At 68.6% G+C, this 57,671-nt stretch carries 41 protein-coding genes, 1 other RNA gene and 1 pseudogene (1 of these 43 only partly in view); 21 read left to right on the top strand and 22 right to left on the bottom strand.

Annotated features, from left to right (window positions below):
- Positions 1-65: 65 nt before the first annotated feature.
- The 4 genes from GGD82_RS13805 to GGD82_RS13790 all read right to left on the bottom strand — a co-directional run bounded on the left by GGD82_RS13805 (position 66) and on the right by GGD82_RS13790 (position 3,479).
- Complete coding sequence (locus GGD82_RS13805; protein ID WP_150062818.1) at positions 66-1,292, bottom strand: AAA family ATPase; 1,227 nt, start codon at positions 1,290-1,292, stop codon at positions 66-68.
- 233 nt (positions 1,293-1,525) lie between these two features.
- Complete coding sequence (gene ruvA / locus GGD82_RS13800) at positions 1,526-2,167, bottom strand: Holliday junction branch migration protein RuvA (RefSeq protein ID WP_150062817.1); 642 nt, start codon at positions 2,165-2,167, stop codon at positions 1,526-1,528.
- Positions 2,164-2,664, bottom strand: a complete 501-nt coding sequence (gene ruvC, locus GGD82_RS13795) for a crossover junction endodeoxyribonuclease RuvC (RefSeq protein ID WP_150062816.1) — start codon at positions 2,662-2,664, stop codon at positions 2,164-2,166. The genes ruvA and ruvC overlap by 4 nt, the downstream gene beginning before the upstream one ends.
- Positions 2,665-2,717: 53 nt before the next feature.
- On the bottom strand, positions 2,718-3,479 hold the full coding sequence (locus tag GGD82_RS13790) for a YebC/PmpR family DNA-binding transcriptional regulator (RefSeq protein WP_150062815.1): 762 nt from the start codon (positions 3,477-3,479) through the stop codon (positions 2,718-2,720).
- Between the two features lie 402 nt (positions 3,480-3,881).
- Here GGD82_RS13790 and GGD82_RS13785 point away from each other — a divergent pair, with 402 nt between their 5' ends.
- Both GGD82_RS13785 and GGD82_RS13780 read left to right on the top strand, forming a co-directional pair.
- Positions 3,882-6,053, top strand: a complete 2,172-nt coding sequence (locus GGD82_RS13785; RefSeq protein WP_150062814.1) for a methyl-accepting chemotaxis protein — start codon at positions 3,882-3,884, stop codon at positions 6,051-6,053.
- Between the two features lie 95 nt (positions 6,054-6,148).
- Positions 6,149-6,577, top strand: coding sequence for a hypothetical protein (locus GGD82_RS13780; RefSeq protein ID WP_150062813.1), 429 nt, complete (start codon positions 6,149-6,151; stop codon positions 6,575-6,577).
- 128 nt (positions 6,578-6,705) lie between these two features.
- Here GGD82_RS13780 and putP read toward each other — a convergent pair whose 3' ends face one another.
- The 3 genes from putP to GGD82_RS13770 form a co-directional block, all read right to left on the bottom strand.
- Positions 6,706-8,163: a sodium/proline symporter PutP gene (putP, locus tag GGD82_RS13775; RefSeq protein ID WP_150062812.1), complete on the bottom strand. Its 1,458-nt coding sequence runs from the start codon at positions 8,161-8,163 to the stop codon at positions 6,706-6,708.
- Positions 8,164-8,167: 4 nt separating this feature from the next.
- A complete protein-coding gene (locus tag GGD82_RS21145) occupies positions 8,168-8,290 on the bottom strand; it encodes a hypothetical protein (RefSeq protein WP_260178429.1) in 123 nt (40 codons plus the stop codon).
- Positions 8,291-8,545: 255 nt separating this feature from the next.
- Positions 8,546-8,863: a hypothetical protein gene (locus tag GGD82_RS13770; RefSeq protein ID WP_150062811.1), complete on the bottom strand. Its 318-nt coding sequence runs from the start codon at positions 8,861-8,863 to the stop codon at positions 8,546-8,548.
- 271 nt (positions 8,864-9,134) lie between these two features.
- Between GGD82_RS13770 and GGD82_RS13765 the strand changes: the two are divergent.
- Positions 9,135-9,389, top strand: a pseudogene (locus tag GGD82_RS13765) (Mom family adenine methylcarbamoylation protein); the annotation flags it as partial.
- A gap of 184 nt (positions 9,390-9,573) precedes the next feature.
- On the opposite strand, the gene ssrA reads toward GGD82_RS13765, so the two are convergent.
- Positions 9,574-9,649, bottom strand: a transfer-messenger RNA (tmRNA) gene (gene ssrA / locus GGD82_RS13760).
- Between the two features lie 112 nt (positions 9,650-9,761).
- The gene (locus tag GGD82_RS13755; RefSeq protein ID WP_184013285.1) at positions 9,762-12,344 is read right to left on the bottom strand and encodes a TIGR02302 family protein; all 2,583 of its coding nucleotides are present in this window, start codon (positions 12,342-12,344) and stop codon (positions 9,762-9,764) included.
- Between the two features lie 954 nt (positions 12,345-13,298).
- Between GGD82_RS13755 and dnaA the strand changes: the two genes are divergently transcribed.
- The 4 genes from dnaA to GGD82_RS13735 all read left to right on the top strand — a co-directional run bounded on the left by dnaA (position 13,299) and on the right by GGD82_RS13735 (position 17,425).
- Positions 13,299-14,801: a chromosomal replication initiator protein DnaA gene (gene dnaA / locus GGD82_RS13750; RefSeq protein WP_375782129.1), complete on the top strand. Its 1,503-nt coding sequence runs from the start codon at positions 13,299-13,301 to the stop codon at positions 14,799-14,801.
- Entirely contained in the window at positions 14,802-15,896 is a 1,095-nt protein-coding gene (locus GGD82_RS13745) for a glycosyltransferase family 2 protein (RefSeq protein ID WP_150062807.1), read from the top strand.
- A 15-nt stretch (positions 15,897-15,911) separates the two neighbouring features.
- A complete protein-coding gene (locus GGD82_RS13740) occupies positions 15,912-16,367 on the top strand; it encodes a DUF1489 family protein (protein ID WP_246163921.1) in 456 nt (151 codons plus the stop codon).
- A gap of 113 nt (positions 16,368-16,480) precedes the next feature.
- On the top strand, positions 16,481-17,425 hold the full coding sequence (locus tag GGD82_RS13735; protein WP_150062806.1) for a metallophosphoesterase family protein: 945 nt from the start codon (positions 16,481-16,483) through the stop codon (positions 17,423-17,425).
- 102 nt (positions 17,426-17,527) lie between these two features.
- Here the strand turns inward: GGD82_RS13735 and GGD82_RS13730 are convergent, their stop codons facing one another.
- Positions 17,528-18,115, bottom strand: coding sequence for a hypothetical protein (locus GGD82_RS13730; protein ID WP_150062805.1), 588 nt, complete (start codon positions 18,113-18,115; stop codon positions 17,528-17,530).
- Positions 18,116-18,415: 300 nt separating this feature from the next.
- On the bottom strand, positions 18,416-19,636 hold the full coding sequence (locus GGD82_RS13725; protein ID WP_150062804.1) for an argininosuccinate synthase: 1,221 nt from the start codon (positions 19,634-19,636) through the stop codon (positions 18,416-18,418).
- A gap of 189 nt (positions 19,637-19,825) precedes the next feature.
- Here GGD82_RS13725 and GGD82_RS13720 point away from each other — a divergent pair, with 189 nt between their 5' ends.
- The 4 genes from GGD82_RS13720 to GGD82_RS13705 all read left to right on the top strand — a co-directional run bounded on the left by GGD82_RS13720 (position 19,826) and on the right by GGD82_RS13705 (position 28,795).
- Positions 19,826-21,412 carry a YifB family Mg chelatase-like AAA ATPase gene (locus GGD82_RS13720; protein WP_150062803.1) on the top strand — a complete coding sequence of 529 codons (1,587 nt, stop codon included), beginning with the start codon at positions 19,826-19,828 and terminating at the stop codon, positions 21,410-21,412.
- 196 nt (positions 21,413-21,608) lie between these two features.
- Positions 21,609-23,762, top strand: a complete 2,154-nt coding sequence (locus GGD82_RS13715; protein WP_150062802.1) for a hypothetical protein — start codon at positions 21,609-21,611, stop codon at positions 23,760-23,762.
- 488 nt (positions 23,763-24,250) lie between these two features.
- Positions 24,251-27,946: a vitamin B12-dependent ribonucleotide reductase gene (locus GGD82_RS13710; RefSeq protein ID WP_150062801.1), complete on the top strand. Its 3,696-nt coding sequence runs from the start codon at positions 24,251-24,253 to the stop codon at positions 27,944-27,946.
- Between the two features lie 207 nt (positions 27,947-28,153).
- A complete protein-coding gene (locus GGD82_RS13705; protein ID WP_150062800.1) occupies positions 28,154-28,795 on the top strand; it encodes a LysE family translocator in 642 nt (213 codons plus the stop codon).
- Positions 28,796-28,832: 37 nt separating this feature from the next.
- Here GGD82_RS13705 and GGD82_RS13700 read toward each other — a convergent pair whose 3' ends face one another.
- The 5 genes from GGD82_RS13700 to GGD82_RS13680 form a co-directional block, all read right to left on the bottom strand.
- Positions 28,833-29,384 (bottom strand): YbhB/YbcL family Raf kinase inhibitor-like protein, encoded by a 552-nt coding sequence (locus tag GGD82_RS13700; RefSeq protein ID WP_150062799.1) that lies wholly within the window; start codon positions 29,382-29,384, stop codon positions 28,833-28,835.
- Between the two features lie 250 nt (positions 29,385-29,634).
- Complete coding sequence (locus tag GGD82_RS13695; RefSeq protein WP_150062798.1) at positions 29,635-33,612, bottom strand: DUF4114 domain-containing protein; 3,978 nt, start codon at positions 33,610-33,612, stop codon at positions 29,635-29,637.
- A gap of 646 nt (positions 33,613-34,258) precedes the next feature.
- A complete protein-coding gene (locus GGD82_RS13690; protein ID WP_150062797.1) occupies positions 34,259-35,626 on the bottom strand; it encodes an HlyD family type I secretion periplasmic adaptor subunit in 1,368 nt (455 codons plus the stop codon).
- 66 nt (positions 35,627-35,692) lie between these two features.
- Complete coding sequence (locus GGD82_RS13685; RefSeq protein WP_184013284.1) at positions 35,693-37,960, bottom strand: peptidase domain-containing ABC transporter; 2,268 nt, start codon at positions 37,958-37,960, stop codon at positions 35,693-35,695.
- Positions 37,957-39,684 (bottom strand): peptidase domain-containing ABC transporter, encoded by a 1,728-nt coding sequence (locus GGD82_RS13680; protein ID WP_150062796.1) that lies wholly within the window; start codon positions 39,682-39,684, stop codon positions 37,957-37,959. Before GGD82_RS13680 ends, GGD82_RS13685 begins: the two co-directional genes overlap by 4 nt.
- A gap of 301 nt (positions 39,685-39,985) precedes the next feature.
- Here GGD82_RS13680 and GGD82_RS13675 point away from each other — a divergent pair, with 301 nt between their 5' ends.
- Both GGD82_RS13675 and GGD82_RS13670 read left to right on the top strand, forming a co-directional pair.
- The gene (locus GGD82_RS13675) at positions 39,986-41,014 is read left to right on the top strand and encodes an NAD(P)H-quinone oxidoreductase (RefSeq protein ID WP_150062795.1); all 1,029 of its coding nucleotides are present in this window, start codon (positions 39,986-39,988) and stop codon (positions 41,012-41,014) included.
- 198 nt (positions 41,015-41,212) lie between these two features.
- Entirely contained in the window at positions 41,213-41,842 is a 630-nt protein-coding gene (locus GGD82_RS13670; protein WP_150062794.1) for a DUF1013 domain-containing protein, read from the top strand.
- A 4-nt stretch (positions 41,843-41,846) separates the two neighbouring features.
- On the opposite strand, the gene GGD82_RS13665 is transcribed toward GGD82_RS13670, so the two are convergent.
- Positions 41,847-42,779 (bottom strand): DMT family transporter, encoded by a 933-nt coding sequence (locus tag GGD82_RS13665; RefSeq protein ID WP_170284324.1) that lies wholly within the window; start codon positions 42,777-42,779, stop codon positions 41,847-41,849.
- A gap of 254 nt (positions 42,780-43,033) precedes the next feature.
- Here GGD82_RS13665 and GGD82_RS13660 point away from each other — a divergent pair, with 254 nt between their 5' ends.
- Positions 43,034-44,215 carry an asparaginase gene (locus GGD82_RS13660; protein WP_170284323.1) on the top strand — a complete coding sequence of 394 codons (1,182 nt, stop codon included), beginning with the start codon at positions 43,034-43,036 and terminating at the stop codon, positions 44,213-44,215.
- Between the two features lie 36 nt (positions 44,216-44,251).
- Here the strand turns inward: GGD82_RS13660 and bluB are convergent, their stop codons facing one another.
- The 3 genes from bluB to cysK form a co-directional block, all read right to left on the bottom strand.
- Complete coding sequence (bluB, locus tag GGD82_RS13655; RefSeq protein WP_150062791.1) at positions 44,252-44,875, bottom strand: 5,6-dimethylbenzimidazole synthase; 624 nt, start codon at positions 44,873-44,875, stop codon at positions 44,252-44,254.
- Positions 44,876-45,083: 208 nt separating this feature from the next.
- Positions 45,084-45,209, bottom strand: a complete 126-nt coding sequence (gene ykgO / locus GGD82_RS13650; RefSeq protein ID WP_150062790.1) for a type B 50S ribosomal protein L36 — start codon at positions 45,207-45,209, stop codon at positions 45,084-45,086.
- Positions 45,210-45,441: 232 nt separating this feature from the next.
- Complete coding sequence (gene cysK, locus GGD82_RS13645; RefSeq protein WP_150062789.1) at positions 45,442-46,422, bottom strand: cysteine synthase A; 981 nt, start codon at positions 46,420-46,422, stop codon at positions 45,442-45,444.
- A gap of 225 nt (positions 46,423-46,647) precedes the next feature.
- Between cysK and GGD82_RS13640 the strand changes: the two genes are divergently transcribed.
- From GGD82_RS13640 to pufA, 3 genes are all read left to right on the top strand, one after another.
- The gene (locus GGD82_RS13640) at positions 46,648-47,178 is read left to right on the top strand and encodes a DUF1178 family protein (protein ID WP_150062854.1); all 531 of its coding nucleotides are present in this window, start codon (positions 46,648-46,650) and stop codon (positions 47,176-47,178) included.
- Positions 47,179-47,806: 628 nt separating this feature from the next.
- A complete protein-coding gene (gene pufB / locus GGD82_RS13635) occupies positions 47,807-47,986 on the top strand; it encodes a light-harvesting antenna LH1, beta subunit (protein WP_150062788.1) in 180 nt (59 codons plus the stop codon).
- 76 nt (positions 47,987-48,062) lie between these two features.
- On the top strand, positions 48,063-48,224 hold the full coding sequence (pufA, locus tag GGD82_RS13630; protein ID WP_150062787.1) for a light-harvesting protein: 162 nt from the start codon (positions 48,063-48,065) through the stop codon (positions 48,222-48,224).
- 453 nt (positions 48,225-48,677) lie between these two features.
- Here the strand turns inward: pufA and GGD82_RS13625 are convergent, their stop codons facing one another.
- On the bottom strand, positions 48,678-50,861 hold the full coding sequence (locus GGD82_RS13625) for a ComEC/Rec2 family competence protein (RefSeq protein WP_170284322.1): 2,184 nt from the start codon (positions 50,859-50,861) through the stop codon (positions 48,678-48,680).
- Positions 50,862-51,034: 173 nt separating this feature from the next.
- Here GGD82_RS13625 and gltX point away from each other — a divergent pair, with 173 nt between their 5' ends.
- The 4 genes from gltX to GGD82_RS13605 all read left to right on the top strand — a co-directional run bounded on the left by gltX (position 51,035) and on the right by GGD82_RS13605 (position 57,022).
- On the top strand, positions 51,035-52,438 hold the full coding sequence (gltX, locus tag GGD82_RS13620) for a glutamate--tRNA ligase (protein ID WP_150062785.1): 1,404 nt from the start codon (positions 51,035-51,037) through the stop codon (positions 52,436-52,438).
- Between the two features lie 204 nt (positions 52,439-52,642).
- Entirely contained in the window at positions 52,643-53,938 is a 1,296-nt protein-coding gene (locus tag GGD82_RS13615) for a citrate synthase (protein ID WP_150062784.1), read from the top strand.
- Positions 53,939-54,106: 168 nt separating this feature from the next.
- A complete protein-coding gene (gene ilvD / locus GGD82_RS13610; RefSeq protein ID WP_150062783.1) occupies positions 54,107-56,017 on the top strand; it encodes a dihydroxy-acid dehydratase in 1,911 nt (636 codons plus the stop codon).
- A gap of 12 nt (positions 56,018-56,029) precedes the next feature.
- A complete protein-coding gene (locus GGD82_RS13605) occupies positions 56,030-57,022 on the top strand; it encodes a bacteriohemerythrin (protein WP_150062782.1) in 993 nt (330 codons plus the stop codon).
- Positions 57,023-57,059: 37 nt separating this feature from the next.
- On the opposite strand, the gene gnd is transcribed toward GGD82_RS13605, so the two are convergent.
- Positions 57,060-57,671, bottom strand: partial view of an NADP-dependent phosphogluconate dehydrogenase gene (gene gnd, locus GGD82_RS13600; protein WP_150062781.1) — the 3' portion only. It continues 831 nt past the right edge of the window; only the last 612 of its 1,443 coding nucleotides appear in the window; its start codon lies beyond the right edge, outside the window; it ends in the stop codon at positions 57,060-57,062.

Below are 57,671 nucleotides of genomic sequence, written 5' to 3'. Positions count from 1 at the left end.
ATTGTTCACACATTCTTATGGACACGTGAACGGGTCGGATGTGGGGTGCGGTTTTATGTATATTGCTACAGAGTTGTCGTATAAAAAAAAGGATGCCCTCCGAACATAGAGTGTATATTTGTTATTACTTTGTCATCAAATATAAGGCCCATGAAATAAGAAAGCCTCTTTATCATTTTTTTTGTATCTTCAATGCTGAGCATTGGTATAAATGTTTTCGGGGCAAAAAGATATACGGGATTGTCTATATCGTTTATTTTTGGTTCTTCAAATAGATTTGGGTTTGTTCCAACAAAACAAAAAGTTATTTTGTACTTAGATGGCTTCTGAAAAAATGAGCGCAAAATATGCCAAAATAGTAGGGCGTCATTACCTGAGCGCCAATGTTCAGACGCCGCTGTTTTTGGAGAAATGTTTTCAATTTCATCAAATATTATCAGAAGATCAGAGCGAAGTTGTCCAAGAAGAGATGCCATTGCTTCTCTAAATTTTTCGGATACTTCGTCCTCTTTTTCTCCAAGGGATACGTTAATCTTTTTTAAAGACAGCTCGTTTCTTAATTCTCTTACAATGTATTCTAGTAGTTCGCTATATTTTTTTCCATAAACCGCAGGGTCTTGGCAGTCGATAAATAAGGTTTTTGCCCCCAATGTTCTCGCGCGACGCTGTATTGCATAAATAGTAGAGGTTTTGCCGCTCTTTCTAAGTCCAAATAAACCACTATTTTGACCAGATTTATGTTCATCGATTACCTCTGTTGCAAGATTATTTCTCCCGAAGAAGAAATATTCTTGCTTTAGTGGCGATTGGTGGCCAAATAAGTCGCGCGTCAGATAGTTTCTTCGTATTGCGCTAGAAATTACATCTTTGTTTATTATCTCAAAATCATCATACTTAAACGGTATAACAACTGGGTACTCTGGCTCCTGGCTGCAGTAAAGGCTGATGCTATCTTTTATATTTTGATCTCTACTGACAAGAAAGCGAAGTGATTTCTCGACTCTGTTATCATCAAATATTTGATAAATATAGTCGTAAGTAGATAGGGTGCGCGCTTCAAATGTTTCGTAATCAGCAAAAACAACTGCTATTTCTCGTTCGACATTGAGCGAAAGAGCTAAATCATCTGAAGTTCTCATTAAAATAAATTCGTATTTACTATTATTAATACTAATAGGTTTATTTGATCTTGTCACATAAAAATATTCTGAAAATCGTTCAATTACTCTAGACGTCGCATACGAGTACAGTGAGAAATCAAAATTTCCGTTAATTCCAGGTCGCGTTACCATTTGTCGCTCCTTAACCCAAGTGAGGCCGCCTTCAGAATTCGAAAGACAGAGGCTGTTCAAAGTCGACCAAATAACCTCGCACTGAGCTAATTTGACATGTTAAAGGTACATCTGATGCAACGATATCGCCATCGAATTCTGTTCAGGCATGCAGATCCTAATAAGGGTTTTCCAGGTTCATTTCTCCTTAAAGTTTCGCGCTGATTTTGAAATGGGAATAATCCGATAGCCTTTCATTCCCCCCGTCCCAACGCCCGCAATGCTTCCCCCAGCGTCGTTTCGACGGTGGCGGCGTCTCCCAGGGCGGATGCGGCTTCGGACGCGGCGGTCCAGGCCTCGGCGCGGCCATAACCCAGGTTGACCAGGGCGGAGGTCGCATCGTCCACCACACCGCCCGCCAGTCCGGCGCTGGTCGCGGCCGGCACATCGGGCAGCGCCACTCCGGCCGGGCTCGCCACCGGCAGGGCGCCCAAGCGCGCGGCCTTATCCTTCAGCTCCGCCACGATGCGCCCGGCCAGCTTCGGCCCCACCCCCGCCGCGCGGGTCAGCATGGCCTTGTCCTGCGCGGCCAAGACACGGCCCATCTGCTCCGCCGGCACCACGGACAGGATCGCCAGCGCGACCTTGGCCCCGACCCCCTGCACGGTGGACAGCAGGCGGAAGCAGTCCCGCTCCAGGGCATCAATGAAGCCATACAGGTGGATGTGGTCCTCGCGCACCTGGGTTTCGACCACCAGGGCGACCTCGCCGCCGGGCGCGGGCAGGCGCGCCAGCGTCCGCCCGGAGCAGAACACCAGATAGCCGACGCCGTGCACGTCCAGGACCAGCCCGTCCTCCCCGGCCTCCAGCACGATGCCGCGCAGGGCCGCGATCATCGGGTGGTTCCCGCAAGGAGCGCCCGCTGGCTGGCCCGCAGGTGCGCATGACAGATGGCGACGGCGAGCGCATCGGCCGCGTCCGCCCGCGCCGGGTCGGCTCCGGGTAGCAGTGTGCGCACCATCAGTTCGACCTGGGCCTTCTCGGCATGGCCGCGCCCGACCACGGCCTTCTTGATGGCGTTCGGGGTGTATTCCGCCACCGGCAGGCCGCAGCGCGCCGGAGCGAGCATCACGACGCCGCGCGCCTGCCCCAGCTTCAGGGTGCTGACCGGGTTGCGGTTGACGAAGGTTTCCTCCACCGCCGCCTCGGCCGGGGCGAACTGGTCGATGACCGCCATCACGCCGTCGTGGAGCTGCGCCAGCCGCGCGGCCAGCGAGTCCCGCTCGTCGCTGGTCACGACGCCGTCGGCGATGTGGGACAGGCGGTTGCCCGCCGCCTCCACGATGCCCCAGCCCGTGACCCGCAGGCCCGGATCCAGCCCCAGGATGCGCATGCTCCGTCCCTCACGGCCGAGCGGTCGGGACCCCTCGGGGATCGTCGTCCTGCCTACGCGCTCAGCTTCTGCATGATCTCGTCGGCCATCTCATAGTTCGCCGCGACCCGCTGAACGTCGTCGTTGTCGTCCAGCACGTCCAGGAACTTCAGCAGCGTCTGGGCGGCGGACTCATCGACGGGAATGGTGTTCATCGGGCGCCAGTCCAGACGGGCCGTCTCCGGCTCGCCCTTGGCGGCCGTCAGGGCCTCGCGCACGGCGTTCAGGTCGTCCGGCTGGCAATAGATGTCGTGCCCGCCGCCCTCTTCGCTCATGTCGCTGACGACGTCATCGGCGCCCGCTTCGATGGCCGCTTCCAGCATGGCGTCGGGATCGCCGGCCTCGGCCGGGTAGCGGACATAGCCGACCCGTTCGAAGTTGAACGCGACCGAGTTGGTCTCGCCCATGGTCCCGCCGTGCTTGTTGAAGGCGGCGCGGACCTCGGCGGCGGTGCGGTTGCGGTTGTCCGACAGGCACTCGACGATGACCGCCACGTTGCCGGGACCATAGCCTTCATAGCGCAACTCCTCCAGCGTGTCGGCATCGGCGGACGAGGTGGCCTTGGCCATCGCCCGCTCGATGTTGTCCTTGGGCATGGAGGCTTGCTTGGCGGCGGAAATGGCGGCGCGCAGGCGCGGGTTGGCGTCCGGATCCGGCGAGCCCGTCTTGCAGGAGACCGTGATCTCGCGTGCCAGCTTGGTGAACAGCTTGGCGCGCTTCGCGTCCTGACCGCCCTTGCGGTACATGATGTTCTTGAACTGGGAATGACCGGCCATGGTCGTTCTGGGCCCCTGTTGATCGTGCATGACGTGGAATGGTCCCCGACTTACACCAGTTGCCCGCGCGTTACCAGACTCACACCTCCCGACACAGGTGAATGGGGTCCCCAGGCGGACGCGCGGGCGGTGGGGTGCCATCGTGTCCGGGGATGCGATCGCCGAATGAGGGTGCGGGCCCCTTGGCGGTTAAGACATGGCCCTGGAATCCGGAAGCATTCGCATAAAATAATTTTGAATTAAGGCCGTCCGGATGAATCCAAGCGTGGCGCTGGCCATCCTTTCCCAAGCCTTCAGAGTGATGCTATCGTTAAAAGACCGGGTGGACACACGGAATGCGGTGGGCCACACTCCGGAATCCTGGCCCCTATCGCGCCCGGACCGGCCACGCGGAGAGCCCCTATGCCCCGGATTTTTTCGTCCCTCCGCATCGCCATCGTTCTGCCGGTGCTGATCGTCCTGGTCGCTCTTCTGGCCGCCGGTGTGACAGGTACGCTGGCCTACGATTATGCGGAGCACGCTCTGACGGAGCAGGCGCAAGACAAGCTGACCGTGCTTCGCATCGGCCGTGCCACCGCCCTGGCAGACTACCTGGAGGACGTTGACGGCGATTTGTACATCGTGTCCCACAGCGACATGGCGGCGCGGGCGCTGAAGGACTTCGGCCTGGGGTACGACGCGGCCCGGCGCAACGCGCCCGGCAACGATGTGACCGCGGCCCTGCAAAGGATTTACATCACCGACAATCCTCACCCGGACGGGGAGAAGCAGCGTCTGGACGCGGGACCGGACGGTCTGTGGTACGACGAGCAACACGCGGTGTATCACCCCTGGTTCCGCGCGCTGCAGGAGCAGCGGGGCTATTACGACATCTTCCTGATCTCGCCCGACGGGGACGTGATCTACACCGTGTTCAAGGAATTGGACTTCGCCACCAACCTGAAGACCGGGGCCTGGGCCGACTCCGGACTGGGTACGGTGTTCCGGGACATCGCCAACAATCCGGATCCGAACACCGTGGCGTTCGTTGACTTCGAGCCGTACGGCCCCTCGGCGGGGGCGCCGGCCAGTTTCATCGCGCGCGCGGTGTTCGACGAGCGGGGGCGCTATGCCGGCGTGCTGGCCTATCAGATGCCGATTGGCCGCCTCGACCACATCATGCAGGTGTCCGCGGGCATGGGAGAGACCGGCGAGGCGTACCTGGTCGGGTCGGATCTGTTGATGCGCAGTGATTCCCGCTTCAGCGACACGACCACGATCCTGAAAATCCTGGTGGAAACCGATGCCGCGCGGGCCGCCATGGCCGGGGACGAGGGCGTGATGCAGATCCGCGACTATCGGGATGTGCCGGTGATCTCGGCCTACGGGCATGTGGATTTTCATGGCGTGCGCTGGGGCGTTCTCGCGGAGGCGGATGTCGCGGAGGTGCTCGGTCCGGTCGAAGATATGAGACACTTCATGGGTATCGCCGCGGTGGCGGTCGTGGTCGTGGTCGGCATCCTCGGGGTGGTCTTCGCGCGCACCATTACGCGGCCGCTGGCGTCCATGACCGCCGCCATGGACCGGCTTGCGCACGGCGACCTGTCGGGGGCGATCCCGGCCCGGGAGCGTACGGACGAACTGGGCGACATGGCGGACGCGATGGAGGTCTTCCAGTCCCACTTCCAGGCCATGGAGACGATGAAGGCGGACCAGGAGCGCGAACGCGCGGCGGCGGCGGCGGCCCGACGCGCCGACCTGATGGCGATGGCGGATCGGTTCGAACAGGACGTCTCCGGGGTCGTGACCGCCGTAACGGCGTCGGCGCGGGAGATGGAGCAGGCCGCCAACGCCCTGACCGGCAGCGCCGACCACACCACCGATCAGGCCGCGACCGTGGCGAGCGCGGCGGAGCATACGTCGGCGAACGTGAACTCCGTGGCGTCGGCGACCGAGCAGCTTGCCGCCTCGATTTCCGAAATCGCGCGTCAGGTCACGCAGGCCAAGACGACGGCGGACGACGCCATGGCGCAGGCCGAGCGTACCACCGGACAGGTGCGCGCGCTCGACGAAGCCGCCGGTCACATCGGGCAGGTGATCGGTCTGATCACCGACATCGCTAGCCAGACCAACCTGCTCGCCCTGAATGCGTCCATCGAGGCGGCTCGCGCCGGCGAGGCCGGCCGGGGCTTCGCCATCGTCGCCAACGAGGTCAAGGTTCTGGCCAGTCAGACCGCGCGCGCCACGGAAGAAATCGGGCGCCACATCGGCGCGGTGCAGGCGAACACCGAAAAGACCGTCGCCGCCATCAGCCAGTTCGCCGAGACGGTGGGCCGTATCGGCGAGGTGTCTGCCGCCGTGGCGGCGGCCGTGGAGCAGCAGACGGCCGCCGTCAGCGAAGTCAGCCGCAACACGGCGGAGGCCGCCAATGGCACGCAGGCGGTCAGCGCGTCCATCGGCGCCGTCACCGGGTCTGCGGAGGACGCCGGCCGTGCCGCGCGCGCGGTGCATACGGCGGCCAGCGATCTTAACCAGCGTGCCGCCGATCTGTCCGCGACGGTGGCCCGGTTCCTGTCCGGTGTCCGCGCGGGCTGAGCGTCCGTCCAGGGGGAGGCGATGAGGTGCCCTCTCGAAGGCGGGCTCCTGACGCTGGCGCACCACGGTTTCATCACGGGACTCTGAGGCGCCCCATGGATCCCCTCGAATGGCCCGAGAACGACGCGGCGACGGCGGAGCGAGACCGGTTCGATGCGTGCGTGATGGTGCTGTTGGGCGAGGCCGCCCCTGATGGCGGCTATGTGGTCTTCGTCCCGTTTCCGGGGCCGGCGCCCTCGGATCCGGACTGGGAGCGTGTCCCGGCGGACGGCGGGCTCGATGTCGTGCCAATGGCGCGGCGTGGGGTCGCGTGGGTGTGCCCGCTGCGTCAGGCTGCCGCGGCCTTGCGCCCGGTCTTCGTCGCGCGGACTGAGCAGCTTTCGATCCTGAGTTTTCGCTCACGGCCAACGGCCGCCGCGATCGATGCCGCCCTCCGATCCGAGGACGGCCGCCCGGCGGACCGGCTGCTGTTCTTCGACGATGGAGAGTTGATGGAGGTTCGGTCCGGCTGCCCCGAGGGCTGAGACCGATCACGTCCAGAGGCGGCGGAGGCAGGAGACAGGGGAACGAACTCGCCCGCTCCCCCGCCGATCCTTAAATAAAGGAAGGGTCCCGGCGGACGCCTCCGCCCGCCGGGACTTCCGTAGGCGCTTTATCGCCACATCGCGCGGACGCGGTCGTACTCCGCCTTGGTGTCCTCGCTGGCGGGCTTGCCGAACAGCGAGACCAGGATCGCGACCAGGCCGCAAACGATGAAGCCGGGCAGGATTTCATAGACGTCGAACAGGCCGCCGGTCTGCGCCTTCCAGACCACCACCGTCACGGCGCCGGCGATCATGCCGAACAGGGCGCCGTTGCGGCTGAGGCCCCGCCACAGCAGGCTAAGAAGCACGATGGGACCGAAGGCGGCGCCGAAGCCGGCCCAGGCGTAGGACACCAGCGACAGCACGGAGCTTTCGCGGTCGGTGGCCAGCAGCGTGGCGATGACGGCAATGATGAGCACCGACAGGCGACCCACCCAGACCAGTTCCTTGTCCGAGGCCTCCTTGCGCAGGATCTGCTTGTAGAAGTCCTCGGTGATCGCCGAGGAGGACACCAGCAACTGGCTGTCGATGGTCGACATCACGGCGGCCAGGATCGCGGCCAGCAGGATTCCCGACACCAGCGGGTGGAACAGAACCTGCGTCAGCAGAATGAAGACCTTCTCGGGATCCTCGATCTGCTCCGGTCCGAAGTAGGCGATGCCGATGAAACCGGTGAAGATCGCACCAAACAGGCCGGCCACCATCCAGCCCATGCCGATCAGGCGCGCGGTGGGAATGTCGCGCAGGCTGCGGATGGCCATGAACCGGGCCAGGATGTGCGGCTGCCCGAAGTAACCCAGGCCCCAGGCCGCCAGCGAGATGATCCCCAGCAGCGTCATATCGTGGAAGGCATCCAGGAAATTCGCGTCCTTCTCGGCCACGGCCGCAGTCACGTCGTCCCAGGATCCGACCGCCATCAGGGTGACGATGGGCACGATGATGAGCGCCAGGAACATCAAAATGCCTTGGATGAAGTCGGTCCACGACACCGCCAGGAACCCGCCCAGGAAGGTGTAGCAGATGATGACCCCGGCCCCGATCCACAGCGCCGTGGCATAGGGCAGGCCGAAGGTCGCCTCGAACAGCTTGGCGCCGGCGACCAGACCGGAGGAGGTGTAAAAGGTGAAGAACAGCAGAATGACAACCGCTGACAGCACGCGCAGCAAGCGGGTGTCATCGGCGAACCGGTTTTCCAGGAAGTCCGGCAGCGTCAGCGCGTTGTTGGCCTGCTCGGTGTACACGCGCAGGCGCGGCGCCACGAGCTGCCAGTTCAGATAGGCGCCGATCGCCAGCCCGATGGCGATCCAGATCTGGTTCATACCGGCGGCGAACAGGGCGCCGGGTAGCCCCAGCAGCAGCCAGCCGGACATGTCCGAAGCGCCCGCTGATAGCGCGGTGACGCCGGGGCCGAGCGAGCGGCCGCCGAGGATGTAGTCGGACAGGTTATCGGTGACCCGGTAGGCAATGACGCCAATCGCGATCATGCCGAGCAGATAAATAATAAATGTAATTGTTGTCGCATCCATGGCATTAGCCCTCCTTGTGCTTGCCGCTCACCGCATGGATGAGCCACGACAAAAAGGAGAGCAGCACCACGAGGGGCATGGGGATCAACAACCAGTACCAGGTTTCCGGTGTGAGGGTCGCGTCCATTGGGCACTCTTTCACGTTTAGGGGGGATGCGCATTCTGCCGGGAGGCTCAGACAGCGTCCTATTTCTGCCTAATCAAGAGGCTATCGCCGACCTGTGCACAGACCATAAGCACGATGTGTACCAAGGCGGGCGGCAGACGGTCTACCCATACTTCCGCGCCGAAACCGGTCGATCCACCCTTTTTTTACGCAAAATTATACGCCTTCCGCGTGGGCGCGCCCTGCGCACGATCTGGGATATTTGGGCGGACGGTGTCACGCCCCTCCGCCGACCGTGGTGACGCCCGGCACGTACACCTGGCGTTCGACCCTTTGCAGCACTTCCGCAGCCAGGGCGGTGAGCACCAGATACACCACCGCCACCAGTAGGAAGACGTCGAAGAACTCGAACGTGCGGTAGCCGACGCGGACGGGCTGGCGCGGTGGATCGACGATCGCCAGGGCCGCAAAAATCTCTACTTCACCGCGAACCCGACCCACGGCCGGTCGATCAAGAAGCCGAGCAAGGATGACATCGCCGCGTCCGCCTTCCTGTGGGTGGATCTGGACCCGGCTCACGCCGTCGAGGCGCAACCGGATGGCCTCCGCCGCGAGCGTGAACGGCTGGAACGGCAGGCGCGGCGGATCACCACCGACAGCCCGGCACCGCCCGCCTTCGTCATCGATTCAGGCAACGGCTTCAACATCCTGTGGCGTCGCGCCGATAGCCACAAAGTGGACGGCAAGGACGGTGCCGCGACCCTTCGCGCCGAAGAGCTTGGGCAGCTTCTGGAACTGCGGCTCGGCGCCGACAAGGTAGGGAACGTGGACCGCATCTTGCGCCTGCCCGGCACAATCATGCCCGAGCGTCCGATGGGTGCAGTCTTTCGCGGACGAACGGTGCGGGCGGCTGAGTGTGGTCTATCAGGCCGCGAACGTCCTGTTTCTGGGGTCGCACCTGATCGCGTTCTACACCCTCGACGGCGAGACCTATCACGAGATGCTGTTGACGGCCCATCGCAAGGCGGGCCAGCGGCCGCTAGAGCAAATCCCGAGCGATCTGGAACAGATCGCGACGACTATTTGCTTCAATATCAAAAAGTTAGAGCATTTTGCGTGATCCCGATGTCACGCAAAATGCTCTAAATCATGCCGCTACGGACGCCTGTCCGGTGTGCCAAACCGGTGCCGATTTGTGCCAAATCCGCCGTCGCGCGACACCCAGGACGGCGTCCGAAACTTCCTATAGCCTTGCTGAAAAGCAACAAGGGGCTAGCCCGTCTAGGCTAACCCCTTGATTTCATTGGTGGAGCCGAGGGGAATCGAACCCCTGACCTCAGCAGTGCGATTGCTGCGCTCTCCCAACTGAGCTACGGCCCCTTAGCGAGCCCGCCGATGTGTCGGGCGCCGCGAAGAGACGGGAACATGCTGTGACGTCCGCCCAAAGTCAAGCCTCGAATGTCACCGCGACCGTGGTGCCGCGCGTGCTCGCTCAAAACGGCGTCATAAGCCGGTCCAGGTAGTTCTTTTCCGGCTCCGGGCGATCGGGTTCGTTCGCCCGCCGACGCAGTTCCCGCAGGATCTCGTGGGCGCGGCGCGTGTCCGGCTCCGAGGGCACATCGACGGAGTCATCCGTGCCGGAGCCGGCCGGCCGGTTGAACGGATCGCGGCCCGGTCCCGGCCGGAACCCTGGGCCCATCGGCCCGGGGCGCCCCGGGCCGCCCGGCATGAACCCGAACAGGCCACCGGGCCCACCCGGCCCCATCATCTGGCCCATGGCCTGTCCCTGCCCCTGGGTGAGGGCGTCGAGGGCGCGCCCCTGGGCCCGCGCCGCAGCGCCGGTATCGCCCTGGCCGAGCGCCTCTTCGGCCTCCCGCATTGCGATGTCGGCCTGCCCCAGCGCCTCGGGCACCTGACCGGTCATCTCGCCCAGGTCGCCCATCATCTGTTCGAGGGCCTCGCGCAGGGCGCGCTGCCGTTCCTCCAACGCGCGCGCGGCCTCGGAGGGCGGTGTTGGCGGCGTCGGCGTCCGATCCGCGCCGAACTGCCGCTCCAGCCACTCCTGGGCCGATTCCCCAGGGCGGGGGCCGTCTGGGATCGGCAGGACGTCCGGCGGGGTGCGGTCGGCCGCGCCGGGACCGGTGCGGAACGTCTCGTCCAGGAGGGCCTGCTGCCGTTGGACGAGGTCCTGCAGCCGCCGCATGATCTCCGTGGCCTCCGCGATGGCCTGCATTTCAGCGGCGGTCGGCGGTCGGGCCGATTCAAGCTGGCGCAGCATGGACTCCAACTGGTCGAGCATGGCGCGGGCCGCCTCGTCCGCGCCCAGGTCGTTCAGTTCGGAGAGGCGGTCCATCAGGCGGTCGATGTCTTGCGGGCTGAACGGTTCCATACCATCCGGCATCGGCAAGGCCATCGGCGGCAGGGTGGCCAGCGGCATGCTCTCGGCCAGTTCGCGCATCAGCCGGTCGAGGGCCTCGCGCAGGTCGGCCAGCCGTTCCTGGATCTCCGCCCGGGGGGCGTCCCTCTCCAACGAGTCGCGCAGGGCCTCTCGCGCCTGCTCGACATCGTGGCGGGCGAGCGTCAGGGTGCCATCCTCCAGCGCCAGGGCGATGGACCAGAGTAGGTCGAGGTCCGCCGCCTGCGCCATCCCCTCCGGGTCGAGCGCAAGGCGGGCCGCGGCGGCCGAGAGACCCAGGTCAATCGCCAGCCGGTCTTCATAGGCGGTCCGGTCGGCGGCCAGCGCCGCCAGCCCGTTGGCCACGGCGCGGGCCCGGTCGGGCCGGGTGACGAGAACCCGACGCAGGTCGGCGACCGCCTGTGCCACAGGATGGTCGAACCGCCGATCCGGCAGAATCAGGCTGATCGTCTCGCTCTCGCCGGTCTGGCCGGCGGCGTCCGTCGCCTTCAGTTGGATCGTGACCGGGGTGCCGGCCCAGGGGTGAGCGCTGAGGTCGCGGGTTTCGGTGCGCGCGCCATCCACCGCGTCGGCATCGGCGGAGCGGTCCGTCATGGCACGCGGCGTCGCCACGGGCGGGGTCAGCGCCACGTCGATGGGATCGCCCAGCGCCTGCCCGCCGGTCGGCCGGATCGCCGCCACAAGGTCCGTCACCCCGTGATCGTCCGTCGCTCGGTACTCCAGGCGGAGGTGGCCGCGCGAATCGCTTTCGGGCAGCGCCCGCCACGCCACGCGGGGCGGGCGGTCCGGCGCTACGGCCATGGGGCGGTCGATCAGCGTGGTTCCGTCCTGGGTCAGGCGAAGCTGGGTACCGCTTGTGACCGCCTGCTCCCGGCGCTGCCCGCCCTCGCCGGTGGGGTCCAGGGGGGCGGGCGCGTGGTCGGAACCGAAGCTAAGGGTGGCCGGCCCGGAGCCGCCGCGCACCAGGGCGAGGACCGTACTGCCCGCCGGCACGGTCAGGGGGGTGGCGCTGACGGGTGCGCGGGCATCGGATCCCGACGCTCCGGCGGCGACGGCCTCAGAGGATGGGTCCGACGTGGTCTCGATATAGACCGGCGCCCGGCCGGTGTAGGTCGGCGGCGTGATCCAGAGCTGGGCCACGGCGGACGGGATTGAGGGGCCCAGGCGCGGGCTCAGGGCGGCGGCCAGGCGCGCCAGGGGATCGGGGGCGGCCGCCATCAGGGCGGCAAACAGCAGGACCAGGGGCACGATCCGCAACGCGCGCGGGTCCGGGCCGGCGAGGCGGGGGTCGGGCAAGCGCGGACGCAGGGCGCGGGCGCGCGCGGTCATGGTAGCCTGATGACGCCGCCACAGGGCGCGCGACAGGCTGTCGTCCGCGCCCAGACCGAGCCGATCCCCGGCCGCCGTCAGCGGGCGATGGGCCTGACCGGGGCCGCCTTCCAGCCGCCGTACGGCCTCGGCCCGGGTGGGCCGCCGCCAGCGTCGCCCCCCGCGCACGGCGGCGCCCACGATAAGGCTGGCGCCGAGGATGAGGACGCCGAGGTGCAGCCATCCGGGAAGGTGGGGCAGGAGGCCGGAGAGCATGAGTGCCAAGGCGCACCCGGTCAGCGCGAGGGCTGGCCACGCCACCCGCGCCAGCCGCTCCAGCGCCAGCGCCACCCAAGAGAGAGCGATCCAGGGCGGAGCAGCAATCCCGCGTGGGGCGTCCGCCGATGACACTCGAGCAGCACCCGTTGCGCGTCCGGTCCGGCGAGGGGCGCGCGGTTCGGCTGAGGGGGCCTGCTCCGGAATCGCGCGACTCGAACGACCATCCGGCGCGGCCCCACGCGAGGGGAGTTCGTTGGTCATCCGGGTCATATGGCGCCGGTCCGAACCCGAGTCCATGGGCGTCCCCGCGACATTTTTCAGGGGTGGCGGCGCGGAGCCGGGGGGGCGTCAAGCCCCCGTGGGGCGTGGCGGGGCGATCGGATCCGCGATGGCAAATCGGTCACGCCGCCGCCCTCCCGTGCTCCCCGATCGCGGCCGACATTTCGTCATATGGTGCCACACTTGGGTTGCGGTTCAAGATGTAGTGCCCCTGTCATGGTGCTGAAGCATGTTCCTGTTTCGGCCCCATTGCCTGACGCCGACGCCCCGGGTACTCTTTGCGCACTACCGCAGGAAGCGAAGAGGAAGGGAAACAGCGTGCAACGCCACGGCTGAAGCGTGACAGTTGTGCGTTTGATGTCCGGGGAGGGAATAATGGCGCCCAACGCTAAGAATTTCTTTGGCGTTTTGCAGAGTGGCCTAATCGATATTATGGCCTGATTTTGCGAGCGGCGTCACTGCCGCGCGCTGAGATGGGTTGTATGCTTGGCCTGCATGGGTTCGGCCTTTTTCCTTGATCGCGCGTCCGGCAGCCGGGCATCTTGCGACCTTCGCTCTGGTTCACGAAGGATCGGCGTCTGACATCGGCCCTGAGCGGCCGGGTCAGCGGTGTGTGTGGACGTCGATAGGGCGGGACTCGTCGGGTGTCCCGGGCAGGGTCTTTCCATCGGTTACGGCGTGACGGCGTCGGGCACAGGCTCGCCGCGCGGCACGGCGTTTTGGGGGTTGCGTCAGGAAGGGATGGGAATGGACGCCGCGACGCCGGAACTCGACGTGAAGGACGTGTGGACTCGCGTTCGCCAGCAGCTGAGGCGTGAATTCGGCAGCGCTGCCTATGCGAGCTGGATTCGCCCGATGACCGTGAACGGCGGCACCGACCGGGACATTGCCCTGGGGTTGCCGACCCGGTTCATGCGCGACTGGGTGATGACACACTACGCCGACCGCATCCGGGACCTTTGGATGGGGCTTGATCCGCAGGGACGGACGGTGACCTTCGTGGTGGCTGTCGGTGGGCCCGAGTTGGCCGCCGGCGACACGGCGGACGGCGTGCGCCAACCGGTGTTTGTGGCCGCGAACGCGGACGGTGATGCGGCCGCGCCGGCGGGGCGGCCCGCCGCGTCCGAGCGAGCGACGGCGGAGCGGGCGCCGGCCGCGCCGACCAGTGGGTCCACAGGGGGCGGGGCGACGAGTGGCGCCCTGAGTGGCGCGGCGGGGACCGAGGTGTTTTCGGCGCCGCTGGACCCGCGTTTCACGTTCGAGACCTTCGTGACCGGCAAGCCGAACGAGTTCGCCTACGCGGCCGCCAAGCGGGTCGGGGATTCGGACCACGTGCCGTTTAACCCGCTGTTCCTGTACGGCGGCGTCGGTCTGGGCAAGACCCACCTGATGCACGCCATTGCCCACCAGATTCGCGAGATCCGCCCGGACCGCCGCGTGGCCTATCTGTCGGCCGAGAAGTTCATGTACAGCTTCATCCGGGCGCTGCGCATGCACGACACGATTTCGTTCAAGGAGCAGTTCCGCTCCGTGGACGTGCTGATGATCGACGACGTGCAGTTCATCAGCGGCAAGGATTCCACCCAGGAAGAGTTCTTCCACACCTTCAACGCCCTGGTCGACCAGGGGCGCCAGATCGTGCTGTCCGCCGACAAGTCGCCCAACGACCTGGAGGAGATCGGCAACCGTCTGCGCTCCCGCCTGTCGATGGGACTGGTGGCGGATCTGCACCCCACGACCTATGAGCTGCGGCTGGCCATTCTGGCGTCGAAGGCCGATCAGTTCGGGGTCGAGATTCCGCCCAAGGTTCTGGAGTTCATCGCCCACAAGATCGTGTCCAACGGCCGCGAGGTGGAGGGGGCGCTGACCCGGCTGGTCGCGCACGCCCAGCTTGTCGGGCGGCCGATCACGCTGGAGACGACGCGGGAGGTGCTGCACGACCTGCTGCGGGCGCACGACCGACGCATCACCATCGAGGAAATCCAGAAGAAGGTCGCCGAGCACTACAAGGTCCGTATCGCGGACATGTCTTCGGCCCGTCGGTCGCGGGCGGTGGCGCGGCCCCGTCAGGTGGCGATGTACCTCTCGAAGCAGCTCACCCAGCGGTCCCTGCCCGAGATCGGGCGTAAGTTCGGCGGCCGCGACCACACCACCGTCATGCACGCGGTCAAGAAGATCGAGGACCTGTGCCGCACGGACGCGGCCTTCGCCGAGGACGTGGACCTGTTGCGCCGCATGCTGGAGACCTGAGTGCCCGTCGCCACCCCTTCGGAGGAGGGCGCGTCCCAGCCGGGACCGTGGCCCTTGGTGAGTGTGCTGATGGTCTCGCACGACAGCCAGGCGCTTGCCCGCCGCGCGTTCGATCACCTGGCGGTGCAGGACCGCGACGATTTCGAGGTCATCCTGGTGGAAAACGGTCGGGGCGGGGCGGACTGGGCCTATGCCGAAGCCGAACGCCGCGCCTTCCCCATCACCGTTCTGCACCCGGGCGCGAACCTGGGCTTCGCGGCCGGCAACAACCTCGCGGCGGAATACGCGCGCGGCGGCTGGCTGGCGCTGCTGAACCCCGATGCCTATCCCGATCCGGACTGGCTGTCCGCCCTGCTGGCGGCGGCGGCGCGGCACCCGGCCGGCACTGCGTTCGGCTCGGTGCAACTTGACGCCGGCCATCCGTCGCGGCTGGACGGCATCGGGGACTGCTGGTGCCCGGCGGGCCTCGCGTGGCGCGGCGGGTATCGGGCGCCGGTGGAAACCGCGCCTCCCGCGGACGTCGGCGTGTTCGGCCCCTGCGCGGCGGCCGCGCTGTGGTCGCGGGCGGACTTCGACGCCCTGGGCGGGTTCGAGGCGCGGTTTTTCTGCTACATGGAAGACGTGGACTTGGCTCTGCGGCACCGGCTGCGCGGCGGCCGCTGCGTGACGGTCGCGGCGGCGCGGGTTCGCCACGTCGGCAGCGCCAGCACCGCGCGGCGGCACGCCTTCAACGTCTATCACGACCGCCGCAACGCCCTGTGGACGGTGGTCCGCACCACCCCCGCGGTCTGGTTCTGGCCGCTGGTGCCGCTTCAGATCGCCGCGCACGCCCTGATGCTGGCGCGCGCGGCCCGGCACGGGCTGTTCCGGGATGCGTTTCGGGGCTTGCGCGATGGTCTGGCGGGACTCGGTGGCCCCACCGGGGTGTGGGCGCAACGCCAGCGGATCCAGGCGGAGCGCACGGTCTCATTGCGCAATTTGGCCCGGGCTCTCACATGGTCGCCGCTCGCGCTGCTGACCCGGCGGGCGCGCAGTTGGGACCCCGCCCGCGAGGCGCCGCGCGCGCCGGGCGGCGAGGCCGGCCGGGCCTCTTGAACCCCGGCGCCGGGCGTGCCATTCCCTGCCGTCATGACCCTGCATCTCATTAAGCTCTGCGTCGGGATCGAAACGCCCGACGACCTCCGCGCGCTTCAGCACGGCCGCCGGATGGCGGTGGGCGACGCGCTGGTGCACACCACCCGGATGATGCCGCGCCGCGCCAGCGAGGTTCTCACCGACGGCGCGCTGTACTGGGTGATGAAGGGCGCGATCCGGTGCCGCCAGACCATCCTGGACCTGGAGGCGGTGACGGACCCGGAGACCGGGCGCTCCGCCTGCCGCATCCATCTCGACCCCGCCGTTGTCGATACGGAGGCTTGGCCGTGGCGCCCGTTCCAGGGCTGGCGCTATCTGGCGGCCGAGCAGGCGCCGCCCGACCGCCGGACCGTACCGGGGGCGGACGGCGACGATGTCGCGGCCATGCCGGACGAGATGCGCGACGCCTTGCGCGAGATGGGGCTTCTGTAGAGCGGGCTGTTGCGAGGCGAGTGCCCGGAACGCGGCATTGATCCTTCGCGGCGCCGTGCATCGCTCGCGCGTGCTACACTGGTTTTACACTTGATGCCAGCGCCGGGAGCCTCATGAACCTGTTCGCCGTCAGCGACCTGCACCTTGGGCACGCCGAGAATCGGCCGGTGCTGGAGTTCGAGACCGATCACCGCGACGACTGGCTGATCCTGGCCGGGGACGTCGGCGAGAGCCTGACGCATCTGGCCCAGGCGCTCGATGCCCTGGTGCCCCGGTTCGCGCAGGTGCTCTGGGTGCCGGGCAATCACGAACTGTGGACCACCGACGAGGCCGGCGGTCCGCTGGGCGGGGTCGCCAAGTACGAGGCCCTGGTGGCGCTGGCGCGCGGCTATGGCGTGCTGACGCCGGAGGATCCGTATCCGGTCTGGCCTCCGGATGCGGCGGAGGAGGGCGTGGTCCCCAGCTCCGCGGAGGGCTCCGCCATCGGCAAGGGGCCGCGCATTCTGTGCCCGCTGTTCCTGCTGTACGACTACAGCTTCCGCCCGCCGGGTGTGGCCCTGGGCGATGTGCGCGCCTGGGCGGCGGCCGAGCATGCGCTGTGTGCCGATGAGCAGCATCTGTCCCCGGCGCCGTTTCGGGATCGGGTCGCGTGGTGCCAGGACCGAGTCGCCCAGACGGAGGCACGCCTGAGCGCCCTGCCCACAGGAAGCCGGCCGGTGCTTATCAATCACTTTCCAATGCGCAAGGACCTGCTGTTCATTCACCGGGTGCCCCGGCTGGCGCCGTGGTGCGGCACGGTGGCGACGCACGATTGGCACCTGCGCTTCAACGCGCCCGTGGTGGTGACGGGGCACCAGCATGTGCCACGCACGGACTGGCGCGATGGCACCCGGTTCGAGGAGGTCTCGTTGGGCTATCCGCGCGAATGGCGGCGCCGCCATGCGCCCCCCGACCTCGACGATGTGCTGCGGGAGATTTTGCCCGGGCCTCTGGCCTCGCCCTTGCGGACGGCGGCCCGGCGCGGCGACGGGGTGTCCGGCCCCATCACGGTGTCCTGAACCGAGGACGGGCGGGGACCTGTCCCCATAAAAAACGGGCCGGAGGGGAACCCCGGCCCGTTGACCATGCTGCAGCGCACCCGTTCGGGCGCCCTTGATATCCTATGCGGGCGCCGCCGCCGATTCGGGGGCCGCCGAGTCCGTGATGGTCTGGGGAATGGTGTCGCAGAAGTTCTCCAGCCAGGCCAGCGCCCGCTCCGTTTGCGTGATCTCGTGATCCAGCCACTCCTTGAACGGGCCGCCGCGATCACCGTGCGCCGTGCGCATGTCCAGCAGGCGGTTCAGTTCCGTTTCGCGCGCGTCCAGCAGCAGCTCCGCCTGACCGCAGCGATCCTCCGGGGGGAGCAGGTGGAGGAAGCGGAACTTCATCGCGGTGACGAGCTTCGAGAGATCCGAGGAGGACCGCAGATTGGCGGTCATCAGCCGACGGAATTCCTCCCGACCGGCATCGGTGATTTCCAGCGGTGTGCTGTCGTCCAGCGAGGAGCCGTCGGTGGCGCGAATCAGCCCCTCGATCTGCAACAGCTCCATGGAGCTGCCGAGCAGGTCCAGCGACGGGCCGGTGATGCGCGTAATGAAGTCGCGCACCTGTTGGGCCACCTCGGCGTACGTCTGGTTCGCGTCGGCAATGGTCCCCAGCGCGCACAGGCGAACCGTCTCGCGTGGGGTCAGCGTCTTGTCTGCGAACATGGCGGCACCTCGTTGTGTGGGGCGGGACTCATTCCCACCGCGCCGGGCCCCCACGCGCCGTTGACCGCGCTTGTGAGAGACCCCTCCTGCGAAGCCCCCTCCTGCAAAACCCTATGGCTGACCGAGGGATTCGGTTCATCGGAGACGACGACCGTCCCGCGCTCCGTTGTTGTTCTTTGGGTCGTTGCTCTTTTTAAACACCCTAAACCTAACACGAATGATATGGAAATGCTACGCCGCCGGGTCAAGGGGACCCGGCGGCGGCGCTGTTGGTGATTCTGTGTCACAAAGCGGGCGGGGTTACCCCGCCATGCGGCCCAGGCGCAGGCGCAGGGCGTTCAGCTTGATGAAGCCTTCAGCGTCGTGCTGGTCGTAGACCTCGTCCGCCTCGAAGGTGACGTGGTCCATGCTGTACAGGCTGACCGGCGCCTTTCGGCCGACCACGATCACATTGCCCTTGTACAGCTTCAGGCGGGCGGTGCCGGTGACACGCTCCTGGGTCTTGTCGATCAGGGCCTGCAGGGCCTCGCGCTCCGGCGCGAACCAGAAGCCGTTGTAGATCAGCGTGGCGTAGCGCGGCATCAGCTCGTCGCGCAGGTGCATGGCCTCGCGGTCCAGGGTGATCGACTCGACCGCCCGGTGCGCCGCCAGCAGCAGGGTGCCCCCCGGAGTTTCATAGACGCCGCGCGACTTCATGCCCACGAAGCGATTCTCGACCAGATCGACGCGGCCGCAGCCGTGCTTGCCGCCCAGCGCGTTCAGGCGGCGGAGCAGGGCACCCGGGGTCAGGCGCTCGCCGTTGATGGCGACGGCATCGCCCTTCTCAAACTCGATCTCGACGTATTCCGGCGTGTCCGGCGCGGCCTCGGGGGCGACGGACAGGCGGAACATGTCCTCGTCCGGCTCCGTCCAGGGATCCTCCAGCGCCTTGCCCTCATAGGAGATGTGCAGAAGGTTGGCGTCCATGGAGTAGGGGGACTCGCCGCGCTTGTCCTTCGGCACCGGGATCTGGTGCGCCTCGGCGTAGGCGATCAGGCTGGCGCGGCTGTTCAGGTCCCACTCGCGCCACGGCGCGATGACCTTCACGTCCGGCTTGAGCGCATAGGCCGTCAGTTCGAAGCGGACCTGATCGTTGCCCTTGCCGGTGGCGCCGTGGCTGATGGCGTCGGCGCCGGTCTCCTCGGCGATCTCGATCAGGCGCTTGGCGATCAGCGGGCGGGCGATGGAGGTGCCGAGCAGGTACACGCCCTCGTACAGCGTGTTGGCGCGGAACATCGGGAACACGAAGTCGCGCACGAACTCCTCGGTCAGGTCCTCGATGTAGATCTCTTTGATCCCCATCATCTCGGCCTTCTTGCGGGCGGGTTCCACCTCCTCGCCCTGGCCGATGTCGGCCGTGAAGGTCACCACCTCGCAGCCGTAGGTGTCCTGAAGCCAGCGCAGGATGATCGACGTGTCCAGGCCGCCCGAATAGGCCAGCACTACTTTCTTTACGTCACCCTTGCCGATGCCCTTGTTCATGCCCTGGTACCCTTATGTCCGCGGATGGTCGGGAAAGGTCGCGAGTATAGGCGAAGTGCTCCGCCGGGCAAGCGTGCACCGACCGGTTCCGGGAACGCGCGCCGGTGCATAAAAAACGTGTACCGCCTTTGGTGTTGCTCGCATTAAGCTGGTCCGGTCTTTCCGTCGCGCCGCGAAGGCCCGCCGTCCATGGTTGCCCGCGTCCACACCGTCGCCTTTTCCGGGATCGAGGTCCTGGACGTGCAGGTTCAGGTCTCCCTGACCGGGGGGCTGCCGGCGTTCACGATTGTCGGCTTGCCGGATAAGGCGGTGGCGGAAAGCCGGGAGCGCGTGCGCGCTGCGCTGACGTCGATCGGCCTCGCCCTGCCGCCCAAGCGCATCATCGTCAATCTGGCGCCCGCCGACCTGCAGAAGGAGGGCAGCCACTACGACCTGCCGGTGGCCTGCGGCGTGCTGACCGCCATGGGCGTGCTGCCCCTGGAGGAGATGGACGGCGTGGTGGTGCTGGGTGAGCTTGGTCTCGACGGTTCAGTGGCGCCGGTGGCCGGCGTGCTGCCGGCGGCGCTGGCGGCGGTGCGGGCGGACAAGGGCCTGATCTGCCCCGGCCCGCAGGGTGGCGAGGCCGCCTGGGCCGGCGACGTGGACGTGCTGGCGCCGACCGGGCTGCTCGACCTCATCAACCATTATAAAGGCACGCAGACCTTGGGCCGGCCCCACCCGGAGGCCCGCGCCGACACGGGCCCGCATCTGGACCTCGCCGACGTGAAGGGGCAGGAGAGCGCGCGCCGGGCTCTGGAGATCGCGGCGGCCGGCGGTCATAACCTGCTGATGGTCGGCCCGCCCGGGGCCGGCAAGTCGATGCTGGCCGCCCGGCTGCCCGGGATCCTGCCGCCGCTGGCGCCCGACGAGGCGCTGGAGGTCTCCATGATCCACTCCGTCGCCGGGCATCTGGCGGAGGGCCGACTGATTACCCAACGGCCGTTCCGCGACCCGCACCATTCGGCCAGCATGCCGGCGCTGGTGGGGGGCGGGCTGCGCGCCCGCCCGGGGGAGATCAGTCTGGCCCATCACGGGGTGCTGTTTCTGGATGAGCTGCCGGAGTTCTCCCGCCCCGCGCTGGAGGCGCTGCGCCAGCCGCTGGAGACCGGACAGGTCAGCATCGCCCGCGCCAACGGCCATGTGACCTATCCAGCGCGGGTGCAACTGGTCGCCGCGATGAACCCGTGCAAGTGCGGCTATCTCGACGACCCGGCCCTGGCGTGCTCCAAGGCGCCCGGCTGCGGCATCGAGTATCGCAACCGGCTGTCGGGGCCGTTGCTCGATCGCATCGACCTGCATGTGACGGTGCCGCCGGTGGATCCCTTCGCGATGGCGCCCGGGGGCGCGGCCGAGCCCAGCGCGCCGGTTGCGGCCCGGGTGCGGGCGGCGCGCGAAGCCCAGGCGGACCGGGCGGGCGGGCGGCGGGAGGCGCGGGTTAACGCGCATCTCGCAGGCGCGGCGCTGGAGCGGGTTGCGGCCCCCGATGCGCCGGGCCATGCGCTGATGGCAGAGGCGGCGGAGCGGCTGCGCCTGTCGGCGCGGGCCTATCACCGGCTGTTGCGGGTGGCGCGCACCCTGGCGGACCTCGACGGCCGGGACGGGGTCGGGCGCGCGCACATTGCGGAGGCCCTGGGGTACCGGTCCACGCCGGTCGCGGGGGCCGGCGCGGCGATGCCGGACGACCCGCGCGGGCGTGTCCGAGGGGCCGGACCCCGGCGCGCGCGGTCTTCGGTGTAGATCGGCGGCCTCGCCGGGGGCCGACCGGACCCGAGAGCGCACGTCGGGACCGACGAGTTCAGACTGGAACTTGTTCAGAAAATCGGGCAAAACAAGAGCCTGGAGCCTTTTCATAAGGTAATATCGCAATCGGTGCGGGCGGTGCGGATCCGATGGAGCGTGCGCCGTCCGACCCATCCGGAGCACAGCGGCGGCCATGGCGCGATCCCCGCACCTGGGTCTGACGGACGGCCGTGGTCAGCGGTCTCGGTGGCCTGCGCGCTGGCCCCGGCACCGACTGTTCGCGCTGGCCGGTCTGGTGGCGGCGCCGGTCGCCGGGGTGGCACTTGCGGCCTGGGTGGTGCCCGGTTCGCCGGTCGTCGCGTCGGCCGCCCAGGATGGCCGGCCGGTCGCCGCGTCCACCACCGTGCCGGATCGCGCGATATCCCCCGTGGCGGCGGCTCCCGTATCGGTCGAGGCATCCTCTCCGGACCAGAGACGCCGCGCGCACATCCTGTTGCGTCAGGCGCAGGGCGAGGTGATTCGCCTGACCGGCGTCCTAAGCAGCGCTCGGCGCGCGCGCACCGCCGCCCCGGACGCCCATCGTCCGGCCTGGGACGCCGCCATCTCCGCCTTGTCCGATGCCCGCGCCCGGCGGGCCGGGATCGTGCGGGATCTGACCGGGGCGGGGGATCGCCTGGACGCGGCGGCGCTCGCGGCGCTGGAGGCCGAGGCGGATGCCGCGCTGACGGCGGCCCGGCGGGGCCAGGCCCTCCTGGCGGTCGCAGAGGCCGGACCCGGCGAAGCCGCCGCCCGGGCCGTGCCCACAGCGCCAGCCGCAACGCCAGCCTTAACGCCAACATCCATGGGGACGGATGCGGCGCGGACCGACAGTCCGCGGGCGCCGACGGAGGCGATCGTTCCGCCCGCGACGTCGCCCGACTCGCTCGCACCCCAGGGCATAGACACCTCGTCGGCGCCGCCCGACTCGCCCCCGCCCGAATCCGCCGCGCCCGGAGTGGTCGCGCCCGAATCCCCTGCCTCCGAATCCCCTGCCTCCGAATCCCCTGCGTCCGAAGCCACCGCCTCCGCGGCATCACCTGCGGCTTCGGCCCCCGTGCGTACGGGGCCCCGGCTGGTGGGGCCGGCCATGGCTCCGCCCCCGATTCCGGCACCGCCCCGGCCCGCAACCACGCCCGCGCCACCGATGCGGCCGGCGTCCGTGCGCGCGGCCACCGCAACCGCCACGGCCATGGTCTCCGCCCGTCCGAACGCGCTGGATCCGTTGCCGCCGGTGGCGCGTCGGGGGACCGCCGTCGACCGGACCGCACCGGTTCCGGCCCCGGTCCCGCCCGGCACAGTGTCGATGGGAAACGCGGAGGGCAGGGGGCCGGTCACCTCGAACGGGCTGGTGGACAACCTCGGCCGGACCCTGCCGTCACCCCCGAGCGTGCTGGTGACGGGTGTGGCGGCGCTGCCCCCGGCCGGGACCGGGCCGTTTCGCGCGGGTGGACCGGCCGACTGGAGCCCCGCGACCGTGCCGGTGCCGCGCCCCCGGGGGGACCCGGCGGTGTCGGTGCACCCGGACTACGCTGGGCCGATTGGCGAGGCGAAGGCGGGGATGGGGGCGGAGATGGGAGCAGAGTCGGCGACAGCGGCCGGGGCCGTGCCGCCGACCCGGCCCCCGGGATCGGACGCCGACACGGCGGCCGCTCCTGCCGCAGCCCCATCGGCTTCTGCTTCCGCGCCGGCCTCGGCGGGGGCACCCGCGCGCCTTCCGCCCGCTCCCGTCCCGTCCGCGCGGCCCGCGCCCCCGGCGCGTACCGTGGTCGCGGTCGCGGTCCCGCCGTCCCCACCGCCGGCCGCCGATTCGTCGCGTCGGGAGGAGACTTTGCGCCCGGCCGAGCTCCAACCTTTCGACGTCGGGCGTCCGGACGGGGCGGCCCCGGGCGATGGCGCGAGCCCCCGGGACGAATTCGCCCGGATCGCCCGGACCGTGGCGGCGCAGCACGACAAGGCGCGCCAGATCCTCGATCAGGTTGACCCGGTGCGCGCGGACCTGCTGCGCCGTCTGGAGGCTCTGCCGGACAGCGACGTGCGCCGCGAGGGCCTGCGCGAGGTGCGGGCCATCATCGAGTCCGCCGAGACCAGCCTGACGGCGGCGGTGCAGAAGTACGGCGCGTTGGCCCGTCAGCTTGATTTCGTGCTGGAGGACGGCGCGCCCACCGATATCGGCTGGACACCCCGCGATGCGGTCCGGCAGGCGATCGCGGCCAGCGCGGACGCCGACCGGGGCGTGGCGGGGCTCCGGCTGTCGATGGCCCGGTTCCAGGCGGTCCTGCAGCGTGGGACGGACGGCCCGTCAGAGTAACGGGGACAGGGCCGTCCTCCCGGCGCGCCCCCTTTTGTGACATGTTTGCGAACGCGGCTCAGGTCGTTGAATCGAAAGGCGGTCTTTCCTAGACTCGCATCGTTCGCCCGCCCGGTTCCGGGCGCGAGGCGCCCCCTGGCCCCGGGGTCGTGCGGCACCCGTCCCCTTTCGGGACCGGTGCACGGTGGGTCTGTCGTCCCGCAAAGGTCCCAGATGTAGTTATCCACACCCCTGTGGATACAATATCTATTGCTTTTGGTCGGCGCCGCGCATACGGTTGGGGTCATCGAGCAACGGGGACACAACATCCTGTGTGACGGTTTCCCGTCACCCGGCCCGATCTTCATGCACACGCCGGTCGGTTCTGGCGCCTTTGTGACGCCTTGGACCGAGCCGCACCGCTGCCACCGATACGGCACCGCCGATCGTTCATCGCCGGACGCGTCTTGTCGCTCCGATGGCCAGAAGACTACAGGGGAACGCGAACCATGCGCATCGACCGCCATTTCACGACCGAGGGTCAGGACCCCTACAGCGCCATCGCCTTCCGGCAGACCGCGAGCGAGATCCGCAATCCGGACGGCTCGATCGTGTTCCGGCAGGCGGACATCGAGGTCCCGGCCGCGTGGTCGCAGGTGGCCTGCGACGTGCTGGCCCAGAAGTACTTCCGCAAGGCCGGCGTGCCGGCGGCGCTGCGCCCGGTGCGGGAGGATGACGTTCCCGAATGGCTGTGGCGGCACGAGGCGGACACCGAGGCGCTCGAAGGCAAGACGAAGGCGGAGCGCACCGGCGGCGAGACCAGCGCCCGGCAGGTGTTCGACCGGCTGGCCGGCACCTGGACCTATTGGGGTTGGAAGGGCGGCTACTTCGATTCGGAGGGCGACGCCCGCGCCTACTTCGACGAAATGCGCCACATGCTGAGCACCCAGATGGGCGCGCCGAACAGCCCGCAGTGGTTCAACACCGGCTTGCACTGGGCCTACGGCATCGACGGGCCGTCCCAGGGCCATTTCTACGTGGACTACAAGACCGGCGAGATGGTCGCGTCCCCGTCCGCCTATGAGCACCCGCAGCCGCACGCCTGCTTCATTCAGTCCGTCAGCGACGATCTGGTGAACGAGGGCGGCATCATGGATCTGTGGGTGCGTGAGGCGCGCCTGTTCAAGTACGGCTCCGGCACCGGCACCAACTTCTCGTCCCTGCGTGGCGAGGGCGAGCCCCTGTCCGGCGGCGGCAAGTCCTCCGGCCTGATGAGCTTCCTGAAGATCGGCGACCGCGCCGCCGGGGCGATCAAGTCCGGCGGCACCACCCGCCGCGCCGCCAAGATGGTGATCTGCGACGTCGACCATCCGGACATCGAGACCTTCATCGGCTGGAAGGTGAAGGAGGAGCAGAAGGTCGCGGCCCTCGTCACCGGCTCCAAGACCCTGGCGCATCACCTGAACGCCGTCCTGGCCGCCTGTCGGGAGTGGGACGGTAAGGCCGATTCGCCGGACCGCCTGGATCCGAAGGTCAACAAGACCCTGAAGAAGGCCGTGGTCGCCGCCCGCAAGGCGCTGGTGCCGGAGAACTCCATCCAGCGCGCGCTGCAGTACGCCCGCCAGGGCTGGGCGTCGCTTGAGATCGACACCTACGACACCGACTGGGATTCGGCGGCCTATCAGACCGTGGCCGGTCAGAACTCCAACAACACCGTGCGCGTGACCAACGACTTCCTGGAGGAGGTCGAGCGCGACGGCGACTGGAACCTGATCCGCCGGCTCGACGGCACCGTGGCCAAGACCATGAAGGCGCGCGCCCTGTGGGATTCGATCTGCGAGGCCGCGTGGTCCTGCGCCGACCCGGGCCTGCAGTTCGACACCACCATCAACGAGTGGCACACCTGCCCGGAGGGCGGCCGCATCAACGCGTCCAACCCGTGCTCGGAGTACATGTTCCTCGACGATACGGCGTGCAATCTGGCGTCCTTGAACCTGATGCAGTTCCGCCGCGCCGATGGCACCTTCGATGTGGACGGGTTCTCCCACGCCACCCGGCTGTGGACCATCGCGCTCGAGATCTCCGTGCTGATGGCGCAGTTCCCGGCCCGCGAGATCGCCGAGCGCTCGTTCGACTACCGCACCCTCGGCCTGGGCTACGCCAACATCGGCGGCCTGCTGATGGCGAGCGGCCTGCCCTATGACAGCGACGCCGGCCGCGCCCTGTGCGGTGCCATCACGTCGCTGATGACCGGTGTGGCCTACGCCACCTCCGCCGAGATGGCCGAGGAACTGGGCGCCTTCGCCAAGCACGCCGAGAACGCCGGCGCCATGCTGCGCGTCATGCGCAACCACCGCCGTGCGGCGCGGGGCGAGGCCACCGGGTACGAGGGTCTGTCCGTGAACCCGGTGCCACTGGACCACGCCGATTGCCCGCAGGCCGATCTGGTGCCCGCCGCCATCGCCGCCTGGGACCAGGCGCTGACGCTGGGTGAGGCCCACGGCTACCGCAACGCCCAGGTCTCCGTGATTGCGCCGACCGGTACGATTGGGCTGGTGATGGACTGCGACACCACCGGGATCGAGCCCGATTTCGCCATCGTGAAGCACAAGAAGCTGGCCGGCGGCGGTTACTTCAAGATCATCAACCGCATGGTGCCGGAGGGCCTGCGCGCCCTGGGCTATGACGAGCCGGCGATCGAGCGCATCGGCCGCTACGCCACCGGGCACGGCACGCTGGAGGGCGCGCCGAAGGGCGAGGGCGCGCTGACCCACGCCGCGCTGCGCGCCAAGGGCTTCAACGACGAGGCGCTGCGCCGGCTGGAGGACGCGCTCGGCACGGCGTTCGACATCCGCTACGCCTTCAACGCCTGGACCCTGGGCGAGGACTTCTGCACCCACATGCTCGGCCTGACGATGGAGCAGATCACCGATCCGGGCTTCGACATGCTGGGCGCGCTCGGGTTCTCCCGCGCTGCCGTGGACGCCGCGAACACGTACGTCTGCGGCGCCATGACGGTCGAGGGCGCGCCGGGCCTGAAGGCGGAGCACCTGCCGGTGTTCGATTGCGCCAACGCCTGCGGCCGCATCGGCAAGCGCTACCTGTCGATGGATGCGCACATCAAGATGATGGCGGCGGCGCAGCCGTTCATCTCCGGCGCCATCTCCAAGACCATCAACATGCCGAACGACGCCGCCATCGGCGACTGTGACCGGGCCTACCGGACCTCGTGGAAGCTGGGCCTGAAGGCCAACGCGCTGTACCGCGACGGCTCCAAGCTGTCGCAGCCGCTGAACGCGCAGGTGTTGGAGGACGAGGATGACGCCGAGGATCTGGCCGAGGCTCCGGCCGCCGAGCGCGCCACCGTGGTCGCGGAGCGCGTCGTCGAGCGGGTGGTGCACCGCCTCCAGCGTCACCGCCTGCCGGATCGCCGCAAGGGCTACACCCAGAAGGCCGTGATCGGTGGCCACAAGGTGTACCTGCGCACCGGCGAGTACGAAGACGGCAGTCTGGGCGAAATCTTCATCGACATGCACAAGGAGGGCGCCGCCTTCCGCTCGTTGATGAACAACTTCGCTATCGCGATTTCCATCGGCCTGCAGTACGGCGTGCCGCTGGAAGAGTTCGTGGAGGCCTTCACCTTCACCCGCTTCGAGCCCAGCGGCATGGTCGAGGGCAACGGCGCGATCAAGATGGCCACGTCGATCCTGGACTACATGTTCCGCGAGATCGCCATTTCCTACCTGGGCCGCAACGACCTCGCCCACGTTCAGCCGGACGACCTGCGGGTGGATGCGCTGGGCAGCGGCAACGACCAGGGTGATTTCGCCGACGACTGGGAAGAGGAGGAAGAACACGCCCTGCCCAGCACGGTGTCGGCCGGCTATGTGCGGTCGAACCTGTACGTCCTGCACGGCCGCAATCATAACCACGGCGCGGCGACCGCGCGCGCGGTCGGGACCGAAACCGCCACCGGTGCGGTCGCGGTCGGCCAGTCGGTGGCCGTGGCCCGGGCCGGCGGCGGTGGCGGCGGCAGCTTCGGGGGGGGCTCCAGCGGTGGCGATACCACCATGGCCCGCATCCGCGAGGCGCGCATGAAGGGCTATGAAGGTGACTCCTGCGGCGAGTGCGGCAACTTCACCCTGGTGCGCAACGGCACCTGCATGAAGTGCGACACCTGCGGCGCCACGAGCGGCTGTTCGTAAGGCGGCGCGGATCTCTCCTCTTGTCCGGTGCCGATGTCCGATTCCCATGGACGTCGGGGCCGGCGGGGCGGAGACTGCGGTTTGCTTTTGAGCCGGATCGGCCCGTGAACGGATGTGTTCCGTTCGCGGGCCTTCGCCGTTTGGCGGCGCCGACTGGGGCGCCGACTGGGGCGCCGGCGGCTATGACGAGACCCGGGACACGCGGATATGTTCGACTACAGCCTTGCCCATTGGGCCGCCTTTCTGTCGGCGGCCGTTCTGCTGAACATCGCCCCGGGGCCGGACATGGCCTTCATCCTGGGGCAGACGGTGCGGGGCGGGGTGCGGCGCGGCTTCGCCGCCATGCTGGGGGTCTGGGTCGGGGTCTTCGGTCATATCACCATGGCCGCGCTGGGCATCTCCGCCCTGCTGGCGGCCTCGGCCGTGGCGTTTTCGATCGTGACCTGGGTTGGCGCCGCCTATCTGATCGGGTTGGGGCTGCGCGCGCTGTGGACGGCGGGCGACAGCCTGCCCGAGGCGACCGCTGGTCCTGCCGAGGACGGGTCACAGGGCCGGGCGTTCCGCACCGGCGTGTTGATCAACCTGCTGAATCCGAAGGTCGCGCTTTTCTTCCTGGCCTTCCTACCCCAGTTCGTGGAGCCCGGCGCCGGCCCGACCTGGGCGCAACTGATGCTGCACGGGGGGCTGATCGTGGCCATCGCGGCCCTGGTGGAGCCGCCGCTGGTTCTGGCCGGCGGCCGCATGACCGCCGCCCTGCGGGGCCGGCGCGCCGTGGTCCGCTGGCTGGATCGGGGGCTTGGCGCCCTGTTCCTCGGTCTGGGCATCCGGCTGGCGACCAGCAGCCGGTAACGGCCCGCCGCGACGCGGGCCATTACCGGCGTGGCGCTTACCGCCCGTAGGTCGCGGTCAGGCTGGCGCTGTCGAGCGCGCCCGCGTTCACGAAGAACCCAACCATGGCGCCCGGCGCGTTTTCGTCCAGCGGTAGGGATTCGTCCGGCATCGCATAGACGGTGAAGATATAGCGGTGCGGGTCGTCGCCTTCCGGCGGGCAGGCGCCGCCGAAGCCGCTGGTGGCGTAGTCCGTGCGGCCCTGAACGGCGCCCTCGGGCAGCGGGGCCTCGCCGCTGCCCGCGCCCTTCGGCAAGGAGGTCGTGTCGGCCGGGATGTTGAACACCGTCCAGTGCCACCAGCCGGAGCCCGTCGGCGCGTCCGGATCGTAGGCCGTGACGACGTAGCTCTGGGTGCCCTCCGGCGCGCCGGACCAGGACAGCGACGGCGACAGGTTGGCGCCGGTGCAGCCAAACCCGTCGTAGACGTGGGCGTCGGCCAGGGTGCCGCCGTCCGTCATGTCGTCGGAGGACAGCGTCATCTCGGCGTGGGCGGCGCCGATCAGGATCAGGCTCGCCAGCGCGGCGGCACACGGAAGCATCGGGCGCATGCGTGGTCTCCTTTCGATCATGGGGTCGATCATGGGGTCGATGAGAGAGAGGCGAGGGGGCGGACACGCAAAAGCATCCGGCGTGACGTGAGCCGTCATCGCCAACGCATCCTATCATCGAACATCCACGCTATGGCAACGGCACGCAAGCCTGGGCCCGAACGGAATAGGGGCGGACCTGTGTCCGACCCGCATCACGACGCGGCGTAGGGCCTTGACCATCCTGAGATCGGATCACGGCCGGTGGGGCTCATACCGTTTCGAGCGCGCCGAACAGGTCGTCCTCGTGGGCCGGCGGGCTGTCGCCGCTCGGGCTGTCGTCCAAGGGCAAACCGCCGTCGTCGGGCTCCGGCCCGCCGACGTCCAGATCATCGAGCGAGTCCGCCGGCCCACCCGCAGGCGCCGGGTCGTCGATGGCGCTGATCCAGTCGCCGGAGGCAAGGCCGTCGTCGCCCTCCGTGAGCAGGAACAGGTCGTCGGCACCATCCTCGAGTCCGTCGTCCAGTCCATCCCCTGGGCCATCCAACGGATCGCCGTCGAACTCGGCACCGTCGATTGGGGGGCTGTCCTCGGAGGCATCGCCGTCCATTGCGCTGGCGTCCATCGCGCCGGGATCGGGATCGTCGCTGGCGGTATCACCGTCCGGGGTTTCTTCGTCCCCCGTCGCGTCGTCCCCCGTCGGGTCGTCCTCAAGACGGGTGTCCTCGTCCTCTCCGGTCGCGCTGCCGTCGTCCGAGGCCGCCTCGTCCCCGGCCAGGGCCATGGCGGACAACGCCTCCGGCCCGTCCGCGCCGTCGCCGGCCGTCGCCTCCCCGTCGGTTCCCCCGTCCTCCGGCGCATCGAGCAGGATGTCCGAGGGGTTCGGGTCGTCCGTGACCCGCACCGTGGCGCGCGAAGTCGCCGAGGCCTCGCCATCGCTGACCGTGAAGTCGATGGCGCGGTCCCCCAGCTCCGGATCGGTGCCGCTGTTCTGAAGCTTCACGCGGCTCAGCAGATCGGTGTAGGTCGCCTGATCGGCGTCGCCCGAGAACCGCAGCGCATAGCCGGTGTCGTCCTGCACCACCTCGACGCGGACGCCGGTGTCGCCGATGAACCCGTCCGCGTCGATGGTCACGCCGTTGATCTGCAACTCGTCGCCGGGCTGCATGCCCTCGCTCAGCCGCGCCTCGGCACTGGCGAGCAGCGGGCTGTCGATGTCTTCGATCTGGATGCCCGGGGCAACGGCGGTCGGCACGAGCTGGCGGGCGTTGTCGCTACCCACATTGACCGTGAACACGATGTCGTTGAAGTCGTGGTCACCGAGGCCGCTCTGGTCCTCGAACCCGACCATCAGGCTGTCGCCGTCATCGGTCACGCCACTGATGGCATGTTGCCGCCCGTCCGGATTCAGGCCCGTGGTGTCGCCGACCGCCGCGGAATGATAGATGCCGCCGTTGGACGACACGGTGTGCACTTCGCCGTCATCGTCGATGAACACCAGCTTCGGGGTCGCGGTATCGACGGTGGCCGGGTTGCCGTCGTCGTCCACGAAGGCGAGGCGGCCGCCCTGATTGGTCGACGCATCGTCCCAGAAGTTCGCGCTCTTGTTCCGGTTATGGCCGTCGGCGACCAGGAAAAAGCCCAGGGTCTTCCCGGCGAAGCCGTCGTCCGGCGCGGTCAGGGTCACCGTCTGGGTGCCCGCCTTCTCGATCACCGAGTCGGTGGCGTCGCCGTAGATGAACTGGGGATCGGAGATGCTGCCGTCCTCGCCGACGGTGTACCAGCCCAGGGCGTTGTGGTAGCCGGCACCCTCACTGACGAACGTGACGCTGACGTCGTAGTCGTGCTGCAATGTCATGTTGTCTGGATCGACGCCGTTGACCTTGGACGGATCCAGGCGGTGGTTCTCCGACAGGTCGGGGAAGCGGGCCTCGGTCTCGAAATTGTGCTTGTAGACCAGGTCGTTGACGTTGGTGACACGGATGATGTTCGCCAGCCCGCTGATGACCGGTCCGTCGTTCACCGGCGTGACGTCCACCGTCATCGTCTGGGTGGCGGTCGCGGTGTCGCCGGACAGCTCGGTGCTGGTGGCCTCGACCGTCAGATCGAACGATCCGTTCCAATTCTCGGCGGTGCGGATCGACAGCCCGTCGAGGTCGTCGGCCTCCAGGGTCCAGGAGCCGTCCGCGTTGCGGGTGCCGGCGGACAGGGTGGCGTCCTCGGGCACGCCCTGGATGGTCACGCCCAGGGTCTCGGAGCCGTCGGTGTCGATCAGCGCGGCGCTGATGTTGAGGGCGACGGGGGTGTCTTCGCGCCCGGTTGCGTCCGCGGCGTCGAGCGTGACGCCGTCGGCGTCCAGGTCCACGGCGTTGCCGTCGCTGTCCACGATGGCGACGTCTTCCCAGTCGGAGACCTCCAGGTTCAGGCTGTCCACCGCGATGGGCTCGTCACCGCCGGCCCGGATGGCGTCGCGCATGGCGCGCAGGTCGCCCATGACCTCGGCGTCCGCGAGGCTGGCGTCGTCCACCTCCACACGCAGGGTGTCGGTGCCGTCGCCGCCGTCGTAGACGGTGGTGTCGCCGTCGTCCGACCGTTCGGCCGTGCGCAGGATGCCCACGTCATCCCCGGCGCCGGCGTCCACGATGTCGCTGCCGCTGCCGCCGTCCAGGGTGTCGCTGCCCGCGCCGCCCAGCAGGGTGTCGTCGCCGCCGCCGCCGCGCACGTTGTCGGCGCCGACGCCGCCCTCGAAGCGGTCGTTGCCGCCCGCGCCCTCATCCGCGCCGGGGGCATCCAGGTCCACGTCGGAGGAGGCATAGGCCCCGTCCAGCACCACGGCGTCGCTGCCCTCCCCGGACTCGACCACGAAGCGGGTGATGCCCTTGTCGCCGGTGGCCGTAATGGCGTCGTCGCCGGCGCCGGTGTCGACATGGAAGGTGTTGATCCAGCCTGCATTGTTGGTCTGGGCGTCGATGTCGATGGTGTCGTTGCCCGACCCGGTCTCGACGTGGCCACGCTTGGCGCGGTCGATGATGACCGTGCTGTCGCCGCCCTCGCCGAGATAGACGTCGGCGTGGACGAAATTGTCCACGGACACATCGGCGTTCTGGTCGCTATCGGCGCGGACGCTCTTGGCCTCGTTCCAGGCGTCGACCGTGATCGACGCCCCGTCGCCGTCCGCGAGGGACGTGTCGGCGTCCATGTCGGCACCCCAGCGGGAATAGGCGCCACTATGGTCGATGCTCAGCACGTCATCGCCGACGAAGTCCGGGCGGGCCGTCTCGGTGTTGTCGACCCTAAAGCGGACCGGATCCGGGCCGCTGTCGTCTGGTGGGTCGGTATCGTCCCCGTCGCCTGGGTCGTCCCCGTCGTCGCTCGGATCGTCGCCGTCGTCCTCATCGTCGTCGGCCGGGTCGTCCCCGCCGCCGGTTTCGTCGCCGCCCGAGTCGCCGTCGCCGGTGTCGTCGTCGTCCTCATCGTCGTCGGTTGGATCGTCGCCGTCGTCCGGATCATCGCTGTCGGTCGGATCCTCGCCTGTCGGAGCGTCGTCCGCGCCGTCGGAGGCTGGATCATCGCCGTCGGTATCGTCCGTCGGATCGGTGTCTCCGGTGGGCGGGATGGCTGGAGCCGGCTCCATGGCGGGCGCGTCGGGCCGATCGGCCTCCGCCTCGCGCACCATATCGGCCTCTTCCTGAAGGTCGGGCTTGACGCCATCACCAGGTGTCGTTGTGTCGCCACGGTCTTCGGCTGCCGGCATCGAGAGGGCCGACGGCACCGACGCTCCAACGCCGAGGGCGGCTTGGACCGCCGCTCCATCGTCGAGCCCGGTCGGCGTGATAAAGCCGCCCGTGGCCGTGGGCGTGACGCTTCCGGCGTCCGTTACCGGTGCCCCGTCGAGCGGCCGTATCCCCTCCTGGGCGGGCGGGGCCAGAACGGGCGCGATGCCCCCTTCCAGCGTATCCGCGCCTGCTTGCCACGCTGGAGCCGCCGTCGCGGGCTCCAAGAGCCCGGCATGCCGGGCCGGCGGCGCGCCGGCCGGATCCTTTGTGCTGTCCACGCCCTGGTGGATGTTCTCGTGCGCGCGGGCGTCATCGCCGTCCATTGCGTTGCCGATGGCCTCATGCAGGGCGGCATCGCGCTCACTCCCGGTCCGGCCGTCTCCGGCCGGCATCAGGTCGTCCAGAATCTGGCGATCCTCGGCCGGTGTGCTCGGTGCGCCGGGGGTAGGCGTCTGGGTCTGGGCTTCGGCCATGTCGATCTCGCTCCGGTCCGCAGGGCAGCGGTGGGGGGCACCGGTGGGATGGGCTATCGATTCCGTATTGCCGGAATTTACATAAAATTCGGCGATGTCCTGATGTGTATTAAGCGAATTATCGATGCCATCGCTTGGTATTCAAGGCAGCAAAACCTGTTCGACCAAATTGTCATACAGATCTCGCGCGGACCTATTTCCTTCGTTATAGGGGTGGCGGCGTAGCCTTGCAGTTTTTCTTAGCGAATCCGGGGGGCAGCCCGTCATCTTCGGACTCTCCGTCCGGAAACCGGGTGGAACGCTTCGGGTTCGGCGTCGAGTCGGCGGGTGGCCGAGTCGGCGCCTGGGGTTCCACGAGGTCTGGCGCCACAACGGCCGTCCAGTCTGCGGCGTCCGCGCTGGGGCCGGGGGTGGCGGTATCGCGAGCCGGCTCCGTGACGGTCCGGGTCCAGCCGTCCGGGGTGTCCCCGTCTGCGTCCTGGACGCTGCCAAGATCGAGTATGCCGGCTTCGCACCGGGGATCGCGGCGCCGGTCCCGCTCCGGCAGCAGCGCGCGGCCGGGTGTCCCGGGGGCCGGGGGGGCGGTGGGCGGCGTTTTTGTGTCGCGGGGCGGTGCCATCGGCTCTCTTTCCGTCCGTCGCCGCGCTCAGCGTTCCTGGAACGCCTGGGCGAGCGAGATGTAGATGGGCCGCAGCAGGTAGGCGAGGATGGTCTTTTCACCCGTGATGATGCTGGCGTCGACGGTCATGCCCGGCAGGATCGGGTTCACGTCGGGGCGGTCGCCGACGTAGTTCTGCGACAGCTCCACGAAGCCCCGATAGTAGGGCTGCCCAGTCTGCTCGTCGAAAAAGGTCGTCGGTGAGACATCGGCCAGCACACCCTCGACCGAGCCATACCGGGCGAAGTCATAGGCCGTGACCCGCACGGTCACCGGCTGCCCCACCTGCACATGACCGACATCGCGAGTCTCGATGCGCGATTCCACGATGAGCACGTCGTCGATCGGCACCAGGGTCAGCAGGGCGTCGCCCGGTTGAAGAACCGCGCCCGGCGTGCGGACCCTCACGTCTTGAATCAGTCCGCGCGTTGGCGCGGTGACCGCGAGGCGATCCAGCCGGTCGGCCTCCGCCATGATGCGCTGGTCCACCTCGCTGATTTCGGCGTTGACCTCGCCCATTTCGTCCAGGGCGTCGCGCCGCTTGGTCGCCTCCAATTGGGTGAGGCGACTGGTCAGCTCCCGGCGGCGCTGGACGTTGAGTTCGCGCTGGTTGGTCAGCTCGGTGATCTCGCCGTGCAGGCGCTCGATCTCCCGCTCGACCTCCAGGAACGTGAGGCGCGATCCCAGGCCCTCCACCATCAACTCGCGGCGCATATCGCGCTGCTGCCCCACCAGGACCAGTTGCCGCTCCAGCGAGCTGATCTTGTTTTCCAGCAGGGTGTTTTCCTTCAGCGTGCTGTCGAGCTGGTCCTGCAAGACCTGCCGGGCGGCCTCGTGCTCGGCCCGCTGACCGTCCAGAACCCGGCGCTGGTCCTCGACCAGCGGGCGATATCGTTCGTCGGCGAACGTGAAGTCGGGGGGCCGGTTCTCGGCGAAGGCCCGCAGGCGCTCGGCCTTGAGCTGAAGGCTGACGAAGTGGGTCAACTGCGCCTCCAGGTCGGATTGGGCTTCCACCGGATCCAGGCGGGCAAGGACCTGTCCGACCTCCACGGTCTGGCCCTTCTCCACCAGGACCTCGCGGACGATACCGCCCTCCTTGTGCTGGATGATCTGAAGGCTGCGCGACGGCACCACGGTGCCGGTGGCCTTGGCCACCTCCTTGACGGTGGTGAACCCGGCCCAGCCGATGAACACGAACACCAGGGCGCACACCAACAGAAGCGCGGCGCGGAGCAGCGCCGATGGACCGGACTCCTCCAGCACGATGGATTGCGCCAGATGGCGGGCCTGCCGTCGCGCCCGGGTGGGGACCGGTCGGGATCCAGCGGGGCCGGCGGCGGCGGTGCGGGTCGTCATGGTGCGGATCCTCCACGATCCTCGGTCTGACCTCAGTCTATCTTGGGTCCGGCGGGCGCCGGGCGATCAAATCCGGTTCATTTCAAGGCGGGGGCGCACCTCGTCGGGCGGGCCGAACATGCGCAGGTAGCCGCCCTCCATCACCATGATCTTGTCGGCGAGCGCGAGATGGCTGGGGCGGTGGGTGATGATGAAGACCGTGGCGTGCCCGCGTATGCGGCGCACCGTCTCCATGAACGCCTGATCACTGTCGAAATCGAGACCGTTGACCGGCTCGTCGAACAGGTAGATCGGCGCGCGCTTGATGTACGCGCGTGCGAGGTTCAGCCGCTGCCGGAGCGAGGCCGTCAGCACCTCCTCCCGGCCGTCGCCGACGCGGGTGCCCAGGCCGTCGGGCAGGGCGAGAACTTCGTCCAGCGCGCCGGCGCAGGACAGCGCCCAGCGGATGTCGGCGTCGCTGGCCGTCGGCTCCACCAGCCGCAGGTTCTGGGCGATGGTGCCGTAGAAGAAGGTCGCTTGTTGCGGCACGTAGGCGATGGCGTGGCGCAGCTCGATCGGGTCGATCTGGCGGATGTCCTTGTCGTCGATCCGCACGGCGCCCGCCTGAAGCTTGTACAGCCCGGCGATCAGTTTCAGCACGGTGGACTTGCCCGAGGCGTTGGGGCCGGTGATCACGATCACCTCGCCCGGCTCGGCGGCGAAGCTGATGCCGACCAGCGCCGGGTCGGCGCCGGGGGCGTACCGCAGCGAGACGCGCGAGAACGATACGCGCCCGCGCAGCCGCCGCAGCGGCTGGATCATGACGTGCGGGTCGCGCTCCAGCGCCAGCGTCATCAGGGCATTGATCTGGCGGACGGAGGCGCGGATCTGCTCGAACCGGGACAGTGATGTGGCCACCGTCTGCAACGGGGCCAGTACGCGCCAAACCAGGATCATGCAGGCGATCAGCGCGCCCGCCGTCATCCCGCCGGCCAGGACCTGCTCCACGCCCAGGGTCATGGCCGTCACACCGGAGGCGACCACGATGACATGGGACAGGGTCTGCAACAGGTTCTGGGTCTGGGCGGTGCGGTAGTTGGCGGTCGCCGCCCGCGCCGCAATGGTGCGGTAGCGCGCCAACCACGTCGCCTCCGCCCCGGCCTGCTTCAGCGCCCGCATCTTGGTCGTGGTCTCGACCAGGAACTCCTGGCGGCGGGAGCCCGCCCGCGCGGATTCGGTGACGTTGGACCGCACCACGGGCGCCATCAGCAGGCCGAGCCCGGCGAACAGGGCCACGGCGATCAGCGGCACCACGGCGATCCAGCCGCCCAGGATGGCGATCACGACCACGTACAGCAGCACGAACGGCAGATCGAGGAACGTGTTGGCGAGGCTGCCGGTGAAGAACTCGCGCACGGACTCGAAGTCCTTGATACGGGCCACCTGCGAGCCGATGGTCGCGCGCTCCGTGAACGATGGTGGCAGGTAGAGAATGCGCTGGAACACGCCATTGCCGACGATGGCGTCGAGCCGGCCGCCGATGTAGGCGAGCATGCGCGCCCGCAGGCCGCGCAGCAGTGTGTCGAACAGGATGGCGAGCCCGGCCCCAATGCCGAACCACAGCAACGTGTCCAGGGCCTTGGCGCCGACCACCTTGTCATAGACCCCCATGATGAACAGGGGGGTGGCCAGGGCCAGCGTGTTCAGCACCGCCGTGATCAGCAGCATGCGCGCGACCAGGGAGCGGAACCGCCGCGCCATCAAGGTGAACCAGCCCACGCGCTGCTGACGGGCGGCCTGGGACTGCTCTTCCACGTCCAGGGGCGTGAAGAAATACGCGGTGCCGGCGCGGCCGCTCTTGCGCATCGTGCCGGTGGCCCCGGCGCCGCCGTGGAAGGCGGTGACGGTCACCCCCTTGATCGCGGTCACCACCAGGGCGGGGCCGCGATCCGGCACGAACAGGCAGGGCAGCAGGCGCGGGTCGATCTGGTTCAGGCGCAGACGCGCGGGCCGGCTGGCGAAGTTGAGGTTCGCCATGGTGTTGCGCAGCCCGGTGATGTCCAGGTCCTCGGCGAAGTGCGGCAGGGCCTCGGCCACATGGCGGGGGTTGCCCAGCCAGTTCAACGCCTGCAACAGGGGCACCAGACAGTTGGCGAGATCGCTGCGCGCCACGAAGCCACCCAGGGAGTCCTGGGTCAGACGGGTCAGGCCGGCCTGCTCCGGCGGCGGGGCCCACTCGGACGCCGCCGCGCTGGCGGTCTCCGTTTCGGGCGGCGTCTCGGTCGGGGCGTCGGGGCCGGGGTTGGAGCCGGCGCCGTTGCCGTTGCCGCCGGGCGCGGGCGATAGGCAGGTCATGGCCGCGCCTCCCCCGGCTTCTGCCCCGGCTTGGCCGCGCGCGGTGTCAGGGTGCCGTCGGCGAGGTCATAGACCCGGTCCGCCAGCGCCAGCAGCGATGGCCGGTGCGTGACCAGGATCAGGGTGCACCGGCCTTTCAACTCGTCGAGGCACGCTTTGATAGCGGCATCCCCGGTCCCGTCCACGGCGGTGTTGGCCTCGTCGAACAGCACCACGCGGGGGTTGGTCAGCAGGGCGCGCGCCACGGCGATGCGCTGGCGGATGCCGCGCGGCAGCGTCTCCCCGGCGGAATCGCCCACCATGGTGTCGTAGCCCAGGGGCAGGCTGGCGATGATCGGCCCCAGGCCCAGTGTCTCCGCCTGCCGGATGGCGTCCTCGCCCCGGGCCGGGTCGAACATGGTGATGTTGTCCAGGATGGTGCCCCGGAACAGTTCGCCTTGCTGCGGCAGATAGGCGACATGCCGCTTCAGGCCCCGGGGGTACCAGGCAGATAGCGGCGTGCCGTCCAGGGCTACGGTGCCGTGCGCGGGCTTCAGCGCGCCGCTCATCAGGCCGAGCAGGGTCGTCTTGCCGGAGCCGTTGCCGCCGGCGATGCCGATGCACGCCCCGGGCGCCGCCGTCATCGTGACCCCGCGCAGGATCGGTGCGCTGTCCGGGTGGAACGCGAAGGCGACGTCGCGCAGCTCCAGGCGGCCATCGACCGTCTCGGGGGAGGGCAGGCCGGGCGGGGCCTCCGGCTCCATCTCGAACACGGCGTGCAGCCGCTGGCGGGCGAGTTGGATGGTCTGGAACCGCGTCCAGACGCCCAGCGCCCGCTGGATCGGCTGGAGCGCGCGGCCGGACAGCAGGGTGCAGGCCGCCAGCGCACCGGTCGTCATGCCTTCGTTCACCGCGATGGCACTGCCCGCCGCCACGGTACCGACCATGGTGATTTGCGAGAAGAACGCGCCCAGGCCCAGCGCCGACGCGCTGGCCCGGGTCACCGCCTGGTTGGCCGCGCCGCAGCTTTCCTGAAGGCGTTCATAGCGGCGCATCATCTGCGCCTCCATCGCCATGGCCTTCAGGGTGTGGGCACCGGACAGCGCCTCGATGATGAAGTTGACCCGCCGGTCGTCCAGGGTCATGCGGTCGCGCAGCGCGCGGCGCAGCCGCTCCCCGATCCACAGGGCCATCAGGATGAACAGCACCAAAAGGACCAGCGGCACCAAGACCAGCCATCCCCCCAGCAGTCCGATGATCCCCAGGAAGATCACGACGAACGGCAGATCCAGCAGCGAGAGCAGCGCCTGCCCGGCGTAGAAGTCCTTCACGGTGTTCAGGGCGTTCAGGCGTTCCAGGTGCATGCCGCTGCCGACCTGCTCGAACGCCTGAAGGGGGGCATCAAGGAGCCGCCGCAGGGCGGCGACGCCGGTGTTGTGCTCGAAGCGGGCGGCGACCCAGCCGGTGATGGCGGAGCGGCCCATCTTGAGCAGGCTTTCCAGGATGAGGGCGCCACCGACGCCCAGCACCATCAAGGCGAAGGTGCTGAGGGCGGCGTTCGGCAGGATGCGGTCGTAGACCTGCAGCAGCACCAGTGGCAGCGCCAGGGTCAGCAGGTTCATGACGAAACTGATGAGGGCCAACTCGGGCAAAACCCGGCCGAGCGTGGAATACCGTCTCGGTGTTTCGCGCGCAGCCGACCGCCCGGTGCGTGCGGTGGCCGCACGCGCGGATCGTGCCGTCATGACGTCTCGCTGTCCCCCGTTGCCCCGCCCCTGTGTGCCTGCGACGGGTTCGGGCGCACCGGCCTTCACGCGCCCCGCCGTCGAGCCCCTCTCGCCCTCGTCAGACCGGGGTATACTAAGTGGAGAGGTTTGAAAAAGGGTTACGCGTGTTCGAAAGCTCTCCGGCGTCCGAGTCCGGGGCTCGGCCTTGGGATTTGGGGAGGGCTGGCCGGCGCGGGCTTGTCGGGGATCCCTCTCGCCGCTACGCTCCGCCGCCAGAACCACCATTCCTCCGTGCGACCCCGAGCAAAAGGAACGAGTCATGATCGCGACCGGAGACACCGCCGCCCCCCGGCCCGAAACCATGACCTGCGTCGAGATCGCCACACCCGGCGGGCCGGAGGGGCTGGTTCCCAAGACCCGGCCGGTGCCGGAGCCGGGCGAGGGGGAGGTGTTGATCCGGGTCCACGCCGCCGGGGTGAACCGGCCGGACGTGATCCAGCGCCTCGGCCACTACCCGGCGCCGAAGGGGGCCTCCGACCTGCCGGGGCTGGAGATCGCGGGCGAGATCGTCGGCCTTGGGTCCGGTGACACGGGCGGGCTGTCGATCGGGGATCGCGTGTGCGCCCTGCTGGCGGGCGGTGGCTATGCCGAATACGCCGTGGCCCCCGCGCCCCAGGTGCTGCCGGTGCCGGCCGGCTACGACATGGTCAAGGCGGCGGCTGTGCCCGAAACCTTCTTCACGGTCTGGCACAACGTGTTCGAGCGCGCGGCCCTGAAGGCCGGCGAGCGCTTTCTGGTGCACGGCGGCACCAGCGGGATCGGGACCACGGCGATCCAGTTGGCCAAGGCGTTCGGGGCCACCGTCTTCACCACCGCCGGCACGGACGAAAAATGCGCCGCCTGCCGGGATCTGGGGGCCGATCTGGCCATCAACTATTCCACCGAGGACTTCGTGGAGGCGATCAAGGCGGCCACCGAAAAAGCTGGTGTGAACGTCATCCTCGACATGGTCGGCGGCGATTATCTGCCGCGCAATGTGTCCGTGCTGGCGCCGGACGGGCGGCATGTCTCCATCGCCTTTCTGGCGCGCTCCACGGTGGAAATGAACTTCATGCCGGTCATGCTGAAGCGGCTGACGCTGACCGGCTCGACCCTGCGGCCGCAGCCGGTGGCGGTGAAGGGCCGCATCGCCGCCGCCTTGCGGGAGCAGGTCTGGCCGCTGTTGGAGGCCGGAACGGTCGGGCCGGTGATCCACGAGACGGTGCCCCTTGCCGAGGCCGCGCGCGCCCATACCCTGATGGAATCCAGCGCCCATATCGGCAAGATTATCTTGACCGTCGCCCCCTGACCCGCCAAATAGGGCTCACCGTCTCCGTCCGTGCGGCGCCTCCCAAGGCGTGGGGCTTGCTGGGCACGGCGGAGCATTGGACGCTCACGCACTTCATGTCGCAGGGGGACTGAGGGTCCACCGGGTCCAGACCGGATCCGGCGGCGCGGTTGCGCGTGCCGCTTCTGCCAACCGAACATCCGCTGGGAGGATCGACCCATGGCATTGCCGCTCATGCCCAAGGCCACCGCCGTGTGGCTTGTGGAGAACACCGCTCTGAGCTTCGACCAGATTGCGGCCTTCTGCGGCATGCATGAACTGGAGATCCAGGCCATCGCCGATGGCGAGGTGGCCATCGGCATCACCGGACTCGACCCGCTGGCCAACGGCCAGTTGACCCAGGCTGAGCTGGACCGCTGCCAGAAGAACCCCGACTCCCGTCTGGTGCTGCAAAAGGGCGTGAACCCGGTTCCGCAGGCCCGGCAGAAGGGCGCCCGCTACACTCCGGTGTCCAAGCGCCATGATCGCCCGGACGGCATCGCCTGGCTGCTCAAGAACCATCCGGAACTGACGGACGCGCAGATCTGCAAGCTGCTCGGCACCACCAAGCCGACGATCCAGTCGATCCGCGACCGGTCGCACTGGAACGCGGCCAACATCAAGCCGCGCAATCCGGTGATCCTGGGCCTGTGCATCGAGGCCGACCTGGAGAAGGCGATCATCATCGCGCGCAGCCGTGCCAAGCATGCCAACCCGGACCACGCGCCGCAGCCCCTCGACCTGGGTCTGGACCAGGAAGGCAATACGGACGAGGATCCGCTGGCGCCGGCGTACCGCGACGAGGACTGATCCGTCACGGTTCGGCCGCGCGGTCGGGATCGGCCGCGAGGGTCACGCGCCGGCGGCGCTCCCGGTGCAGGGTGTACAGGGCCGCGGTCAGGATCAGCCCGGCGCCCGCCCAGGTGGCGCCGTCCGGGAACTCCGCGAACAGCATGAATCCGAACAGGCTTCCCCACAGAAGCTGGGTGTAGTTCATCGGCGCCACGGCCGAGGGCTCGGCGTGGCGATAGGCCGTGATGAGCAGAAGCTGGCCCAGCCCGCCCGCCAGGCTCATGGTCACCAGAAGGATCAGGCCGCGCGCGTCCGGCATGACCCAATGCGCGGCGGCCGGGCCTGCGAACAGCAGGGTGGAGAACACGGCCGGATAGAGCATCATCACCAGCGTGCCCTCGGTGCGGCCCAGCAGGCGCACGCAGATGCTCATGGCCGCCACAGCCGCCGCCGACAGCAGCGACGCCAGCATCGCTGGATCAATGGCCCCGCTCTGCCAAGGGCGCAGAATCACCAGCACACCGACGAACCCGACCACCACGGCGCCCCAGCGGTGCGGGCCGACGCTCTCGCGCAGCACCAGGACCGCCAGCAGAGTCAGGAACAGCGCGCGCGAGAAGCTGATCGCCATCGCCGTCGCCAGCGGCAGGTGGGTCAGGGCGTAGAACCCGCCGAGCAGCGCCAAGGCGCCGAGCCCAAGGCGGACCGCATGCAAGACGGGCCGTCGTGTCCGCAGCGCGCCGGGGTCGTCGCGCAGCGCGAGCAGGGCCATCGGCAGCAGGACGAGCGCCTGGATGCCGGACCGGAACACCAGCAGCTCCACGGTCGGCAGGGACTGGCCCAGGTCCTTGATCAGCGCGCCCATCACGGAAAAGAAGAACGCGGAGCACAGCATCAGCAGGCCGCCACGGGCGTTTCCGGACAGCGTTTCGGACGACAACAGGGGCACCGGCATGCAGTGTTTCGACCAGGGGGAGCGGCGGCGGCGGCGATCCAGAGACGTCGGTGCGGCGCCAGAGGAACGGGGAGCGGCTGCCGACTTTATCGGATCATCCCGCCCCTGTCTCTTCCTTCGCGTGCGTCCGGCGGGCGCGATGTGTGAAGCCGGGGGCGTGTGCGCCATGAGGCCCTATGGGTAGGGCTTGTCCGGACCGTCCGGCCCTGCGAGGATTCCGCATCGTTGTCGTTCACCGCCGCAGGATCATTCCCATGACCTCCACCCCGCCCGTCGATCCGGAGACCGGGCCCCACGCTCCCGACACCGCGTTTGACGATACCGCATCTGGCGACCCCGAAACCGCCGGAACGGTCGCCTTTCCCGACAATCCGGTTCTTGTGGCCGTCACCCGGGGCGAGACCGTGGAGAACCAGCACCGGGGCGCCGCCGTGGTGCTGGATGCCGAGGGCACGGCCCGGCTGGTCTGGGGCGATGTGGAGCGGCCGGTGTTCGCCCGCTCCGCCCTGAAGCCGATGCAGGCGCTGCCGCTTCTGGAGGCGCTGCCCGACGCGCCCGACCTGACGCCGGAGCGGATCGCCCTGCATGCGGCCTCGCACATCGGCCGGCCCGAGCATGTGGACCGGATTCGGGCATGGCTGGCGGACATGGGCCTGTCCGAAGCCGATCTGGAGTGTGGCGACCTGGACTGGCCCACCGAGGCCGAAGCGGCGCGCGCTTTGGCGCGGGCGGGGCAGACGCCGGGCGCGGCGCACCACAACTGCGCCGGCCAGCACACCGGTTTTCTGCGTCTGGCGCAGGCGCTGGGGGTGCCGACGCGCGGCTACATCCACGCGCATCATCCGGTACAGCGCGCGGCCATGGCGGCGGTGTCGGACCTGATGGGCCTGGACGCTGCCGCCGCGCCCTGTGGGCTGGAGGGCTGCGGCATTCCCTCGGTGGCGCTGCCGTTGTGGGCGGTGGCGCTGGGCATGGCCCGGCTGGCGGATCCGTCCGGGCTGGCGCCGGCGCGCCGGGCGGCCGCGGAGCGCCTGCGGGCGGCCATGGTGGCGCATCCGGAGTTGATCGCCGGCCCAGGCTGGTGCGACACCCGGGTCATGCAGGTGACGCGCGGCCGGATTCTCGTGAAACGGGGCGCGGAGGGCAACGCGGCGGCCATGCTGCCGGAGCGCGGCCTGGGCGTGGCGCTGAAGATCGACGACGGCGACCGTCGCGCCGCCGAGGTGGCGCTGGGGCTGGTGCTGGAGACGCTGGGGGAGCTGTCGGCGGAGGAGCGGGCGGCGCTGGCCGACGTGTTCCAGCCAGCCGTGACCAATGCTGCCGGCATCGTGGCCGGGCGCGTGTTTCCCGTGGTCCCGCTCGATGAGGACGGGGGGGACGATGACCCGGAGGCCGACCGCATCGACCCGTGGGACGAGGATTGGGAGGAGGAGTAGCGCGGCCGGGACGGACGGGGCGCCGCCGCGCCCCCCCTACACGACGGTCCAGTCGGTCGCGGCGTTGGCCTGCCAACCGGTGCGGTCGAGCAGGGGCCGGTCGTCGTGCGTCTCGGGATAGCCCAGGCAGAGGTAGGCGGCGAAGTGCCACGGCGGCGCGACGCCGAACAGCCGCTCCAGGGTCTGCGGCTCCACGATCGACACCATGCCCAGGCCGATGTTCTCGACCCGCGCGGCCAGCCACAGTGTGTGGATGGCCATGGCCGTGGACTGCATCAGCGTTTCGGGCTGAGTCTGGCGGCCGAGTCCATGCCCGGCCGCGGGGTCGGCATGGCAGAACACGGCGAGTTGCAGCGGCGCGCGGTCCAGACCGGCCAGTTTCAACTGGTCATAGGCGTGCCGTTGCTCCCCCGTGTACAGCGCCCCGGCCCGCGCCCGGCAGCGTTCGAACTCCGCCCGCACCGCGTCGCGCAGCGCCGGGGACTCGACCTGCACCACGCGCCAGGGGCGGGCGTTGCCGACCGAGGGCGCGCAGTCCATCGCCTCTTTCAGGCGGGCGAGAACATCGGGTGGAATCGGATCGGGGTGGAAGTGGCGGACATCCCGCCGCCACCGCAGGATCTGGTGCAGAACGTCCGAATCCGAGGCGCTGAACCGCATGACACGGGACTCCTGGGCACGGCGTGCCCGGACATGGGGCTCCTGGGCCCGTGGACCGGACGCGCCGATGTGCGGACACGGCAAAAGCCAGGCACAACAAAAAAAGGACCGCATGCGGTCCCTTTTTCGGTCGTTTGGGAACTAAGGCGTCCCGAAACGGGGCGGCTCGGTAGCGTGGAGGCCGGCGGCGCGGAGCGCCGCCGCGCCCTCAGCCCTGGCGCGCCTTGAAACGGGGGTTCTGCTTGTTGATGACGTAGACTCGACCCTTCCGCCGCACGACGCGGCAGTTCTTGTCGCGGGTCTTGGCCGACTTCAACGAATTGCGCACACGCATGGACCTGTCCTCGAAGGCAATACGGACCGAGCCGTCATAGAAAAACGAGGGGCCAGCGCAGGCCGGTCCCCGAAATTGAGAGCGCGCACCATACGGACGCGCCCGCCGTCCGTCAACGCTGGAATCGCGGGCGCGGCCTCGGGTGCCGAACCGAACGGGGGGCGCGGCGCCGATCACCACACCCCCCGTCGTGCCCGGTCGGGCTCCGACCGCCCGGCCTGGTCTGGTCGCGTCACACGCCGTCGAACAGCGGCGTGGACAGATAGCGTTCGGCGAACGACGGCAGGATGACCACGATCTGCTTGCCGGCCATGCTGTCGCGCTTGGCGACCTCGACGGCCGCCGCCAGCGCGGCGCCGGACGAGATGCCGACCGGCAGGCCCTCCAGCTTCGCGGCCTCGCGGGCGGTGGCGAAGGCGGTCTCGTTGCCGATGCCGATCACCTCGTCATATACGCCGGTGTTCAGGATGCCCGGGATGAAGTTCGCGCCGATGCCCTGAATCTTGTGCGGGCCGGGCTTGCCGCCGGACAGCAGCGGGCTGTCCTCGGGTTCGACGGCAATCACCCGGACGCCCGGCTTGCGGGCCTTCAGGACCTCGCCGACGCCCGTGATGGTGCCGCCGGTGCCGATGCCCGACACCACCGCGTCGACCGCACCGTCCGTATCGGTCCAGATCTCTTCCGCCGTGGTGGACCGGTGGACCGCCGGGTTGGCGGGATTCTCGAACTGCTGGAGCATGATCGCCCCGGGAATCGTGTCGACCAGCTCCTGGGCGCGGGTGACGGCGCCGTTCATGCCCTTTTCCGGGGGCGTCAGGTCCAGCTCGGCGCCCAACAGCTTGAGCATCTTGCGGCGCTCGACCGACATGCTTTCCGGCATGGTGAGGATCAGGCGGTAGCCCTTGGCGGCGCAGACGAACGCGAGCGCGATGCCGGTGTTGCCCGAGGTCGGCTCGACCAGCGTGGCGCCGGGAGCGATGCGGCCGTCGGCCTCGGCGGCCTCGATCATCGAGACGCCGATGCGGTCCTTGACCGAGGCGAGGGGGTTGAAGAACTCGCACTTGCCCAGGATGTCCGCCTTCGCACCGTGGGCCTCGCCGAAACGCCGCAGCCGAACCAGCGGGGTGGCGCCGACGGTCTCGGTGATGCTGTCGTAGACGCGGCCGCGGAAGGGGGTGGTGGTGCCTGCGCCGGGCGTCGGAGCCGTAGCCATTGGTAAAGTCCCTCCTTTTTATGTGAAACATATTTCAATGCGTTTGTTTTCCGTATTTAGACACCGGGCGCCCGACTGCAATGGCAAAACGACGCGCCCGGCCCGAAGTGGCTTGGAATCTCGGCCGCGTCCTGCGAAACGAGGGCGCCTGTGTTAGTCTCGATGGCCGGGTCCCCCGCGTGTCGCGGGCTGGGGCCGGTCCGATGCGGAACCCATGGGGTCGTGATGATTCTGTATGCCCTGCGCTGTGACGGTGGCCACGAGTTCGAGGCGTGGTTCCGGGACGCGGCGACCTTTGACCGGCAGGCCGAGGCCGGAGTGGTGCGGTGCCCGGTGTGTGAATCCGCGCGGGTCGGGAAGGCCATCATGGCGCCGCGCCTGGGCCGGCATCATGGCGCGCGCGACGTGTCTGGCCCGACGGACCAGGGGCCTGGGGCGGCCGGGGACGCGCCGGCGTCCGATGCTGCGGCCGCGGCGGGCCCGGGGCCCGATGCGGCGCCTCATACGGCGCACGGCCAAACGCCCACGGCGACCCCAGAGGCGATGGCCGAGGCCGTGCGGACCCTGCGGTCCTTTGTGGAGCGCAGCTGCGAGGATGTGGGCGATCGCTTCGCGGAGGAGGCCCGCCGTATCCACTACGGCGAGAGCGATTCGCGTGGCATTCGGGGACAGGCGACCTCGGAGGAGGCGGAGTCCCTGCGCGACGAGGGCATCGAGTTCGGCTTTGTGCCCTGGGTGCGGCGCACGAACGCCTGATCCTCCGCCGGAGTCCCGCGGACTCCTGACCGCCCCATGACACCGGAGCCACAGCGAAAACCGGCGGCGCGAGGTCAATCGCGTCGCCGGTCGCTGAGAGGTGCAGGACGTGGCTGAGTCCGGAGGAGGAAAGACAGTGGACCGCGTCTCGTGCTGTCGTCCCAGGCCGGGCCGGTTGCGGATCGGCGCCGAGGGAGGGGCGTCAGCGGCTTTCCATAACCCTGAACACCCTGATCGTGGCGTGGACGCTCTAACGTGCGGCCTTCCGCCGCATTAAACTTTGGTAATGCAGGTCGGCGGCGCGGCTGCGGGGCGGGCGTGAGGCCTGGATTTCATGGCCGGTTGGGGGCGTGCTCTGTCTCGTTCCCTGTGTCGTCTCGGGGTGTCAATGTCTTCTGACAGGGCATGTGAAAACCAAGGTTGACACTCCCAAGGCAATGTGTGAAAACAGCACTCGGGTTGTGGGGATCGCACGGTGATCCCGGGCCTCCGGTTCCGCTGTCCCTGACGGCGGCATTTGGGGCCCGACAAGGAAAGCCGCGCGATGGATGATGACACCAGGCTGGCGTTGTCATTCACCGCGATCCAGATCGGATTGTAGGATCCATCTTTGCTGAGGGGAAATCAAATGGCTGATGCACCTGCCGTGACGAGCTACAAGAACCTGAACCGTACCGGCCTGACCGACGACGAGGCGAAGGCTTTCCACGCCATGTTCCAGCGTGGCGGCCAGATCTTCTTCGCGATCTGCCTGCTGGCTCACTTCCTGGTTTGGGCGTGGATGCCCTGGTATCCGGCGGCCTCCTAATAGCTTCGGATCCTCCGAACTATTTGGTACCGAATCCTGACCTAGACATCACACTACTAAACCGTGGAGAAAGCTGATGCTCCCGAATTTCTTCAATGAAGACTGGCGCTTCTGGCAGATCGTGTCGCCGAAGGAAGGCCTCGTGGCCACCTTCATCGCGATGTTCGTGCTGGGCATTGTGATCCATCTGGCGATCCTGTTCGGCTCGTCCGCTTACGCGACCGCCTGGATGGGCTGATCTGGCTTTTACCGGGTGCTTCGGTCGCGGTGTTACGCCGGGACCGGACTGTGGGGAGGCTGACTTCACACACTCGGTATGCCAATGGTTTCGGGTCACCGAAGCCAACTGATGATATCGCTCGGTCGCGGTTTTCGCACCGAGCGATATCTCTGTTTGGAGCGCCCGCGTTGCGAGGCGCTTTTTTTGTGTGCCGACGCCGGAGGAGGAGCGCGCCTCCGCGCCGGCGCCCCATTGAGCGGTGGCCCAGCTCTTATGCCAAGCGGCGATGAGACAGACGCATCGCCGCCGCGTTTTCGCGCCATGAGGCGCGACAGCCGGTCGGCCGCCAGCCTGCTGTGCGTTGCCCGCACCGCAGGCTGGTGTTCACGGTCCCGCGCTTTATGGAACCGGCTCGTGAGGGGGCACGGCGGTCTTTCCCTCGTAACGGGGCCGCCTTGAGTCCGGCGGATGTCAGGGGGGTGCGACACCCGTCCACAGCCGGCGCCCCTCCGTCTCCGCCACGGTCTCGATGCGCACAGCGCCACCGTCCAGCCAGAGGGCCTGCGGGCCCTGCGCCGCCAGGGCGCGCCGGTCGAGAATGGCGCGCGGTCCGACGCACCGCGTGGCGATCGGCAATGGTGAGACCACCACATCCACCCGCCCGCAATCCTCCGCAAGGGCGGCCCGGTGCCAGGCCAGCGCGACCAGGACCCCACCGCGCGCCAGGATGCAGCCGCGTGGGTCGCAGCGCAGGCCAGAGTCGGCAGTGGTCCCGCCCGGTTCGGGCCACGATTCGCGGCTGGCGCCACCCCACCGGTCCACCCATAGGTCCCGGGCGAATCCGTTGGCGCGGCCCGGGGAGAGAATCAGGCCGCCGTCCGCCGCCCGCACCCCCAGCACGGCGGCGGTCTCGTCGATCAGCAGGTCCGGCAGCGGGTGGGTCCAGGGGCTGACGAGTCCGGCCGTGAGGCCCACCACGCCGAACAGCCGCCACGGCCGCCGCCACAGGCAGAGCCACAGCCCGCCCGCGACCAGCGCGACGAGTCCCCAGGCGGGGGCGGCCGGGACTCGGGGCGTCGCGCCGGGCCAGCCGGCGACCCACCCGGCCACGGCGGCGATGGCCTCCAGGCCCCAGCCCAGCGGCGCCAGCACCAAGCCTTCCAGGCCGAACGGCACCAGCACGAGCGCCGCAAGCAGCCCCGGCATGACCCACAGGCCCATTACGGGCACCGCCAGCAGATTCGCGGCCAGCCCGAACACGGCCACGCGGTTGAAGTGCACCGCCGCAAACGGCAGCGTGGCAAACCCGGCCACCAGACTCGTCAGCAGCACGCCGCCCAGATACAGGCCCGCGCCCCGCATCAGGCGAAGTCCCGGCGCCCCCTCTCGCCCGTATCGGACGGTCCTCAGGCGCGGGCCGGCGGCCTCCCAGGTCGCGACCAGGGCGAGGACGGCGGCAAACGACATCTGAAAGCTCGGCCCCAGCAGGGCCTGCGGCTGTGTGACCAGCACCGCGACCGCCGCCCAGGCCACCGTGCGCGGCGAGATCGCTGTCCGGCGCAGCAGCACCGCCACCAGCACGAGCGCGGTCATCAGAAACGCGCGTTGCGCCGGCACGTTGGCGCCGGACAACAGCAGGTAGACGGTGGTGCCCGCCAGCGCCAGCACGGCACAGGGGATCTTGAGGTCCCAGCGCGCGGCCAGCGCGGGGATCAGGGCCAGCCCCGCCCGGCCCCCGACGAACAGGAGGGCGGCGATCATGGACATGTGCAGGCCCGAGATGGCCAGCAGGTGCGCCAGGCCGGAGGCACGAAACGACTCCAGGATCGGCTCTGGTACGCCGCCCCGGTCCCCGGTGGCCAACGCGGCGGCCAACGCCCCGGTCTCGCCCGGCAGCCCGGCGCGGAAGCGCGCCGCGACTGTCTGGCGGGCCTGCTGCACGTGGGCCGCGAGCCGGTCCCGCCAGGAGTCGGGCGGGGCCCGTTCCAGGGCATCCCAGCCGCCGACCGTAAATCCGACCGCGCCCAGCCGCTCGAACCACGCCCGGCGTGGAAACTGGAACGCCCCGGGCGTCGCCGGCCGCGGCGGCGGGGACAGGATCGCGCGCACGGTGACCCAGGCGCCGGCCGGTGGCGCCGTGCCCCGGGTTGCGGTGACGCGCACGCGGGCCGGTGTCCCCTCGGGCGCGACCCCGGCGAGGGCGACGGCCTCCAGCGTGACCCTGTGCCCGCCGTTGGCGCGGGCCTCGATCTCCACGACCCGGCCGGACACCGCGACTGGCCCGAGTCGCGCGGCCAGCACCGGCGCGGCGACGGCGTAGGCCCGCTCCTGGGCCGCAACGAACCCGACCGTGGCGGCGCCCAGGGTGAGCAGTAGCGCGGTGATCCAGACCGCCCGGCGTGCCAGCAGCGTCAGCACCAGAACCCCGCCGGCCAGCGCGGCGCCAATCCATCGGGGCGGTTCCTCCGGCAGAGCGAAATACAGCGCGATGCCAACGCCCAAGGCCACGGGAAGCCACAGCGGCAGCCGCGTCCGTTCCGCCTCCAGCGTGCCGGTGAGCCAGCGGGCAGGGGCCGCCCAATCCACATCCCAGGGAAGGGGATTCGGCGCGGTGCGGGCCGGCGTCGGGGTGCGTCGTGGTCGCCCGCCCTCCATGCCCGCTCTCCCCGCCGGTCGCTGGTGTGTGCCCAGACTGCTGCGTCCGGCGTCGGGGTATGGTACAGAAACCCGCCGCCCGGTCCCCGTGCGCAGCCCTTGGGCGCGCCTGTGCGGACGGCGCATCGGATTCGTTGTATTCTATTTCATCGTCGCTCAGACGCCGAGGCTTCATGACCGTCGTCACCCGATTTGCTCCGTCGCCGACGGGGTTTCTGCACATTGGCGGTGCCCGCACCGCGCTGTTCAACTGGCTTTACGCACGCCATCACGGCGGCCGCTTCCTGCTCCGTATCGAGGACACCGACCGCCTGCGGTCCACGCCGGAAGCGGTCGACGCGATCTTCGAGGGGCTGCGCTGGCTGGGCCTGGACTGGGACGAGGAGCCGGTGTTCCAGTTCACGCGGGCGCCGCGCCACGCCGAGGTCGTTCATGCCCTGCTCGCCGAGGGCAAGGCGTACCGCTGCTATGCCTCGCAAGAGGAACTGGCCGCGATGCGCGAGGCGCAAAAGGCCGCCGGCCAGCCCATGCGCTATGACGGCCGCTGGCGCGACCGCGACCCGGCGGAGGCCCCCGAAGGGGTGAAGCCGGTCATCCGCATGAAGGCGCCGCGCGACGGCGAGACGGTGATCGAGGATCAGGTCCAGGGCCGGGTGACGGTCGCCAACGACCAGCTCGACGATATGATCCTGCTGCGCTCCGACGGCACGCCGACGTATATGTTGTCGGTTGTGGTGGACGATCACGACATGGGCGTGACGCATGTCGTGCGCGGTGACGACCACCTGACGAACGCCTTCCGTCAGTCGCAGCTCTACCGACTGATCGGGTGGGAGCCACCGACGTTTGCCCACATTCCGCTGATTCACGGCCCGGACGGCGCCAAGCTGTCCAAGCGCCACGGGGCGCTGGGCACGGACGCCTACCGCGACATGGGCTACCTGCCCGAGGCGATGCGAAACTATCTGCTGCGGCTCGGCTGGGGCCACGGTGACGACGAGATCATCAGCGACGCCCAGGCGGTGGCGTGGTTCGACATCGCTGCGGTCGGCAAGGCCGCGGCCCGCTTCGACATGGTCAAGCTGACCAGCCTGAACGGGCATTATCTGCGGCAGGCGGATGACGCGCGGCTGGTGGATCTGATCGCCGGGCGGCTCGGCCAGACCGTGAACGAGGAAGGCCAGCGGCGCTTGATGGCGGGCATGGCCGGGCTCAAGGAGCGGGCCAAGACCCTCATAGACTTGGCCGATAGCGCCGCGTTCTATGTGCGGCCGCGTCCGCTGGCGTTGGACGACAAGGCGCTGAAGCAGGTGACGGGCGACGGCGCGGCGACGGTTGCCCGCTTGCGCGACCGGCTGGCGGCGGTGGAGCCCTGGAGCCGCGACAGCCTGGAGGCGGACGCCCGCGCGGCCGCCGAGGAGACCGGTCTGAAGCTGGGTAAGGTGGCTCAGCCCTTGCGCGCCGCCCTGACTGGTACCACGGTATCACCACCGATTTTCGAGGTGATGGAGATCCTCGGGCGCGCCGAGACTCTGGCCCGCCTGGATGATTGTTTGCGCCTCGCGGCTGACGCCTGAGGGGGAATGCAACGCACGGTCGGTAGAGCGACAAAAACCGTATCGCCCAGACCAGAAACGTTCTAAGAAGGCGGCAACAAATGTTCGTGTCCGCGGCCGGGCGGCCGACAGTCAGCGGTGGCCCGCGCCGCCGCGCAAGACTGTGTCGCGCCGAAGGATGAGGGGGGCGCGGACCTTCGCTCAAAATGGGAAGGACGAGATCACATGACGCAGAACAACACCGTCACCGTGACCGACAACCGGACCGGCAAGGCCTACGATTTCCCGATCCTGGACGGCACCACCGGCCCCAGCGTTGTGGACATCCGGAAGTTCTATGCGGAGACCGGTATGTTCACGTACGACCCGGGCTACACGTCGACGGGCAGTTGCGAGTCCGCCGTCACCTACATTGATGGCGATCAAGGAGTCCTGCTGCACCGGGGCTACCCGATCCAGGACTTGGCGCAGAACTGCACCTTCCTGGAAGTGTCCTACCTGCTGCTGAACGGCGAGTTGCCCAACCGCGAGCAATTCCAGACGTTCGAAAACGCCATCACCATGCACACCATGGTGCATGAGCAGATCCACAAGTTCCTCGAAGGCTTCCGCCGCGACGCCCACCCGATGGCCGTGATGTGCGGCGTGGTCGGTGGCATGGCGGCGTTCTACCACGACAGCATCGACATTACGAACCCGCACCACCGCATGATCGCCTCGCATCGGCTGATCGCGAAGATTCCGACCATTGGTGCCTGGGCGTACAAGTACTCGGTCGGCCAGCCGCTGACGTATCCGCGCAACGATCTGCGCTATGCCAGCGATCTGCTTCAGATGATGTTTGCGGTCCCCTGCGAGGAGTACAAGGTCAACCCGGTGCTGGCCAAGGCCATGGATCGGATCCTGATCCTGCACGCCGACCACGAGCAGAACGCCTCGACCTCGACCGTCCGCCTGACCGGCTCGTCCGGTGCCAACCCGTTCGCCTGCATCGCGGCCGGCATCGCGTCGCTGTGGGGACCGGCGCACGGCGGCGCCAACGAGGCGGTGCTGAACATGCTGACCGAGATCGGGTCCGTCGATCGCGTCAATGAGTGTGTGAAGCGCGCCAAGGACAAGGATGATCCGTTCCGCCTGATGGGCTTCGGTCACCGGGTTTACAAGAACTATGACCCGCGCGCGAAGATCATGGCGCAGACCTGCCACGAAGTTCTGGAAGAGCTTGGCGTGAAGGATCCGCTCCTCGACGTGGCGATGGAGCTGGAGAAGATCGCGCTTGAGGACGACTACTTCATCGAGAAGAAGCTGTACCCGAATGTCGACTTCTACTCCGGCATCATCTTCCGTGCGATGGGCATCCCGACCTCGATGTTCACCGCCATCTTCGCCATCGCCCGCACCACGGGTTGGGTGGCGCAGTGGAACGAGATGATCACCGATCCGGCGCAGAAGATCGGGCGTCCGCGTCAGCTGTTCACCGGTTCCACTCAGCGCGAGTTCGTGCCGTTCGACAAGCGCTGACCGCCGCGCGATCCCGGGGCCGGCGCGGCGATTCCCTGCGGTTTTTGGGGTATCGTCGCGCCGCCGTGGTGCATTAGAGTACCGCAAACATTGGTACGGCGGTGCGGGCGCCGGAACGGCGCGTGCGGACGCGTCGGCATCGCCCGCCGATTCAAGGAGGGCGTTCGCATGCCAGAGCTTCGGTCCCGCACCACCACCCACGGCCGCAATATGGCCGGCGCACGCGGTTTGTGGCGTGCCACCGGGATGTCGGATGGAGACTTCGGCAAGCCCATTATCGCGGTCGCCAATTCCTTCACCCAGTTCGTCCCGGGCCACGTTCACCTGAAGGACCTGGGCCAGATGGTGTGCCGGGAGATCGAGGCCGCCGGCGCCGTCGCCAAGGAATTCAACACCATCGCCGTCGATGATGGCATCGCCATGGGCCACGGCGGCATGCTCTACAGCCTGCCGTCGCGGGAGCTGATCGCCGACGCGGTCGAATACATGGTCAACGCCCACTGCGCCGATGCGCTGGTGTGCATCTCCAACTGCGACAAGATCACCCCGGGGATGCTGATGGCCGCGCTGCGCCTCAACATCCCGACCATCTTCGTCTCCGGCGGCCCGATGGAAGCCGGCAAGGTCGTCATCAACGGCGAGGGCCATGCGGTCGACCTGATCGACGCCATGATCCAGGCCGCCAACGATGCCAACAGCGACGAGACGGTGGAGGCCTATGAACGCTCGGCCTGCCCGACCTGTGGGTCGTGCTCTGGCATGTTCACGGCCAACTCGATGAACTGCCTGACGGAGGCGTTGGGCCTGGCGCTGCCCGGCAATGGGACGCTGCTGGCGACCCACGCCCGCCGCAAGGCCTTGTTCCTGGAAGCCGGGCGCACCATCGTCGATCTGTGCCGCCGCTACTACGGCGAGGACGATGCGACCGTTCTGCCCCGGAGCGTGGCCAACACGGCGGCGTTCGAGAACGCCATGCGGCTCGACATCGCCATGGGCGGCTCCACCAACACGGTCCTGCACCTGCTGGCGGCCGCGCGCGAGGGTGAGATTGCCTTCACCATGGCCGATATCGACCGCCTGTCGCGCGAGACGCCGAACCTGTGCAAGGTCGCGCCGGCGGTGCCGAACGTTCATGTGGAGGACGTGCACCGGGCCGGTGGCATCCTGGGCATTCTGGCGGAGTTGAACCGCGCGGGCTTGCTCGATCCGTCGGTGTCGACCGTGCACGCGGCCACCATGGGCGCGGCGCTGGCGCACTGGGACGTGACGACGACGCACGACGCCGACGTGCCGGCGTTCTATCGCGCGGCGCCCGGCGGGGTGCGCACCACCGAGGCCTTCTCGCAGGATCGGGAGTACGCGGCGCTCGACCTCGACCGGACCGGCGGGGTCATCCGCGACGCCGCCCATGCGTTCTCGGCCGATGGCGGCTTGGCGGTGCTGTACGGCAACATCGCGGAACGCGGCTGCATCGTGAAGACGGCGGGCGTCGATGCCTCGATCCTGCGGTTCTCCGGTCCGGCGGTGATCTGCGAGAGCCAGGAGGAGGCCGTTGCCAAGATTTTGGCCGGCGAGGTCACCAAGGGCGACGTGGTCGTGGTCCGCTACGAAGGCCCCAAGGGCGGCCCCGGCATGCAGGAGATGCTGTACCCGACCAGCTATCTGAAATCGATGGGCCTGGGCAAGGACTGTGCCCTCATCACCGACGGCCGATTCTCGGGCGGCACGTCGGGTCTGTCCATCGGCCATGCGTCGCCGGAAGCAGCGGCGGGCGGCGGCATCGGGTTGGTCGAGCCGGGCGACATCATCGACATCGACATCCCGGGCCGGACGATCAACGCGCGTGTGGATGCAGCGGAGTTGGACCGCCGCCGGGCCGCCATGAACGCCCGGGGCGCGGCAGCCTGGCGGCCGGTGGACCGGCAGCGTGTGGTGTCGCCCGCGCTGCGGGCCTATGCCGCGCTGACGACCAGCGCCGACATGGGGGCGGTGCGGGACGTCTCGCAGGTGGAACCCGGGGACGGCGGGGCCGGGGCGGCGACCGTCGCGGTCCGGGCCTCCGAACCACAGACCGCCTGAGGACCCGCGCCCATGGCCTATCTCAACTGGACCACGGATCTGGAAACCGGGATCGCGTTTGTCGATCGCGATCACAAGATGCTCGTCGCGTTGCTGAACCAGGCCTACGACTGCATCGGGGCGCCGGAAGAACCGGCGACCCTGGGCAGCGTGCTCAGCGCTCTTGTGGAATATACGGAGTTCCATTTCGCCCGCGAGGAACGCCTGATGGAGGCGGCGCGGTATCCGCACCTCGCCGGCCATAAGGACATGCATCGCGGCCTGACGGACCGGGTCCATGCTCTCCGCGGGCGCTATCTGGAGGATCCCCGTGCGGTCCATGCCCAGGAGGTCATGGACTTCCTGCGCGGCTGGCTGATCGACCATATCCTGAAGCAGGACTTCCGGTTCCGCGCGGCCGTGATCGCCGCGCCGGAGGCGGCGCGGATGGCGGTATCGCCCGAGGCTGAGACCGAGGACGACGTGCCGGAGCGCCGGGCCGGAGCCACTCTGACGCCGACCACCGTCACGCCCGGGGGCGACGGCGGGGCGCCGGATCCCGCCCTGGCATCGGGCTTTGGCGGCGGGTCTATGGCCCTGGACTTCGGCACCCTGTCCGTGCTGGTGGTGGACGACAATCCGAACTTCCAGGTGATCCTCCGCACCATCCTGAAGGGGCTCGGCTGTCCGTCCGTGATGCTCGTGGACAGCGGATTCCGTGGCCTGGATGTGCTGGAGGCCGGGGCGCCCGGCCTGATTCTGGTGGACTGGCGGATGGACGGCATGGACGGGTTGGCGTTCGTTCGCCGCGCCCGGGACATGGGTGTGGCCGCCCCGATCGTCATGATTTCGGGCTATGGGGAGCCCGGCTTCGCGGTCGTGGCGCGCGAGGCCGGCGTCGATGCGTTCCTTGAGAAGCCGATCACCGCCCGTGGCCTTATCAAGGCGGTGGCGGATGCCATCCGCGAGCGTCGGCCGGGGAGCGCTGCGGGAGCGTTAACGGGACCGGACGGCGGCGCCCCCTGACGCGGCCCGCCTTGCAGGGGCACGGGATGGGGCCGTGTTATCCCGGGGCCCACTCGGTGTGGAAGGTCCCCGGCCGGTCCGTCCGTTCGTAGGTGTGGGCGCCGAAGTAGTCCCGCTGCGCCTGGATCAGGTTCGCGGGCAGCCGGGCGCTGCGGGCGCTGTCCACATAGGCCAGGGCCGACGACAGCCCCGGGACCGGCGTGCCCCGCAGCACCGCCTGGGCCACGGTGGTCCGCCACCCGTGCTGGGCCGCCGTGATCCGATCGGCGAAGGCCGGGGCGCGCAGCAGGCTGTCGGGCGCGTTCGGGGCGCGGAACGCGGCGGCGATGTCGTCCAGAAGGACCGCGCGGATCACGCAGCCCGCCCGCCAGATCTCGGCGACGGTGGCGAGATCCGTGTCCCAGCCGTGTTCCCGGGCGCCGGCGCGGATGGCGGCGAGCCCCTGCGCATACGTGGCAATGACCGCGCCCAAGACCGCCTGACGCAGAGCCTCGACCTCGGGACCCTCGGGATCCCAGTGCGGCGCCGTGCTCGGGACCGTGGGGCCGGGCAGGACGGCGGCGGTGGCGACGCGCTCGGGCTTCGCGGCGGCCAGGGAGCGGGCGAACACGCTTTCCGTGATAGTGGGCGTGGCGACGCCGAGGGCCAG

This window comes from Roseospira marina (assembly GCF_014197855.1).
Taxonomy (GTDB): Bacteria; Pseudomonadota; Alphaproteobacteria; order Rhodospirillales; family Rhodospirillaceae; genus Rhodospira; species Rhodospira marina.
The sequence above is the reverse complement of the archived record's forward strand: the minus strand, read 5'-3'. Positions and strand labels throughout refer to the sequence as shown.

What these genes read in the sequence shown, in the direction of transcription:
- GGD82_RS13805 (WP_150062818.1), bottom strand. Translation starts at nt 1,292, where the DNA reads ATGGTAACGCGACCTGGAATTAACGGAAATTTTGATTTCTCACTGTAC.
- ruvA (WP_150062817.1), bottom strand. Translation starts at nt 2,167, where the DNA reads ATGATCGCGGCCCTGCGCGGCATCGTGCTGGAGGCCGGGGAGGACGGG.
- ruvC (WP_150062816.1), bottom strand. Translation starts at nt 2,664, where the DNA reads ATGCGCATCCTGGGGCTGGATCCGGGCCTGCGGGTCACGGGCTGGGGC.
- GGD82_RS13790 (WP_150062815.1), bottom strand. Translation starts at nt 3,479, where the DNA reads ATGGCCGGTCATTCCCAGTTCAAGAACATCATGTACCGCAAGGGCGGT.
- GGD82_RS13785 (WP_150062814.1), top strand. Translation starts at nt 3,882, where the DNA reads ATGCCCCGGATTTTTTCGTCCCTCCGCATCGCCATCGTTCTGCCGGTG.
- GGD82_RS13780 (WP_150062813.1), top strand. Translation starts at nt 6,149, where the DNA reads ATGGATCCCCTCGAATGGCCCGAGAACGACGCGGCGACGGCGGAGCGA.
- putP (WP_150062812.1), bottom strand. Translation starts at nt 8,163, where the DNA reads ATGGATGCGACAACAATTACATTTATTATTTATCTGCTCGGCATGATC.
- GGD82_RS21145 (WP_260178429.1), bottom strand. Translation starts at nt 8,290, where the DNA reads ATGGACGCGACCCTCACACCGGAAACCTGGTACTGGTTGTTGATCCCC.
- dnaA (WP_375782129.1), top strand. Translation starts at nt 13,299, where the DNA reads ATGGACGCCGCGACGCCGGAACTCGACGTGAAGGACGTGTGGACTCGC.
- GGD82_RS13735 (WP_150062806.1), top strand. Translation starts at nt 16,481, where the DNA reads ATGAACCTGTTCGCCGTCAGCGACCTGCACCTTGGGCACGCCGAGAAT.
- GGD82_RS13730 (WP_150062805.1), bottom strand. Translation starts at nt 18,115, where the DNA reads ATGTTCGCAGACAAGACGCTGACCCCACGCGAGACGGTTCGCCTGTGC.
- GGD82_RS13725 (WP_150062804.1), bottom strand. Translation starts at nt 19,636, where the DNA reads ATGAACAAGGGCATCGGCAAGGGTGACGTAAAGAAAGTAGTGCTGGCC.
- GGD82_RS13720 (WP_150062803.1), top strand. Translation starts at nt 19,826, where the DNA reads ATGGTTGCCCGCGTCCACACCGTCGCCTTTTCCGGGATCGAGGTCCTG.
- GGD82_RS13715 (WP_150062802.1), top strand. Translation starts at nt 21,609, where the DNA reads ATGGCGCGATCCCCGCACCTGGGTCTGACGGACGGCCGTGGTCAGCGG.
- GGD82_RS13710 (WP_150062801.1), top strand. Translation starts at nt 24,251, where the DNA reads ATGCGCATCGACCGCCATTTCACGACCGAGGGTCAGGACCCCTACAGC.
- GGD82_RS13705 (WP_150062800.1), top strand. Translation starts at nt 28,154, where the DNA reads ATGTTCGACTACAGCCTTGCCCATTGGGCCGCCTTTCTGTCGGCGGCC.
- GGD82_RS13700 (WP_150062799.1), bottom strand. Translation starts at nt 29,384, where the DNA reads ATGCGCCCGATGCTTCCGTGTGCCGCCGCGCTGGCGAGCCTGATCCTG.
- GGD82_RS13695 (WP_150062798.1), bottom strand. Translation starts at nt 33,612, where the DNA reads ATGGCCGAAGCCCAGACCCAGACGCCTACCCCCGGCGCACCGAGCACA.
- GGD82_RS13690 (WP_150062797.1), bottom strand. Translation starts at nt 35,626, where the DNA reads ATGACGACCCGCACCGCCGCCGCCGGCCCCGCTGGATCCCGACCGGTC.
- GGD82_RS13685 (WP_184013284.1), bottom strand. Translation starts at nt 37,960, where the DNA reads ATGACCTGCCTATCGCCCGCGCCCGGCGGCAACGGCAACGGCGCCGGC.
- GGD82_RS13680 (WP_150062796.1), bottom strand. Translation starts at nt 39,684, where the DNA reads ATGACGGCACGATCCGCGCGTGCGGCCACCGCACGCACCGGGCGGTCG.
- GGD82_RS13675 (WP_150062795.1), top strand. Translation starts at nt 39,986, where the DNA reads ATGATCGCGACCGGAGACACCGCCGCCCCCCGGCCCGAAACCATGACC.
- GGD82_RS13670 (WP_150062794.1), top strand. Translation starts at nt 41,213, where the DNA reads ATGGCATTGCCGCTCATGCCCAAGGCCACCGCCGTGTGGCTTGTGGAG.
- GGD82_RS13665 (WP_170284324.1), bottom strand. Translation starts at nt 42,779, where the DNA reads ATGCCGGTGCCCCTGTTGTCGTCCGAAACGCTGTCCGGAAACGCCCGT.
- GGD82_RS13660 (WP_170284323.1), top strand. Translation starts at nt 43,034, where the DNA reads ATGACCTCCACCCCGCCCGTCGATCCGGAGACCGGGCCCCACGCTCCC.
- bluB (WP_150062791.1), bottom strand. Translation starts at nt 44,875, where the DNA reads ATGCGGTTCAGCGCCTCGGATTCGGACGTTCTGCACCAGATCCTGCGG.
- ykgO (WP_150062790.1), bottom strand. Translation starts at nt 45,209, where the DNA reads ATGCGTGTGCGCAATTCGTTGAAGTCGGCCAAGACCCGCGACAAGAAC.
- cysK (WP_150062789.1), bottom strand. Translation starts at nt 46,422, where the DNA reads ATGGCTACGGCTCCGACGCCCGGCGCAGGCACCACCACCCCCTTCCGC.
- GGD82_RS13640 (WP_150062854.1), top strand. Translation starts at nt 46,648, where the DNA reads ATGATTCTGTATGCCCTGCGCTGTGACGGTGGCCACGAGTTCGAGGCG.
- pufB (WP_150062788.1), top strand. Translation starts at nt 47,807, where the DNA reads ATGGCTGATGCACCTGCCGTGACGAGCTACAAGAACCTGAACCGTACC.
- pufA (WP_150062787.1), top strand. Translation starts at nt 48,063, where the DNA reads ATGCTCCCGAATTTCTTCAATGAAGACTGGCGCTTCTGGCAGATCGTG.
- GGD82_RS13625 (WP_170284322.1), bottom strand. Translation starts at nt 50,861, where the DNA reads ATGGAGGGCGGGCGACCACGACGCACCCCGACGCCGGCCCGCACCGCG.
- gltX (WP_150062785.1), top strand. Translation starts at nt 51,035, where the DNA reads ATGACCGTCGTCACCCGATTTGCTCCGTCGCCGACGGGGTTTCTGCAC.
- GGD82_RS13615 (WP_150062784.1), top strand. Translation starts at nt 52,643, where the DNA reads ATGACGCAGAACAACACCGTCACCGTGACCGACAACCGGACCGGCAAG.
- ilvD (WP_150062783.1), top strand. Translation starts at nt 54,107, where the DNA reads ATGCCAGAGCTTCGGTCCCGCACCACCACCCACGGCCGCAATATGGCC.
- GGD82_RS13605 (WP_150062782.1), top strand. Translation starts at nt 56,030, where the DNA reads ATGGCCTATCTCAACTGGACCACGGATCTGGAAACCGGGATCGCGTTT.